The following is a 50,999-nucleotide window of genomic DNA, read 5'->3' on the forward strand; positions in this document are numbered from 1 at the left end:
CGGCCGCCGCCCCGGCACCGGCGGCCGCCCCCGCCACCCCGGCGAGGAGCGGCCTGCGCAAGGTGGCACCCGCGAAGTCTCGTGCCAACGGCAGTTCGGGCGATTCCAGATCCACCGCGGCGTCGGCCAAGAACGGCAAGGAAACCCCCGCCGTCCCCGCCAAACCGGATCTCCAGGTCGTCCCGGCACCCGACCCGATCCACGACACCGGCCAGTTCCGCATCGCCGAACTGCTCGAACAGGAACTCGCCGAACTCCAGGCCGAGCGCCGTCGCGCCCGCACCAGCAGGCAACGCTGACCGGTTCGACGAACACCGGTGAACGGCAAGGACCATCGCGCGCCGGATGAGCTGCGTCGCACCCTGGGGCTGAACGACGCGGTGATGGTCGGGCTCGGTTCGATGATCGGGGCGGGGATATTCACGGCGCTGGCTCCCGCCGCCCGAGCGGCCGGGTCGGGGCTGCTGCTCGGCGTGGCGGTAGCGGCCGTCGTCGCGTTCTGCAATGCCACGTCCTCGGCGCGATTGGCAGCCAGGTACCCGTCCTCGGGCGGAACGTACGTGTACGGACGCGAGCGGCTCGGGGAATTCTGGGGGTACCTGGCCGGGTGGTGTTTCGTGGTCGGCAAGACCGCGTCGTGCGCCGCGATGGCGCTGACCGTCGGCGTGTACCTGTGGCCGGAACACGCGCACGCTGTCGCGGTGGCGGCGGTCGTCGCGGTGACCGCGATCAATTATCGCGGCGTACAGAAGTCGGCCCTGGTCACCCGGGTGATCGTGGCGATCGTGCTCGCGGTGCTGGTCGCGGTGCTCGTCGCGGCGTTCACCAGCGCGAACGCGGACACCGCGCGACTGGAATTCGACTCCGACATCACCGTTTTCGGGGTCATGCAGGCGGCGGGTCTGCTGTTCTTCGCCTTCGCGGGATACGCGCGGATCGCCACACTCGGTGAAGAGGTGCGCGACCCGGCGCGCACGATTCGGCGCGCGATCCCGCTGGCACTCGGCATCGCTCTGCTCGTGTACGCGGCCGTGGTGATCGCGGCACTGCTGGTACTCGGCCCCGAGAGGTTGTCACAGGCGAGCGCGCCGCTGACGGAGGTGGTGCGGGCGGCGGATGCCGCGTGGCTGTCACCGGTCGTGCGATTCGGCGCCGTGGTGGCCGCGCTCGGATCGCTGCTCGCGTTGATACTCGGTGTCTCGCGCACCGTGCTGGCGATGGCTCGCGACCGGCATCTGCCCCACGCGTTGGCGGCGGTGCACCCGCGGTTCACCGTCCCGCACCGGGCCGAGGTCGCGGTCGGCGCGGTGGTGGCGGTCGTGGCCGCGACCGCCGATGTCCGTGCCGTGATCGGGTTCTCGTCCTTCGGTGTCCTGCTCTATTACGCCGTCGCCAACGTGTCCGCGTGGACACTGACCGCCTCCGAGGGACGTCCGCTGCGGGCGATACCGGTGCTCGGATTGCTGGGCTGTCTGGTCCTCGCCTTCACGCTGCCGCTGCCGTCGGTGCTGACAGGCGTGACGGTCGTCGCTCTCGGCGCGGCGATCTACTCCGTTCGCAAACGAATCTCACGTTCGGGTGCGGCGCCCCGATAGCCCGGTCGGCGAATCTCTCGGCGCCACAGGCAGGAGTTCGGCGATGAGTCCTTCGACCAGGGTGCGTATCTCGTCGCGGATCGGCCGCACCGCGTCGAGATCTCGTCCGGCGGGATCGTCGAGTTTCCAGTCGCGGTAGTCGGTGCCGGGAAAGTAGGGGCAGGCGTCCCCGCACCCCATGGTGATCACGACATCGGAGTCCCGCACGACATCGGGGGTGAGGACCTTCGGCAGTTCGGCCGTGATGTCGATGCCGATCTCGGCCATCGCCGCGACGGCGACCTGGTTGATCCGGTCGGCGGGCATGGATCCGGCGGAGCGGACCCGGATGCGGTCGCCCGCGAGATGGGTGAGGAACGCGGCGGCCATCTGTGAGCGGCCCGCGTTGTGAACACAGACGAAAAGCACACCGGGCGTGGAAACCATGCGAGAAACAGCCTTCGGGTCGGAGGTGGGTCCGGGTTCGACGCGGGCTTGGTCGGCCGTGGCGGCGTCGTCGCCGGTGACGGGAGTGGCCGGATAGAGCAGCGTTGTCAGCGCGAGCCCGATCCCCGCCCCGACAACCTGGGCGGCGACGAATCCGGGTACCGAGGTCGGGGCGATTCCGGCGAAGGTGTCGGAGAAGACGCGGCCGATGGTGACGGCGGGGTTGGCGAACGAGGTCGAGCTGGTGAACCAGTACGCCGCCCCGATCCACCCGGCGACCGCGGCCGCCGACAACGCGGCACGCCCGCTACGGGCAAGGGCGAAGATCACCACGATCAGCCCCGCGGTGGCGACGACCTCACCGAGTAGATGACCGACGGTGACCCGGTGCTCGGTCGAGATTCCGATCGGAGGCAGGTCGAACATCGCGTTGGCCAGCATCGCGCCCGCGACCGCGCCCAGAATCTGGGCGGCGATGTATCCGCCGAGCGCCGTGTATCCGCCGAGCGCCGTGGTGGTCCCGTGGCGACGCCCGGTCAGCCAGTCCGCCACGGAGACGACGGGGTTGAAATGCGCGCCGGACACCGGACCGAACACCAGGATCAGGACCGCGAGCCCGAACACGGTCGCGATCGAGTTCTCCAGCAATCGCAGCCCCGCGTCACCGGGCGACAACCGCTCGGCCGCGATCCCGGACCCGATCACGACCGCGACCAGCGACCCGGTGCCGACGAATTCGGCCAGCAATCGCCGCGCCGAATCTCTCACCGGGACACCTCCAAGGGGTTGGCGCCCTCGAGCAGCAGGGAAAGCCTGCCGAGGGTGGCGGGTTCGATCCGGTAGTACACCCAGGACCCGCGCCGCTCACTGCTGAGCAGGCCGCTTTCGCGCAGCACCTTGAGGTGGTGCGAGATGGTCGGCTGGCTGACGTCGAACCCGGCCGAGATATCGCAGACGCAGGCTTCTCCGCCCGCGTGACTGGCCACCAGCGACAACAACCGCAACCGCACCGGATCGGCCAGGGCCTTGAACATCGCGGCCGCCTCGACGGCCGCCCGCGCTGTCAGCGGCTCCCTGATCAGGGGCGTGACCTCACACGCGGGTGAGGTCACGTCGGTCAACGGCAATGGATTAGACACCCATCGATATTGATGGATATCGAATCAGAGGGCAAATGAACACCCGACGAACACACCCCGGCGCGGCTCGGTCAGCGACAGCAGGTGGCGCCCGAGGAGACGGCGTCACTCTTGGCGTCGGCACCGCAGCATGCACCCTCCGAAGCGGCCTCCTCGGCGGTGCCGCAGCACACGGCGACGGCCTGCGCGTCGTCGACGGAGGCGAACTCCGGGGCGGTGCCGAAGGATTCGGAATCGGCGAGCACGGTGTACACCTCCCACCGCTCGGCATCGGGGCCGGTGACCCACACCTTGTCCTGGGTGGCGAAACAACATGTGGTCGCGATCTGCTCCTCGGTGAACAACCCCGCCTCCGACAGGCGGGCGATCTCACCGTGGACCTCCCCCGAGGTCTCGACCTCGACGCCGAGATGGTTCACGGTGCCGCCCAGGCCCGCGTTCTCCAGCAAGACCAGTTTCATCGGCGGCTGCGCGACAACGAAATTCGCGTAGCCGGGCTTGCGCTTGGCCGGTGCGACGTCGAACAGCGTCGAATAGAACGCGACAGCCCGATCGAGATCGTCGACATTGAGGGCGAGTTGGATGCGAGACATGACGATACCTCCACTTGTGAGACATATATCGAAGAACTGACAGCTCCGAGTCTCACCACTTCTTCGACATATGTCAATAAGGTCGGTAGTATCGATGTCATGCCCAAGGCGTTGCCCGTGATCGACATGTCCGCCCCCGTCTGCTGCGCCCCCGTCGCCGCGGGCCCGATCGATGACGCCGCCGCCCTCGAGGTCGCACTGCGTCTCAAGGCGATCGCCGACCCCGTCCGGGTCAAACTCATGTCCCTGCTGCTGACGAGCGCGTTCGGCGAGGAGAACAGCGGCGACCTCGCAGCCGCCGTCGCGGTATCGGAATCCACCGCCTCCCACCACCTGAAGGTGTTGCGCGAGGCCGGACTGGTGGAATCCGAACGACGCGGCATGAACACCTTCCACCGGGCCCGCCGCGACGCGCTGTCCGCGCTCTGCGTGGTCCTCGACCCGAACTGCTGCCGCTGATACGGCCACCCCGGATCCGCCCGCCGCAGCGGCCAATCCTGGTCCGACACTGCGGGATCGACGCGTGAGGTCCGCCCCCGCGATCCGCACGCCACGCGGGCTGTGCCTTTACCACGAATAGCTGCCTGGATCCCACCCCGGGAGTTCCGCGCGACCTGTGATATTCGTAACCTCCGAAGGGGTTGCGACGGTTCGGCGATGGAAGGGGCTCGATGAAACCGCAGTACGCGTACCGGTGGGTCAACAATCACGGGGTGATCCGCCTGTTCAAGAAGGCGCTGATCCGTCGTGGCGACGTGTTCGCGCGGTTGAACTGCAGCGCGGAGGGCATCGAGAATCCGTACGCGCTGATCGAGGAGATACGCGGCACGGGCGGATTACCACGGACCTTCCCGGTGTGGACCGCCTTCGATCACGAGATGGTCCGGGATATCCTGCGCGACAATCGCTTCGGAGCCGGGGTGCCGACCGTGCTCGGCATGCCGAGACTCGTGCGACGCCTGCTCGCGCGCAGGCCGGTCCCACCCAACCCGGTGGACGCACCGTCGATGCTGGTGATCGACCAGCCCGAACACACCCGGATGCGAAAACCGGTCACCGCGGCCTTCACCCCGCGTGCCGTCGCCCGACTCAGCGATCGGATCGAGACGGTCACCGAAGAACTGCTCGCCGCGCTCCCCGACGACGGCCCGGCCGACCTGATGGCGCAGTACGCGGCCCAGGTGCCCATCGCCATCATCTCCGAGATGCTCGGCTTCCCCGATTCCGACCGCGAGATGTTCCTGCACTGGGGCGACGACATCAGTCCGCTGTTCGACATCGGGATCTCCTGGCAGACCCACCAGCGGGCGATGGAATCCTCGGAGCGGCTGCACCGCTATCTCCTCGAGCATGTCGAGCGACTGCGCGTCGAACCCGGCGACGACATCCTGAGCAGTCTGGTCACCGCAGGCGATCTGTCCACCTACGAACTGTGCGCATCGGCGACCCTGCTGATGGCGGCGGGCTTCGAGACCACCGTCAACCTCATCGGCAAGGGCGTCATCTGGCTGCTGCGCCACCCCGATCAACTGGACCGGCTGCGCGTCGAGCCGGAACTGTGGCCCAACGCGGTGGAGGAGATCCTGCGGATCGATCCGCCGGTGCAGACCACCGGCCGCACCACCCGCACCACGCTGGAGATCGGCGGCACCCGATTGCACAAGGGCTCGATCGTGATGCTGTCGCTGGCGGGCGCCAACCGCGACCCCGCCGTATTCACCGACCCGGACCGTTTCGACATCACCAGGGAGAACGCCAAGAATCACCTGTCGTTCAGCAGCGGCATCCACGTCTGCCTCGGCGCCGGTCTGGCTCGCATGGAAGCCGTACACGCCCTGCGCGCCCTCTTCGAGGCATTCCCCGACCTGCGACTGACCGATCCGCCCACCCGTCGCCCCCTGTTCACCCTGCACGGCTACAAACACCTCCCCGTGCACACCGGTCCGCGCGTACGCGGCCGCCAGCCCATCGGCTGACCCGCACCCGCGGGCGAATCGGCAGCCCCGAACCGGATCCGTCGCGTTCCGACTCTGCGGCAGCCCTCCGGAATTCGGTCGACCCACTCGGCCCGGACCGCGCTCAACGGCGAGCGCCGACCCGGCCTTTCATCGGGCGCGGCGGATGTCGCCGACTACTCGGAGCCGGATTGCCGAGACTCACGAGGGCCCGCAACTGCCCACCGAATCCGCCGGGCATCGTTCGTACGGCCTGGCCGTGGGTGCGCATCGAAACAGATCACCAGGGAAACTCGCCGATCTCGATCTCGCGCCACACCGCACAGTCCACCGAACCATCCGCCGGAACCTCGTATGCCGCGTCGTCGTCATCCCAGTAGTACCGCTCGCGCGCTTCCCGGTGCAGGTCGAAATTATCTTGAACGGCACCGCATGCCGCGCAGTGGGACGCGATCCCGTTCACCGAGGGTGCCAGACAGTCGGCGATGTCAACCTTGTCCGCCGCGACGAGTAGGCACTTCGCCACTTCCACGGCCTGGTCGCCGGTCTTGTAGTCCCGCAGGCGTTCACTGGTCAGTCCCAGGACGCACACGGTCGATTCATGACACTTCCAACATCCCCAGGTCAACCCGACAACACACACCGCGACCTCAGCCATCGAATCCTCCCTGATCAGCCTCCACACCGAGGTTGCCAGGTCGCACCCACAACAAGCACGAATAAACTGCTGACCAAAATCTGACGAAAACAGACGTTCACCGCACCTCGCGACGGGGCATCATCCGGTCGCGAAAGCCGGTCGATTCCGGTATCGAGCGGTGACCGCCCCGCCTTGCCGAAGGTTGTCGCACGGCCGCTGATCAGGGCCGGAAGAATCGAATCTGTGTCGGGGTGACAGGATTTGAACCTGCGACCCTCCGCTCCCAAAGCGGATGCGCTACCAAGCTGCGCTACACCCCGTGACCTCGTCGCGGATCGGCCGACGTCGAGGATGAATTACTGCGTGGAGCGGGTGACGGGAATCGAACCCGCACCATCAGCTTGGAAGGCTGAGGTTCTACCATTGAACTACACCCGCAGGCATACGACACCGATGGGATCGCCACGATGTCGTGTGCGCACCGACTGTACCGAATCCCCCCGGCAAAATGCCAATCGCCCCCTTTCCGGCGCCCGTGCGGCAGATCGTCGGAGTGTTCGATGGCGTAGATAGGTCACAAGCCCCCGGATCGGGCGCGGGTGTGTCACGCTGATTCACACTGGGGATCACGGGGTGCACACCGGACACCGGGCTGAGAACAACTCTGTTCTCAGCACACGATCGGCGTGTCACGGCGCGACTCTCCAGCGAACCGGAATTGACGTGTAACAACCGGGCGCCCGAAACGATCACACATCCGATCGCCGCTCGCCAAGGACCGAAAACTCGTTGTTAAACGCCGTTTTTCAGGCCCGAGTGGCTTGCTAGGATCCTTTTTGCCGGACGGGGGTATCTGGAAAGGGGGCGGTGAACGTGCACCGAGCTCGGTGGGCCCAACCGCATAGCAGTAGTGATCGGGGTGAGGCCGGCACCTGTGCTCGCACAGGGCACCCGGGTACCGACGTCACCCGCGCCGGGTGAGTGCGATGCCAGCGGACATCGAACCACCCGTCGGCGCGATGGCGCGCGCCTGGGCACGTGCGGTCTGCGCGGAGCCCGGCTCCCACACGTCACCGCAGCACTTGGAACCCGTCCTGATCCAGATCGTGGGCCGGCTACTCGAGCTGGCCAGGTCCGAACCCTTCCCCGTCCCCGAGGCGAGGCAGCTCGGCGCGCTGCTCGCGGAACCGCCCTTCGAGCGGACCAGGATGCTGGCCCAGGCCAGTCGTTGGCTGCTCGGTTTCCCCTCCGGCAGACCGGGATCGCTGGTCGCCACCCGCTGGCCGTTCATCGCCAGCCAGGCCATCGACAGCTATGCCCAGGCCCTCCAGGAACGCGCGCTCGACCAGCAGAAGCACAAGATCTCCGCGCAGGTGTCCCAGCGCGTCCAGGAGATCGCCGCGCTCCAGCATCGGCTGCGGCACGAGGCGACCCACGACGCGCTCACCGACCTCGCCAACCGCACCCTGCTCCAGGACAAGGTGGCGCGCATGGCGGCGGACCCGAACAGCGATGTCGGGCTGCTGCTCATCGATCTGGACCGGTTCAAGCAGATCAACGACGGATACGGGCACGCGGTCGGCGACGAGGTGCTCGTCGAACTGGCCAACCGACTGCGTGAGACCTGTCCGCCCGACACGGTGATCTGTCGTTACGGCGGTGACGAATTCGTGCTCGCGGTCAACCGCGATTACCACACGGTGGCCGAGATCGCGCACCGGATCGTGCTGGCACTGCGCGATCCGGTGTGGTCGACCGCGGGGCCGGTCCCGGTATCCGCCAGTGTCGGCACCGCCCACAATCCGCCCGGTACCCGGTGCGATTTCACGGATCTGCTTCGTCGCGCCGATCGCGCGATGTATTCGGCCAAAACAGCGGGTGGCCGCCGCTTCGCCTTCTCGGACTCCGACGACCCGGAGATCGACGCCGTCGCAGGCTGATCTCCGGTACGAAGGCCATCGACGCCGCGGGCGCGCTGCCGCCGCCGTACCGGCCGGGAGTAATCGACTACCGCACGGACTGTTTCGGCCCGCAGGGGCGCGCTGAGCCCCATTCGATGCCCGCCCGACGGGCAGCACCACCGCTTCGATCCGCGCCCACCGACGACCGCTCGCGTTCGACCGCTCACGGATGCCATCGCCGCCGCGCGACCGCCGTCACCCGGACTGACAGCCCGGACACCAGAACAGATTTCGACCTTCCAGCACCGCGTGCACCACCGTCGCACCGCAGACCCGGCAGGCGGCGCCCGCGCGCCGGTAGACGTAGGTTCTCGGCCGGTCCGGCGCGTAGGACGGCTCGCCGTGATCGTGTTCGGCCCGCACCACGTGCATGAGACCGGTCGCCACGCCCACGGGCATCAACTCCACCAGATCGGCCCAGATCGCGCCCCACTCCTCGGCGCTCACCCCGCTACCCGGCCGGTACGGCGAGATGCCGTGCCGGAAAAGCACTTCGGCCCGGTAGACGTTGCCGACACCGGCGATCACCGCCTGGTCCATCAGCAGCGCGCCGATCGGCCTGCGCGAGCGGCGGATCCGTCGCAGAGGTTGCTCCGGATCGGCGTCCGCGCGCAGCGGATCGGCGCCGAGCCGACCGGCCAGCGCTTCCACCTCGGGCGGGGTGAGGATCTCGCAGGCGTTGGGGCCGCGCAGATCGGTCCCGAAACCGGAGTCGCCGCGCTCACCCGCGCCGATCATCCGCATCCTGACCTGCCCGACCGGTGCGGCCATCGGCAGGTCGGAGTCGTAGAACTTCCCGTAGAGACCGAGGTGGATATGCACCGTCACACCGGACTCGTAGTGGTGCAGTAGATGTTTCCCGTGCGCCTCGGACCCGGTCAGCACCCGCCCGTCGATCAGCGCCGCGCCCTCGGCGAACCTGCCCTGCGGGCTGGACACCCGCACCGCTGCCCCGACGAACCGCTCGCGGTGCAGCAGCGCCAGCCGATGCAGGGTGTGCCCTTCCGGCATGCGGATCAGCCGATGGCGGGCGGAACGCCGGTCTTCTCGTATTCGGCGAGGATGTCGATGCGGCGCTGATGACGTTCCTCGTCCGACCACGAGGCCGACAGGAACGCGTCGACGATGGCAAGCGCTTCCTCGGTGCTGTGCATCCGGCCACCGACCCCGATCAGCTGGGCGTTGTTGTGCTGACGCGCCAACTGGGCGGTCTCCACGCTCCAGGCAAGCGCGCAGCGAGCGCCGGGCACCTTGTTGGCGGCGATCTGCTCACCGTTGCCGCTGCCGCCGAACACCAGGCCGAGGCTGCCGGGATCGGCCACCGTGCGCCGGGCCGCCTCGATGCAGAAAGCGGGATAGTCGTCGAGTGCGTCGTACTCGAGGGCGCCGCAGTCGACGACCTCGTGGCCCGCCTGCTCGAGATGGGCCTTGACGTGATTCTTCAGTTCGAAACCGGCGTGATCGGCACCCAGGTATACGCGCATGGAGGCGATTCTCTCAGGCTCGTTAACGGCGGCGACGTGAGGGGATGAATAGAGTGCATGACCATGCAGTCCGATGACCTTCCACTGTCGAAACCGCACCCGGAACCCGATGGCGAACAGGGCGGTTCGAATCCGGTGACGGGTCTGGCCGGCTGGAATCCGGCGGTCGGCCCGCCGGGATGGGTGCCGGGATACCAGACGCCCGCGCCGACCGGCGGTCCCCCGGCCGGGCCGACCCAGCACACCCGGGGCCTCTCACCGTTCGGCATGCCGGCGCGGCACATTCTCGAGATACCGCTGCTGACGGTCGTCGTGGTGCTCACGGCGCTGTTCTTCGCGCTCGGAGTGCTGCTGACCGCGCTCGGCTCGATCCCGTTCCAACTCTCGGCCCCGCTGCTCCTCGCGCCGCTGATCCTGTGGTTACAGCGCGGCATGCTCTTCGCGAGCCTGCGCACGAGCGGGGTAAAGATCACGCCGACCCAGTTCCCCGACGCGCACCGGATGGTGACCGAGGCCGCGGCCCGGTTCGGTATGACGACGGTCCCCGACGCGTACGTGGTGCTCGGCAACGGCGCGATCAACGCCTTCGCCTCGGGGCACGGATTCCGGCGTTTCGTCGCGGTCAACAGCGATCTGTTCGAAATCGGCGGCGCCGCACGCGATCCCGACGCGCTGGCGTTCATCGTCGGGCACGAGGTGGGACATATCGCGGCGGGCCACGTCTCCTACTGGCGCTGGCTCGGCATGTACACGGTGCCGTATCTGCCCATCCTCGGCGGATCGTTGCAGCGCGCGCAGGAGTACACCGCCGACAACCACGGTTACTGCTACCGCCACCGGGGCGCCTCGGGCGCGATGCGCACCCTCGCCGGGGGCAAGTACCTCAACGCGCTGGTCGGGTACGACGAAATGGCCGATCGCGCGCCCGTGGAACGCGGCTTCTTCGTGTGGCTCTACAACGGTCTCGTCAGCCATCCGGTGCTGACCTGGCGCATGTGGGCGCTGCGCGACCGGAGCAGGCACGGGAACCTGCTGTGGCGGCCGAATCGTAAACCCGCGCTTCCGCCGAACGCCGGGTTCCTGCCGCCCGCAGGTGGTTTCCCGCCGCCGGGCGGTAATTTCCCTCCGCACGGCGGGATTCCGCCGCAGGGTGGGGTTCTGCCGCAGGGCGCGGTTCCGCAACAGGGCCCGGTTCCGCCGCAGGGCGTGCCTCCGCAACAGGGCGGGGTTCCACAGCAGGGCGGGGGTCCACAGCAGGGCGGGATTCCGCAACAGGGTGGCTATCCGCCGCACGGGACCTACCCGCCGCCGAACCAGTACCCGTAGCCGGGCTCATCCAGTCGGGAGCAGCCCAATTCCGAGAGCCGCGGGGGCAATTCGCGGCGCGGGGCGCTCCCCGGCACCCACCGTGGTGTGGCGGCACGGCCGCCACACCACTACCCGATCAGTGGAATTCCGGGTTCTCGGTCCTGGTCCGCTTCAACTCGAAGAAGTGCGGGTAGGACGCCAGCGCGACCACGCCGTCCCACACCTTGCCCGCGTCCTCGCCGCGCGGAATGCGCGAGAGCACCGGACCGAAGAAGGCGATCCCGTTGACGTGGATGGTCGGCGTGCCGACATCGGGGCCGACCTTGTCCATACCGGCGTGATGACTCACCCGCAGCGCCTCGTCGTACTCGGTGCTCTCGGCGGCCTTCGCCAGATCGGCGGGCAAGCCGACCTCGGCGAGCGAGTCGGCGATGACGGCGGCCAGCGATTCGGCGCGGGTCGGACGCTCGTACTCGTCCTTGCGCTCGTGGATGCGGGTGCCCAGCGCTGTGTAGAGCGGGGACAGCACCTTGTCGCCGTGCTGTTGCGCGGCGGCGATCGCCACGCGCACCGGACCCCAGCCGGTCGCCAGCAGTTCTTTGTACTGATCGGGCAGGCCCTCGCGATCCTCGTTGAGCACCGACAGGCTCATGACGTGGAAGATCGCGTCGATATCGCGGACCTTCTCGACCTCGAGGATCCAGCGGGAGGTGATCCAGCACCACGGGCACAGTGGGTCGAACCAGAAGTCGGCAACGTCTCTCTTCGCCGTGTCGGTCACGGGTGGTCCTCTCGATTCGCGTGCTAGGAGGCGGCGATCACAGCGCCGCTATGTGGAGCAACCATGTCGTCCCACGATTCGTTCCCACGCCGCGGATTTCTCGCCTATGTCCGGATCCGCGATCGGGCGCGAACGATGTCAGTAAGCTCGATGGGCAGGAAACCGGTTCACACGAGTCCCGAACGCGGGACTCCGAGACAAGGAGTCCGCAATGACCTCGCAACGTCGTTTCGTCATCGTCGGCGGTGGCCTCGCAGCGGCCAAACTCGCCGAAGCCCTGCGGGACAACGATTTCGACGGCACGGTGACCGTCTTGTCCACCGAGGAACATCTGCCGTACGAGCGACCACCGTTGTCGAAGGAACATCTGCTCGGCAAGAAATCCCTCGACGAATTCACCGTCGATCCGGCCCAGTGGTACCGCGACCACCACATCGATCTCCGGCTCGGCACCACCGTCACCGCGATCGACCGGACCGCGAAGACCGTCACGCTGCCGGACGGGTCGACCCTCGATTACGACAAACTGGCGCTCGCGACCGGTTCGACACCGCGTAAGCCGCCGCTGACCGGCATCGACGCGCCCAATGTGTACACCTTGCGCACGATCGCCGATTCCGACACCCTCATCGAGCTGTTCAACCAGAGCGACAGCCTCGCCATCGTCGGCGCGGGCTGGATCGGCCTGGAAGTGGCCGCGGCGGCACGGGGCGCCGGACTCGCGGTCACGATCGTCGAATCCGCGGAGCAGCCGCTGCTCGGCGCGCTCGGACCGGAGATGGGGGCGGTCTTCGCCGACCTGCACACCTCTCACGGTGTCGATCTGCGGCTGGGCACCCAGGTCACCGAGATCACCACCCACGACGGCGGTGAGGCCCAGCTCGCCGATGGTTTACGGCTCGGCGACGGCAGCACCGTCAGCGCGGACGCGATCCTGGTCGCCGTGGGCGCGCGGCCGAATATCGAACTCGCGGCCGAGGCCGGTCTCGCGGTCGACGGCGGCGTACTCGTGGACGCGAATCTGCTGACCAGTGATCCGGATATCGTCGCCGTCGGTGATATCGCCGAACAATCCCATCCGCTGCTGAATCGCCGGATCAGGGTGGAGCATTGGGCCAACGCGCTCAACCAGCCCGCCGTGGCCGCCGCGACCATGCTCGGCAAATCGGCGTCCTACGACCGGCTGCCCTATTTTTTCACCGACCAGTACGACCTGGGTATGGAGTACACCGGATACGCCGCGCCGGGCGATTACGACCGGGTGGTGGTGCGCGGCGACACGTCCACGCGGGAATTCGTCGCATTCTGGCTCGACTCGGACAACCGGGTGCTGGCCGGAATGAACGTCAACGTGTGGGATGTGACCGACCGGATCAAGGAACTCGTCACCGCCGGTGACCCCGTCGATCCGGAAAAACTGGCCGATACCTCCACACCTCTGTGATCCATATCACTCCGCGTGATCGGCGGGTACGTCGAGAGCGCGGGGCCGGTTCCGACCTACCGTCGAGAGCGTCTCGTGGACGCGCCGACCGGCAAGGAGCCGAACCGTGAAATACATGCTGCTGAAGACCTACAGCGAAGCCGCGAACTGCGACATCCCGATCAACGAATGGACGCCCGAGGACATCGTGGCGCATATGGAATTCCAGAAGGCGCTCGGCGAACAACTCACCCGCTCCGGCGAACTGGTCGACGCCCAGGGACTGGCAGGCCCCGACGAGGCCCGCGTGGTGAATTCCGACGGACGTTCGGCGCCGGTGGTCACCGACGGTCCGTTTCCCGAGACCAAGGAATTCCTGGCCGGATATTGGATTGTCGATGTAGACAGCCCGGAGCGCGCGATCGAGATCGCCGCGCAGGCCTCGGCGGCGCCCGGTCCCGGCGGTGCGCCGATCGGGGAACGCATCGAGGTGCGGGCGGTCATGAGCGCGCCCGCCGGACAGTAACCGGCCCCGCACCGGTGACCGAGATCGTTTCGCGGGCGTCGGAGGACCTGCTGCGTGAGCTCGCGCCGCAGGTCCTCGGCACCCTGGTCCGGCGTTTCGGCGATTTCGACACCGCCGAGGACGCGTTGCAGGAGGCGCTGCTGGCCGCGGCGACGCAGTGGCCCGGTGACGGCGTACCGGAGAATCCGCGCGGCTGGCTGATCCAGGTGGCGCAGCGGCGCATGGCCGACGCGATTCGCGCGGAGGTGGCGCGCAGGCGCAGGGAGAGCACCGTCGCCGATCGCGAGGTGACCGATCAGGAGACGATCGACCGAGACGACACCCTGGCCACCTATTTCCTGTGCTGCCACCCCGCGCTGAGTTCGGCCAGTTCGATCGCGCTGACACTGCGCGCGGTCGGCGGGCTGACCACCGCCGAGATCGCGCACGCCTTCCTACTGCCGGAAGCGACCATGGCGCAGCGGATCTCGCGCGCGAAGAAACGCTTGTCGACGCTGGACCGGCCGTTCGCCCGGCCCGGCGACGCGGCGTGGCGGGAACGTCTCGGCCCGGTCCTGCACGTGCTGTACCTGATCTTCACCGAGGGACACACCCGCAGCGCCGGACCCGATCTGCATCGCACCGATCTGTCCGGCGAGGCGATCCGGCTGACCCGTGCCGTCCACCGTTTGCTGCCCGACGACACCGAGGTGACCGGTCTGCTGGCCCTGATGCTGCTCACCGACGCCAGGCGCGCGGCCCGCACCGGGCGGTACGGGGAGTTGATCCCGCTCGCCGAGCAGAACAGGGCGCTGTGGAATCGGGCCGATATCGGCGAGGGGATCCGGCTGACCACGGGCACACTCGCCCACGGCCTGTCCGGTCCGTACCAGGTGCAGGCGGCGATCGCGGTCCTGCACGCCAAGGCATTACGCGCCGACGACACCGACTGGCCGCGCATCCTCGACCTGTACACCCTGTTCGAGCACTTGGCTCCCAACCCGATGGTGACGCTCAACCGTGCCGTCGCGGTCGCGATGGTGCACGGCCCGGCCGCCGGACTCGCCGTCGCCGACACCCTGGACAAATCGCTGGCCGACAACCACCGGCTCGACGCGGTGCGCGGTCACCTGCACGAGATGGCGGGCGACCGGACGGCCGCCGTCGACGCCTACACGGCCGCCGCGGGACGCACCACCAGCACCCCGGAACGCGACTACCTCACCCTGCGGGCCGCGCGGCTGCGCGAGCGACACCCCGGCTGACGGCACAGGGCGGCCGCGCGACGCGCGACGCGAACGGGCAGACTGCTCGCGTGGCAGACAAAACCAGTGCGGGAGTACTTCTGTTCCGTCGCGGCGCGGACGGTACCGAAGTCCTCATCGGACATATGGGCGGGCCGTACTTCGCCCGCAAGGACGACGGCGCGTGGTCGATCCCGAAGGGCGAGTACGTGGCGGGCGAAGAGGACGCCCGCGCCGCCGCGAGCCGCGAATTCACCGAGGAGCTGGGACTTCCCGTGCCCGAGGGCGAATGGATCGCGCTCGGCGACGTCCGCTACGGCAGCGGCTCCCACAGCAAGACCGTCACGGTGTGGGCGGTCGAGGGCGATCTCGATCCGAGTCTGGTGGTGCCGGGCACGTTCGAGATGGAGTGGCCGCCGCGGACCGGGCGGATGGCCGAATTTCCCGAAATCGATCGCGCCGACTGGTTCGACCTGACCACCGCCAACGACAAACTGGGCAAGGGACAGCGTCCCTACCTGGACCGCCTCGCGCGGATACTGCGCGGCGAGTAGCCCGTCAGCCCCAGGTACGGCCGGTGATGAGTTCGTAGGCCTCGGCGTACTTGCGGCGCGTCACCTCGACGATATCGGCGGGGATCTCGGGGCCGGGCGGTTCCTTGTCCCAGCCGGTCGAGGTCGCCCAGTCGCGGACGAACTGTTTGTCGAAGGAGGGCTGGGTCCGGCCAGGTTCCCACTGATCGGCGGGCCAGAAACGTGAAGAATCCGAGGTCAGCACCTCGTCACCGAGGGTGAACACGTCACCGTCCCAGCCGAATTCGAATTTGGTGTCGGCGATGACGACCCCGGCCTTCGCCGCGTGCTCGGCGCCGCGCAGGTAGATGTCGAGGGTGGTGTCGCGCAATTTCTCCGCGACCTCGCGCCCCTCCTGATTCACCACGTCGGCGAAGGTGATGGGTTCGTCGTGACCCACCGAGGCCTTGCTCGTCGGCGTGAAGATCGGTTCGGGCAGTTTGTCGCCGTCGCGCAGGCCGGGCGGCAGCGCGATCCCGGACACGGTCCCGGTGCTCAGGTACTCCTTCAACCCGCCACCGGTCAGATATCCGCGGGCGATGCATTCGACCTGGATCATCTTCAGCGGTTTCACCCGGATGCCGCGGCCTGCGAATTCCTCCGGCACGTCGGTGGCCGAGACCACGTGATTGGCCACATCGGAGAAATAGTCGAACCACCAGTTCGACAGCTGGGTGAGCAGCGTGCCCTTGCCGGGGATCGGCGTCGGCAGGACCACGTCGTACACCGAAACCCGATCGGAAGCGACGAGCAGCAGGGTGTCGCCGTCCTCGTACAGGTCGCGCACCTTCCCGGCGTGCACATGCTTCAACGTCGAGCCTCCGAATCCGTTGCTGATGAACCTGCGCTGCACACGAACAATACCGCCGTGGCGGCAACGGCTGGACGACGTGGCCCCCGTTCGGACCGATAGTGTTGGCGGAGAAAGTCCCGCGCGAGCGGCCACGCAGTGGTGGCATTGTGGGTGCTGCCCGTGCCGTTCTTCGACCACGAAGGAGACTCATGTCCGCACCCAACCTGACTCGCGAACAGGCGATCGAACGCGCAGCGACAGTGCAGGTCGAGAACTACCGCATCGAACTCGATCTGACCGACGGGTCGGGCAAACCGGGCGAACAGACCTTCTCCTCGCGCACCACCGTCACCTTCACCGCGACACCGGGCGCGAGCACGTTCATCGATATCGTCGCCCGCCAGGTGCGCGGCGCGGTACTCAACGGCGACCCGGTCGACGTGTCGGGCTACGACGAGTCGACCGGACTCACGCTCACCGGCCTGGCCGAACGCAACGAACTGGTCGTCGAGGCCGACTGCGAGTACTCCCACACCGGTGAGGGCCTGCACCGTTTCATCGATCCGACCGACGACGCGGTCTATCTCTATTCGCAGTTCGAGACCGCCGATGCCAAGCGCATGTTCGCCTGCTTCGACCAGCCCGATCTGAAGGCCACCTTCGATATCTCGGTGACCGCCGCGCCGGACTGGAAGGTCATCTCCAACGGCGCGACCGTCCAGACCACCACCGCCGAACCCGGCCGGCACCGTTTCCGCACCACACCGCGTCTGAGCACCTACCTGGTCGCTCTCATCGCGGGTCCGTACGCGGAATGGACCGACGTCTACACCGACGATCACGGCACCATCCCGCTCGGCATCTACTGCCGCGCGTCGCTGGCCGGACACATGGACGCCGAGCGCCTGTTCACCGAGACCAAACAGGGTTTCGGCTTCTACCACGCCAATTTCGGCGTGCCCTACGCCTTCGGCAAATACGACCAGCTCTTCGTCCCCGAATTCAACGCGGGCGCGATGGAGAACGCGGGCGCGGTGACCTTCCTGGAGGATTACGTCTTCCGTTCCAAGGTGACCAGGGCCTCCTACGAACGTCGCGCCGAGACCGTGCTGCACGAGATGGCGCACATGTGGTTCGGCGATCTGGTCACCATGAAGTGGTGGGACGATCTGTGGCTCAACGAGTCCTTCGCCACCTTCGCGTCGGTGCTGTGCCAGTCCGAGGCGACCGAATACACCAATGCCTGGACCACCTTCGCGAATGTGGAGAAGTCCTGGGCCTACCGCCAGGATCAGCTGCCCTCGACCCACCCCATCGCCGCCGATATCCCCGATCTGGCGGCCGTCGAGGTCAACTTCGACGGAATCACCTACGCCAAGGGCGCTTCGGTCCTGAAACAACTCGTCGCCTACGTGGGACTCGAACCGTTCCTCGCCGGTCTGCGCGCGTATTTCGCCGACCACGCCTACGGCAACGCGACCTTCGACGACCTGCTCGCGGCGCTGGAGAAATCCTCGGGCCGCGACCTGTCGACCTGGGGCGCGCAATGGCTCAAGACCACCGGCCTCAACATTCTGCGTCCCGATTTCGACGTCGACGCCGACGGACGCTTCACCCGGTTCTCCGTGGTCCAGGAAGGCGCGCATCCCGGCGCCGGTGAGCAGCGCGTCCACCGGCTCGCCATCGGCGTCTACGGCGAGCGGGACGGAAAACTGGTGCGCACCAACCGGGTCGAACTCGATCTGGAGGCGGCCGAGCACACCGACGTGCCCGAACTCGTCGGCGTGGAGCGCGGACAGTTCGTCCTCGTCAACGACGACGACCTCACCTACTGCTCGGTGCGGCTCGACCCGGATTCGCTCGACGTCGTCCTGCATCGCATCCACGAGATCGTCGAACCGCTGCCGCGCACGCTGGCCTGGTCTGCGGCGTGGGAGATGACCCGGCAGGCCGAGATGCGGGCGCGCGATTTCGTCGCACTGGTCCAGCGCGGCGTCGGCGCGGAATCGGAAATCGGTGTGGTGCAACGCCTCCTGATGCAGGCGAACACCGCGATCGGCAGCTACGCCGATCCGGGCTGGGCGGCCGACAAGGGCTGGTCCGAATTCGCCGACACCCTGCTGGCGGCGGCCCGAGCGGCCGAACCCGGTTCGGATCACCAACTGGCGTTCGTCAACTCGCTGACCGCGGCGAAACTCGATCCGCGCCACACCGAGGTGCTGCGCGCACTGCTCGACACCGATCCCGCGGCGGCGGGGCTGAACGGTCTCGACATCGATACCGACCTGCGCTGGCGCATCGTGACCGCGCTGGCCGCCGCGGGCGATATCGACGGCGACGGCACCGAAACCCCGGTCATCGACCAGGAACTCGCCAACGATCCCACCGCGGCGGGTAAGCGGCAGGCCGCGGCGGCGGCCACCGCGCGCCCGATCGCCGAGGTCAAGGAACAGGCGTGGGCCACCGTGATGGGCGACGACGCCGTCCCCAACATCACCGCCCGTTCCATCGTCGGCGGGTTCGCCCCCGCGGGCCAGGGTGAGTTGCTCGAGTCCTATGTCGAGCGGTACTTCACCGATGTGCCGGGTGTCTGGGAGCGTCGCTCGAGCGAGGTGGCGCAGACGGTCGTCATCGGGCTGTACCCGTCGTGGGCCATCAGCGACGAGGCGGTCGCCATCGCCGACAAGTTCCTGTCGGGCGACCACCCGCCCGCCCTGCGTCGCCTGGTCAGCGAGGGTAAGGCCGGTATCGAGCGGTCGCTGCGCGCCAGGGCCGCGGACGCCGAATAGGCACGAGGACGCGAAACGGGGTGAACCGGAAACGGTTCACCCCGATGAGCACACGAACGTGTACGGGTAAGAGCGGGTTTCAGCGCCTGAATTCGCCGACCATGACCTCGATCGCCGAGAGCAGTCCGTCGATCAGTTCGCCACGCTTGAACGATTCCCGCGCGGCGGTGGCGCCGAGCTGGCACATGCGGTCCTTGGCGCGTACCGGCACATCGATGCCCGCGCGGACCTCGATGGCCTTGTCGTTCGGGGAGACGGCGATCAGGACCGAACGCGCCGCCTCGGGCGTCGCGGGGAAGATCGCGTCCGCGCCCGCGGCCGAGTCCGACCCCAGATCGCCGATGTAGACGTTGAAACGCGTCTTGGTCGCCCTGGTCGCCTTGGTGAGCGCGTTGTCGATGGCGAGCCGTTCGTCGTCGCTGAACGGCACCTCCTTGAACACGTCACCGGCCTCGTGCACACCCGAGACCCGGCCACTGCTGGTGAGGGCGTATCCGTGCGGCAGGTCGGATTCGACCACCGCGGGCCAATTAGAATTTGCCACTTGCCCGGCCTCCGATCAGATCCGCCGCGGCGGCTTCGATGGCCGCATGACCGCCATGCGACGCTTCGCCGTGGTGTCCGTGTCCGGTCACCTCGTCGGTGGCACTCCACAACACCGGCGGCTGGGTCCACTTCTGACCGAGGTCGAAATGGGCCGGTTTGTCACCAGCGAGTGGCTTGCCGAGATACGACAATCCGGCGATCGCGCCATAGATCACCAGCGGGATCGCGCCGAAGATCAGCACTGTCTCGAGAATGCTCACGGATCAACGGTATCCGATCGCCTGTAGTAGATCATCCACTGGTCGTACCGCGACGCGATCGTGTCCGCTCAGACCAGCCACGCGGCGGCATCCGGAGGCAGCTGACCGTTCTTCAGCGTCGCGCTGGCCAGCAGCAATTCACCCGGCGGCAGCGGGATAGGGGCGGTGGTGGCGTTGAGCACGCAGACCAGCCCCCCGGGCCGCCGGAAGGCGAGACAACCCTTCGGGCTGCCGTACCACTCGATGCGCTCGCCGGCGAACTCAGGGCGCGTCCCGCGCATCTCGATCGCCATCCGGTACAGCGACACCGTCGACCCGAGTTCCTCGAGTTGGGCCTCCACGGTCAGCCGTGCCCACTCCGCGGGTTCGGGCAGCCAGGACTGCGCCGCGGCGGTGAAACCGAACGGCGGGGTGTCGCCCTCCCACGGCAGCGGCACCCGGCAGCCGTCACGCCCGCGATCGGTATGCCCCGAGCGCTCCCAGACCGGATCCTGAAGAACGTCCTCGGGCAGGTCGTCCACATTCGGCAGACCCAGTTCCGACCCGTTGTAGAGGAAGACCGAGCCGGGCAGAGCGAGTTCGACCATCATCATCGCCTTGGCCCGCTCGACCCCGTCGACACCGCCGCCGTACCGGGTGACCTCGCGTTCGATGTCGTGATTGGACAGCGTCCAGGTCGGCGTCGCGCCCACCGGGGCCACCGCGGCGAGCGAGTGGTCGATGGCCGCGCGCACCGATTCGGCGTTGAACGCGGTTTCGGCGAGGCGGAAGTTGAAGGCCAGATGTAGCTCGTCGGGGCGCACGTACTCGCCGAAGCGGACGTTGTCGTCGACCCACACCTCGCCGATGGAGACCGCGTGCGGATATTCGTCGAGCACCTTACGGAAACGGCGGTGGATCTCGTGCACACCCGGGTTGTTGAAACGCGGATCGTCGTCGTCGTGCACCAGCATCTTGGTCGAGACGTTCGCCATGTCGGGCAGTCCGGGCGGTTTGGCCATACCGTGCGCCACATCGATGCGGAATCCGTCGATCCCGCGGTCCAGCCAGAACCGCAGTGTCTGCTCGAAGTCGGCGACGACCTCGGGGTTCTCCCAGTTCAGATCGGGCTGTTCGGGCGCGAAGATGTGCAGGTACCACTGGCCGGGCCTGCCGTCGGGTTCGGTGACCCTGGTCCAGGCCGGTCCGCCGAAGATACTGGGCCAGTTGTTCGGCGGCTCCGAGCCGTCGGGCCCGCGACCGTCGCGGAAGATGTAGCGGGCGCGTTCTCCGCTGCCCGGTGCGGCCGTGCGCGCCGCGACGAACCACGGGTGCTGATCACTGGTGTGGTTGGGCACCAGGTCCATGGTGATCTTGATACGTCGCTCGTGCGCCTCGGCGATCAGGGCGTCCATCGCCGCCATCCCGCCGAACAGCGGATCGATATCGCGCGGATCGGCGACGTCGTAGCCCCCGTCGGCCATCGGCGAGCGCATGACCGGGCAGATCCACAGCGCGTCGACGCCGAGTAGTTCCAGGTAGCCGAGCTTTTCGCGGATGCCGCCGAGATCACCGACGCCGTCGCCGTCGGAATCGGCGAAGGATCGCGGGTAGACCTGATAGAACACGGCCGAGCGCCACCACGGTTGCGCGTCTCCGTCGGCCGGTTCGGTGCGATCCACCGGCGCCGGCACGGCTGGTGTCTGTGTCACATCCGTAATAGTGCCAAAGAATTTCGGTGAATTCCGTCAGGCAACGCCATGTTCACAGCATCCCGGCAAACCGTCAGCGTGTGCGTCGCCCTTTCGAAAAGCCTGCTACAGCCCAGCAATCGAACCGAACGGTCGAATCCGTACTGGTGGACCAGCGAATTCACCGCCACCGACCCGACGCGACCCACGTCACTTTCGGCAGCGGATGTCGCGTGCGCCACTCTTGCGCGCGCCGTCTCAGAAGGGCGAGTTCATCAGAGAATTCGCGGCCATCTCCATGTAATCGAGCATCGCCTTGCGGTGTTCGTCGTCGAGCACATCGGGCTCGATCTCGGCGATACCGATGCGCATACACCGCAGCCAGGCGTCACGTTCGATCGGACCGACCTTGAACGGATTGTGCCGCATACGCAGCCGGGGATGACCGCGTTCGTCGGAGTAGGTGCGAGGGCCGCCCCAATACTGTTCGAGGAACATGCGCAGCCGCCGTTCGGCCGGGCCGAGATCCTCCTCCGGATACAGCGGACGCAGCACCTCGTCGGCGGCCACCTCGCGGTAGAAGGCCGCGACGACGCGCTGGAAGGTATCCGCACCGCCGACCGCGTCGTAGAATGACGTCGCCGTCTGCTCGCCCGTGCTCATCTGGTCCTCTCGATAGCCGGATGCACCGCCGTCCATTGTGCCCGCACGGCTGGTCGGGGCCACGCGGGCCGCCTCACACGGCTGCCCGAGGGCACTTCAGCGGCCGTTAACCGAACATTGTGCGAAATCACCGTGCAATCGGCCTCTTTCCATGGTCAACTGATTGCAGGTTCAGCGGAATATCACATGATCTTGTCGATGACGAAATCGGGGTCCCCATGAAGCAGCGGCACGGCCGATCACACGAGGCCAGGGCGCACCGACAACTCCAGCCCGCCGACGTCCACAATCGTGGGTCGGGGGCTACTCCGCTGCATATCCTGTCCGACCATCATCCGGGCTCCCATCGCCCCGGTGAGACCGTCCATCACGGTCCACATCTGACTTCGGTCTCTTCCGAGACCATCAACGCCCAGACCATTCACTGGTTGAAGCGCCGGGTGCTGCTTCTCAACGCCACCTACGAGCCGCTCACCGCCCTGTCCGCACGCCGCGCCGTCGTCCTGCTCATCTGTGACAAGGCCGACGCCGTGCACCACAACGAGGAAAATCCGGTCGTGCATTCGGCAGAGGCGGCCGTCCCCGTCCCCTCGGTGATCCGCCTGCGCAACTACGTCCACGTCCCCTACCGCGCCCGCGTGCCGATGACGCGGGCCGCCTTGATGCACCGCGATCGCTACCGCTGTGGCTATTGCGGCGCGAAGGCCGAGACCATCGACCACGTCATCCCGCGTAGCCGCGGCGGCGAGCATTCCTGGGAGAACTGCGTCGCCAGTTGCGCTCCCTGCAACCATCGCAAAGCCGACAAAATGCTCAGTGAGCTGGGATGGACGCTGCGATCGCCGCTCGTCTCCCCGAAAGGCCCGCACTGGCGGCTGCTGTCGACCACCACCGACCTCGACCCCGTGTGGTTGCAGTACCTCGGCGAGGGCGCGGCCTGAGGCTCACGTGTATTCGATGACCAACGTCGCCCAGGTGCCCGCTTCCAGCGCCTCGAAGACGTGCGGGGCGTCGCCCGGGTAGGAGATGTAGTCGCCGGGCCGCAGTTCCACCGGGGCGTCGGACGGGCCCGCCAGCGCACGGCCCGTGGCGAGCAGGATGTGTTCGACGACGCCGGGGGTGTGCGGGTCCGAGTCGCGGGCGTGGCCGGGCTCGGCGGTGATGCGGAACATGTCGCGGCGGGTGTTCGGCGGACCGGCCGCGAGCAGTGTGGCGCGATAGTCGGATCGCTCGGCCGCGACCACCGGCCCCTCCCCCGCGCGAATGACCGATACGGCGGGCCGCGGCGGGTCCAGCAGCCGGGAGAACGGCATGTCGAGCGCGACGCACAGCGCCCACAGCGTCTCCAGGCTCGGGTTACCGCTCCCCGATTCCAATTGGGACAGTGTGGATTTCGCGATACCCGCACGGTTGGCGACCTCGGTGAGCGACAGCCCCGCCCTGGTTCGTTCCCGGCGCAGCGAAGCCGCGATCGCTGCCTGCGGCGTCGCCGTCGAGCCGTCCCGCGTCATTCCCCACTCCCGTCGTGTTCGGAATCCGGTCCAGGAAACCACATTGACGAATCGTCCGTGTGCGTTCACCATAAGCTACATGCGTTCGATATGGCGAACACTCGGTCGGGACACGGTCTCGGGAATCGCGGCGGTGCTCGTGGCCGTCGCGATGATCGGCGTCTCCTACGGTGCGACGGCCGTCGGCGCGGGATTCCCCGTCTGGCTGCCCGTCGTGCTCGGCGTCGTCGTCCTCGCGGGTGGTGCGGAATTCCTGTTCATCGGGATCATCGCCGCGGGCGGTAGCCCGATCGCGGCCGTGCTGGCGGGACTGGTCGTCAACGCGAGACATCTGCCCTACGGGCTGTCGCTGCCGGAGGTGACCGGCCGCGGCTGGCGTCGCCTGCTCGGGGTCCATGTGATGAACGACGAATCCGTCGCCATGGCGCTGGCCCAATCCGATATCGAACGCAAACGCGCCGCGTACTGGCTCTGCGGGGTGGGAGTCCTGCTCGCCTGGCCCGGTGGCGCGGCCCTGGGCGCGCTGATCGGCAGTATCGTCCCCGATACCTCGGCCTTCGGGCTGGACGCGGTCTTCCCCGCGGTACTGCTCGCCCTGGTGATCCCCGCGCTGCGCGACCGGGACACCTTCGGCGCGGTCTGCGCGGGAGTGGTGGCGGCGCTCGCGACCTCAACATTCCTGCCGCCCGGGTTACCGGTGCTGTTCGCACTCTCCGGTGTGGTCGTGGCGGCGTTCACGCTGCGTCGCGGTGAGCGAGGCGAGGCGGTCGACGGCGGTCGCACGTCGGTCTGCGAACCCTCCGCGCCCGTCGGGCGTTCCGTTGCGCACGCCGAGCCGCGTGCGCCCTACGTCGGCCGCGCCGAAGTGGCTACCGATTCCTCGGCACTTGTCGAATATTCCACGCGGCGCGGAGAGCGGCGCGCACCGTTCGATCGTGATACCGAGTCGGCCGGCTCCGACTCCTCGGCACGTCCGGAATGTTCCGCCCGACGCGGTGATACCGCATGATGCCGACCGCGGGGATAGTCGCGCTCGCCGTCGGCACCTTCGCTTTCCGCTGGGCCGGGCCCGCGTTACGCAGTCGCATCCGGTTTCCCGAACGTGCCGAGCGACTGCTGGAGATCGGGGCGGTGGTCCTGCTCGCGGCGTTGGTCGTGGTCACCACACTGCCCTTCGGCACCGCGCAACCGGGAGTGGCGCTACCCGCAGGGGTCGTCGTCGGCGGGGTTCTCGCGTGGCGGAGAGCACCGCTGCTGGTGGTGATCGTGGCGGCGGCGGGGTGTACGGCGGCGCTACGACTGTTCGGAGTCGCTTGAGTCGGCGGCTCAGCCGCGACTCCGGCGAACCACCGACAACTCCCCGATCAGCTCGGGGTCAGCGGGATCGCTCCGCCGCGACGACGGGCGACCGAGCCGTAGCGCGCGTCGATCCGCAACCACGTGTTGGTGGCCCGGACGCGGACGATCTCGCTGGGCGGGATACGTCGAGCCTCGGTTCTGTCTCCCGAATGCGGGATGAAATCCATTGCGGTCAGGGCGAAGACGACACGCATCGGCACTTCGACCGATACCGGGTCCGCCGATACCGTGAGCACGGTCTGGTCCAGCAGCGAGGCGGGCGGGCCGTGCGAGCTGCCGTGTTCCTTGGCGAGCTGGGCACCACGTTCCGCCAATTCGACCAGCGTGCGCGCGGGCACATCGTCGATATGGGCGAATCCGTCGCTCGGCGGCAGCGCTCCGCGCCAGGCCGAATCCATCGAATAGCCGAGGTCGATCGGACTTCCGGAGCCGAGTCCGGCCAGCACCAGATCGGCGCCGACGGTGACATCGTCCACCCCCAGTTCGGCCGACACCGTCCGTACTGCCAACGCCTCGAAACCGGTTGCCACCCACGCCGAGACAGAGGTGTCGCCGCGCCTGCGCAACCGCACCACCGCCGCGACGTCGAGCCGGATCGCCCGGCTCAGGAAGGTGGCCAGATTCTCACGCTCGGCCGGATCACTGACATGCAGCACCCGCTGCTCGGCCCTCACGGCAACTCCGCCCGCACGGGCGTCGCCGCCCTCACAACAACACTGTCGTCACGAAACCCTGAGCTCAGCTCACCTGTCCATCCACTCGGACAGATAGTCCCGCTCACCGTCGGTGAGCCTGCGCAGCCGCTGGGTCTCGATATCGAACGCCGCGATCTGGGTCGAGGCGACCACCGCGGGCGCGGAATCGGGGGCGGCGCCGTTGGCGCGCACCTCGTAGCCGACCGTGAAATCGACGGCACGCAATTGCTCGATCCACATGGCGATATCGAGCGGGGTGTCCTCGTGCCGCAACTGACCCCGGTAACGCACCCGCAGATCGGCCAGCACACAGCCCGCGCGCAGCGATTCGGTGGGACGTCCGTCCTCGAACAGCCACGGGATCCTGGCCTCTTCCAGCAGGGTCACCATGCGCGCGTGGTTGACGTGCTGGAATACGTCCATATCCGACCACCTGACTTCCACCCTGGCGTGAAAGCGCTTGGGTAGCAGCAGGGCGCTACCGTTGGCCTTTCCTTTACCGTTCACCGAACTCGTCACGTGGTACCTCCGATCGGGCGCCGATCTCGCGCCACACCCTTCTGCGACGTTGCAGAACAGGTATCACGGCGAGATCCTTCGGCACCGAATTCGATCATTTCCGGTCGCGGTGACCTGGCGTTCGCCCGGGTCTCGACCGATTCGCGGCACCCAGTATCGCAATCTTCGCCACCGGTGATCGTCGCGGGGGCGAAGGACACGTCGAGTGCGCCATCCGCGCGACATCGCGCTACCCGCAATTCTTGTTGAAGCCTAACATCATTCGCCGTATTCGATCGGGTGCGCCGCTGCGGCGCACCCGATCGACGAGGTCAGCGTTCCGACTGCGCGCCCACGCCGCTGACCATGCTGCGCACCTGTCGCGCCGCGACGGACAGCGTCGCGAGATCGTGCGTTCCGGATTCGAACAATTCCGACAGCGCCGCCCGCGCGCGACCCAACCTGGACTGGTTCTTCGACTCCCAGTAGGCGATCTTCTCGTCGGCCGTCTCCTCCGGATCGCCCGCCGACAACACATCGAGGGTCAGGGAACGCAGCGAGCCGTACATATCGTCGCGCAGCGCCAGCCTGGCCAGCGAGTGCCAGCGATCGCCGCGCTCGAGATGACTGACCGCCTCCAGCAGCCAATCGATCTTGAGGTGGTCGTTGAGGGCGTAGTACAGCGAGCCGACCTCGTCCCGGTCACGATCGGTGATATCGGCGATATCGAGCACGTCGAGCAACGGGAAGAGGTTCAACAGCCCGAAGACCTCGGTGGCGAGATCCGTCGGCGCACCCTGGGCGATCAATTCGGCGGACTGGCCGGTGAGCGTCGCGACATGATGTCCGCGCAGCCAGCCCGGCACCTTCGGCGTGAGTTCACGCACACCACCGCTGTAGCGATTGATCTCCGAGCCGACCGGAATCGGCTGCGGACGGTTGCTCAGCAGCCACCGCGACGCCCGGTCGAGTGTTCGTTTGGTTTCCAACTCGAGCGCGTCGCGGACCGAGGTCGAGGTATCGGCCGCACGAATGCGTGACCACATGGCGTGCAGATCGAAGATCTCGATGGCGGCGGCGAAAGCGCGCACCGCGTCCGTCGCGGTCGCACCGGTCTCCTCGTTCAGCCGGTGCGCGTAGGTGATGCCGCCGTAGTCGACCATCTCGTTGGCGATCATCGTGGTGACGATCTCGCGGCGCAGCCGATGCTTCTTGATGGCCGCGCCGAATCGCTCCCGCAGCGCGGACGGGAAGTAGTCCGCCAGCCTGCCCGAGAAATAGTTGTTGTCGGGCAGATCCGAGTCGAGCAGGTCGACCTTGAGCGAAAGCTTCACATGGGCCATGAGATTCGACAGTTCGGGCGACGCGAGTCCGGCCCCCTCCTCGCGCCTGCGCTTCAACTCCACCGTGGATGGCAACGCCTCCAATTCGCGGTCGAGTCCGCGGCGTTCCTCCAGGTCCTCGATGAGCCGCTGGTGGACATTGAGCATCCCCGGCGCCTCGAACCGCGAGATTCCCATCAGGAAGTTCTGGGATACGTTGTCCCGCAGCACCATACGTGCGACCTCGTCGGTCATCGAGGCGAGCAGCGGGTTGCGCTCGGGTTCGGGCAGCAGGCCCGCGCTGACCACACCGTCGAGCAGCACCTTGATATTGACCTCGTGGTCGGAGCAGTCGACACCGGCCGAATTGTCGAGGGCGTCGGTATTCATCTTGCCGCCCGCGCGGCAGAACTCGATGCGCCCGAGCGCGGTCGCGCCGAGATTGCCGCCCTCGCCGATGACCTTGACCCGCAGCTGGTTTCCGTTGACGCGGACCGGGTCGTTGGACTTGTCGCCGACATCGCCGTTCGATTCCGACGACGCCTTGATGTAGGTGCCGATGCCACCGTTCCAGAGCAAGCCGACCGGCGCGAGCAGGATGGCGCGCACGAGTTCCGGTGGCGAGAGCGAGGTGACGTCGTCGGCGAGGCCGAGCGCGATACGGGCCTGCGGACTGATAGGCACGGATTTGACCGTGCGATCCCACACCCCGCCGCCCTCGGAGATCGCCGAGGTGTCGTAGTCGGCCCACGACGACCGCGGCAGTGCGAACATGCGCGCCCGCTCCGCGTACGACCTCGCGGGGTCCGGGTCCGGGTCGAGGAATATGTGCCGGTGGTCGAATGCGGCGACCAAGCGGATGTGCTCGGACAGCAGCATGCCGTTGCCGAAGACGTCACCGCTCATATCGCCGATGCCGACGACCGTGAAGTCCTGAGTCCGGGTGTCGAGATCCATCTCGGCGAAATGCCGTTTCACGCTCTCCCACGCGCCCTTGGCGGTGATGCCCATCGCCTTGTGGTCGTAACCCGCCGAACCACCGGAGGCGAACGCGTCACCGAGCCAGAACCCGTAGCGCTGCGCGATGTCGTTGGCCGTGTCGGAGAACGTCGCGGTGCCCTTGTCCGCGGCGACGACCAGGTAGGTGTCGTCGCCGTCGCGGCGGACCACCCGCGGGGGCGGCAGCACGGCGCCGGTCACCCGATCGACATTGTCGGTGATATCGAGCAGTCCCGAGATGAAGGTGCGATAGCACGCCACCCCCTCGGCGCCGAGCGCCTGGCGGTCGGCCACGGGGTCACCGGTCGCCTGCGGCGGCTGTTTCACCACGAAGCCGCCCTTGGCGCCGACCGGCACGATCACGGCGTTCTTGACCGCCTGCGCCTTGACCAGGCCGAGGATTTCGGTACGGAAATCCTCCAGCCGATCCGACCAGCGCAATCCGCCGCGCGCCACCGAACCGAATCGCAGGTGCACGCCCTCCACGCGCGGCGAATAGACGAAGATCTCGTACCGGGGCCGCGGTTTGGGCAGTTCGGCGATCTCGCGCGGTTCGACCTTCACCGAGATGAAGTCGCGCGACATCCCCTCGGTGTCGGTCACGTAGTAGTTGGTGCGCAGCGTGGCCTTGATCAGGCTGAGGATGGCACGCAGGATGCGGTCGGCATCGAGGCTGACCACCTCGTCGATGCGTTCACGCAGCCGGACCTCCAGCTCCGCGGCGTGTTCGGCCGCCACGGAGTCGGGATCGAACCGCGCCGCGAACAGATCGACGAACAACCGAGCCGCGTCCGGGTAGGTGAGAAGTACCCGCGCGATATTGGTCTGGCTGTACGGGAAGTCGGCTTGCTGAAGGTATTTCGCGTAGGTGCGCAGGATGGCGACCGACCGCCACGGCAGCCGCGCCCGCAGCACGAGTTCGTTCAGCCCGTCCGCCTCGGCGCGACCGTGCCAGACCGCTTCGAAGGCGTCGGTGAACCGCTCGCGCAGCCCGCGCACCTCCGCTTCGAGCACATCGGCGCGGGCCGAGGATTCCAGCAGTTCGGCGTCCAGATCACGGTCGAGGGAGCTGCGCAGCAGTTCGGGCCGCGCCAGCAGACCGAAGTCGTAGATCCAGCGCTCGAGAATCTGGCCGCCGGGGGAGGTCTCGAGTTCGATTCGGTACGGGCGCTCGTCGACGACCTCGACGCCGAGGCTCTGCAATACCGGAAGTACCTGGCTCAAGGAGATCCCGGTACCCCCGATGTAGAGGCTGAACCGCCACGAGCCCGGATCCGAATTCGGTCTGCGGTACAGGTTCTGGACGATCGACCCCTCGGTCAGCCGTTCGAGCCGCATGATGTCGCCGAGCGCGCGCGCCGGGGCGAAATCCTGTTTGTAGCCCTCGGGGAAGGCGTCCGCGTACCGCTTGACGACGGCGGGAGCGAGTACCGGCGCGGTATTCAACTGGTCGTTGAGGTGATCGTCCCAGGTGTTGCTCGCCTCGGCCAGCAGCCGCTGGATCCGCAGCCGGTTCGGCTCGGAGGTGTCCGCCGCGGCCGTCTGCTCCGCACGCGGCGCGCCTTCGGCATCGGGCAGCCGAACGGTGAAATAGACGCTGGCGAGTTCGCTTTCGCTCACCCGCGCGGAATAGTCGATCGAATCGCCGCCCAGTTCGCGGACGAGGATGTCCTGCATCTCCAACCGGACGTGGGTGGTGTAGCGATCACGCGGCAGGTACACCAGACAGGCCACGAAGCGGCCGTAACTGTCGGCGCGCATGAACAGCTTCACCTGCCTGCGCAGGCCGACGTTGAGCACCGCGGTGGCGGTGTGGCGCATGGTCTCGGTATCGGAGGAGAACAGCTCCGTGCGCGGGAACGACTGGATGACCTCCAGCATGGCCTGCCCGGAGAACGAGTCCAGGTCGAAGCCGCTCTCCTCGATCACCGAACGCACCCGGCGCTCGATCACCGGGATGTCGAGGACGTTCTCGTGGACCGCGGTGACGGTGAAGACCCCGATGAAGAGATGGTCGCCGACGACCTCGCCCGATTCGTCGAAATCCGCCACGCCGATGAAATAGGGGTACACCGAGCGGTGCACGGTGGCGGGCACCAAACCCTGGGTGAGCATCAGCAGCGGCCGATCGCCGCCGTTGATCGGCACGCGGAAATCGGTGCCGACATCGGGCCGCAGCACACCGAGGCAGGTGCCCGGCAGGGCATTCGAGATCATCTGCTCGTGGTTCTCGCCCAACCGGTGACGGGCGTAACCGAGCACGGTGAAATTACCGCTGGCCAGCCAGCGCAACAGATTCGCGGTATCGATCAGATCGTCGGCGGGAAACGGCGCGCGATCCGCCGCGGCGGCCTCGGTCAGAGTGTCGGCGAGGGTGCTCTGCACCTGCTTCATGGCATCGGTGTCGCTGTTGACCTGGCGCACGTCGGTGACGACCATCGGCAGCGCCTGCTCGATGCGGTCCAACGTCTCCCTGGTGGTCGACGCGTGCAGTTGCAGGTGCATCCAGGACTCGCGCACCCCGGGCTCGCCGTTGCCGTCCACCTCGTGCGGCGCCGCGTGCAGCAGCCGGGCCTCGGCGTCGCGCTCGACCTCGAAGATCGGATGGATGACTTCGCTGACGCTGACGCCCATGCGGCTCAGGGACGAGGTGATCGACTCGACGAGTAGCGCCATATCCTCGGTGACCAACTGGATGGCGGCGCCGAGGCCCGATCCGTCGTCCGGGTGATACACCCGGACCAGTACCCGACCCGGGGGGCGGGTGATCGCCAACTCGAGGTGCCGTCGGAAGATCTGGGTGATCCCGGTGATCGCACAGTCCACATCGCCCGCGTCGACGTGGCGGAAATACGCCTCCTCGAGGGCCGCGAGATCTCCGCGCAGTGACTGCGGCAGACCCGCGGACCACGCCGCACTGGACAATTCGGACGAGACCGTCATTTTTTCGCCAACTCCTCGGATTCGGTTCCGTAACAAAGCGACGCCGGTCCGAGAGTAGCTGCGCATCGGAGACAAGCGGGTGAAATCCCTTTGAATCCCGGGGTGTTCACCACGGTTGCGATATTCGCCGCGCGATTGCCGAGGTCGTCCACTCGGCTCAGCACTCGATAGGACCCGGCGACCGTCATATCGGCGCGTCGGGCATGGGAACTACCCAGATCTCGGACAGCACCGGCGCATGCACGTAACCCACCCTATCGAGATTCGGCGGGGATGGCCTGGCGTCCGTATTTCCTTCGGCAGCGGAGCCGATCGACGGCGCTTCGCCGCAAATCCTTCGAAAAATGGCCGATCGACGGGGCGATGCGAACAGCACTCGCCCCGTCGGATCCCGATCTCAGTCGCGGGTCAGTTTGCGGTGTGTAACCCGATGCGGGCGAGCCGCTTCCGCACCGAGCCGCTCGACCTTGTTCGCCTCGTATGCCTCGAAGTTGCCCTCGAACCAGAACCACTTGGCGTCGTTGTCCGAATCGCCCTCCCACGAGAGGATGTGGGTGCAGGTGCGGTCGAGGAACCAGCGATCGTGCGAGATCACGACGGCGCAGCCGGGGAACTGCTCCAGCGCGTTCTCGAGCGAACCGAGGGTTTCCACGTCGAGGTCGTTGGTGGGCTCGTCGAGCAGGATCAGGTTGCCGCCCTGCTTGAGGGTCAGCGCCAGGTTCAGGCGGTTGCGCTCACCACCGGAGAGCACCCCGGCCGGCTTCTGCTGATCCGGGCCCTTGAAGCCGAACGCGCTCACGTAGGCGCGCGACGGCATCTCCTGATTGCCGACCTGGATGAAGTCGAGCCCCTCGGAGACCACCTGCCAGACGTTCTTCTTGGGGTCGATACCCGCGCGATTCTGGTCGACATAGCTCAGCTTGACCGTCTCGCCGACCTTCACCTCGCCGCTGTCGGGCGATTCGAGTCCGACGATCGTCTTGAACAACGTCGTCTTACCGACACCGTTGGGACCGATGACACCGACGATGCCGTTGCGGGGCAGGGTGAACGACAGATCCTTGATCAACTGACGATCGCCGAAACCCTTGTCCAGATGCGACACGTCGACGACGACGGTGCCCAGGCGCGGTCCCGCGGGAATCTGGATCTCCTCGAAATCCAACTTCCTGTGCTTCTCGGCCTCGGCCGCCATCTCCTCGTACCTGCCGAGACGTGCCTTGTTCTTGGCCTGGCGCGCCTTGGCGCCCGAGCGCACCCAGGCGAGTTCTTCCCTGAGCCGCTTCTGCAGCTTCTGGTCCTTCTTGCCCTGCACCTCGAGGCGCTGCGCCTTCTTCTCCAGGTAGGTGGAGTAGTTGCCCTCGTACGGGAACGCCCGGCCCCGGTCGAGTTCGAGAATCCACTCGGCCACATTGTCGAGGAAGTACCGGTCGTGGGTGACCGCGAGCACGGCGCCCTGGTACTGGGCCAAGTGCTGCTCGAGCCAGTTCACCGACTCGGCGTCGAGGTGGTTGGTCGGCTCGTCGAGCAGCAGCAGATCCGGCTTGCTCAGCAGCAGCTTGCACAGCGCGACGCGACGACGCTCACCACCGGAAAGCTTGGTGACCGGCTCGTCCGGCGGCGGACAACGCAGCGCGTCCATCGCCTGCTCCAGCTGGGAATCGATATCCCACGCGTCGGCGTGGTCGAGATCCTCCTGAAGCTTGCCCATCTCGTCCATGAGCTCGTCGGAGTAGTCGGTGGCCATCAATTCGGCGATCTCGTTGAAGCGGTCCAGCTTCACCTTGATCTCGCCGAGGCCCTCCTCGACATTGCCGCGAACCGTCTTCTCCTCGTTCAGCGGCGGCTCCTGCTGGAGGATGCCGACGCTGGCGCCCGGCGCCAGGAACGCCTCACCGTTGTTCGGCTGATCCAGTCCGGCCATGATCTTCAGCACGCTGGATTTACCGGCGCCGTTCGGGCCGACGACACCGATCTTGGCGCCGGGAAGGAAGTTCAAGGTCACATCGTCGAGTACGACTTTGTCGCCGTGCGCCTTGCGAACCTTCTTCATCTGGTAAATGAACTCAGCCATATACACAAGCCTATCGGTCTGGGGAACGGTGGAATCAAGCAGCGCCACCCACCGCGCCGTGGTCGCTTCGGGCCGGGCGCCGGAGTGCCTCCGGATCGGATCGGCCCTGCTCACATGGTGGTGTCATGCGAGGTCAGGCGTCGACCGGCTCCGGTGCGGCGCTCTGGGTAGATGCGGAAGGCACGGTCGCTGCGGTCTCCCCCAGTCCATGGCCGACGCGTGCATCCGGTTCAGCGCTCGATCCGTGACAAGTATTCCGTATCACGCCCTGGGGGTCGGACCCGGTCCCGCTGTCGGATCGACGAGCGATCCTGGCCGTGCACCGTCCCAGATCGGGGCCGACGGCACTGGCCCGCATCTCCAGATCGCGGCGTTCGACACCGTCGCGTGTGCGATATTCGTGTGAGCGCAACTGTCCGTAGACGACGACCGGATCGCCGCGCCTGATGGACTCCTCCACCCCGGCCACCAGCCGTCGCCAGCAGCTCACGGTGAGGAACAGGGTTCCGTTGTCCACCCAGGTGCCGGTGGCCTGATCGAAACGGCGGGAGTTACTCGCCATCCGGAAGGTCAGCACCTGCTCTCCCGTGTTCAGATCACGTTTGGACGGGTGAGTGACCACGGTGCCGATCACGGTAGCCATCGCTTCGTACATGATTACGCCCCTTCGCATCCGGACCGGGAGACCCCCGGTTGTCCTCCCCCGTGTCACGGGGGCACCTTCAGCGTGGTCGACCGCCGACCCTCGTGGCGGCGCGATCGCGGGAATGTGGACAACTTTCCGGATTGTGGACAACCCGCGCTTCGCCTCATACCGCGGCGAGCGCGGCGGTGTCGGCGGACAGTGGCAGCTCCGTCGAACTGGTCCCGACGTGCACGGTGAAGACACCGGGCTCGATATGCCAGTTCTCGTCCCAATGGGCGAAAGTCCTCGGCGACAGCGGGATACGGATCCGGACGGATCGTCCGGCCTCGACCTCGACCGGGGTGAAGCCCGCCAGCCAGCGCACCGGGCGGTCGACGGTCGACTCGCCGCGCGACAGATAGACCTGAACGACCTGCTTACCGGCCCTGGCGCCGGTGTTGTGCACGGTGACCTCTATGTCGACGGAACCGTTCACGGTCGGGTCGGCGACGACGAGATCGGTCAGCGCCCAGGTCGTGTAGCCGAGGCCGTGTCCGAACGGGTAGGCAGGCCGCACACCTGCCTTCAACCAGGCTCGATAGCCGATGTGAATGCCTTCGTCATAGCGCAGGACCCCGCGCACCGGTGTCGTCGACAGCACCGGGACATCCGATTCGGCCGCGGGCCAGGTCGTCGGCAATCGACCGCCCGGCTCCCGGTGACCGAGCAGGACATCGGCGAGCGCGTGCCCCAGTTGCTGTCCACCGAACCAGGCGAGCAGCACCGCGGCCACGTCGTCGCGCCACGGGAGCAGGACCGGACCACCGGAATTGACGACGACCACCGTGCGCGGATTCGCGGCGGCCACCGCCCGCACCAGGTCGTCCTGTGCGCCGGGCAGCGCGAGGGTGGTGCGGTCGAAACCCTCGCTCTCGGTCTGCGAACCGGTGCCGACCACCACCACCGCGACATCGGACGCACGCGCCAGCGCCACCGCCTCGGCGATCGACTTCGCGGGGTTCGCTGTGCCGCTGTCTGTTCCGAGCGTGATCGCGACCAGGCCGGGCATCGCGTCATCGGTGGCGAGTCGTTGCCGGACACGCACCGCGTGAGCGACGTCGGTGCTCACCGGAACCGTCGCGACCCCCGGCGTGAACAACGCGGCACCGAGAGCCTCGCCGCTGCCGGTGAGCACGGTGTCGAGGACCGGCGCACCGTCGATCTCCATCCGGGTCGCACCGATACCGGCGACGCCGAGCAGCACGGTTTCCGGATCGTCGGGTCCCGCGAGGTATTCGGTGGTGAGTTCCAGCGTCACAGCGCCTTTCGGGACCGTTCCGAGGTAGACCAGCTGACCGGCGCCACGATGCTCGCTCAGCAATTCGGCCCCGTCGCGGTCGAGGAATCGGGCGCGCAGGCCGGGCTCCCCGGTGGACGGATCGGTCATGGCCGTCAGTGGCAAGGGGTGGATTCCGGTCTGCACCGGGACCCCCGGGTGGGCGATGATCGTCGCGTCCGGCAGTGCCGTGCGCAGTCCCTGGACGGGGCCGATCACCTCGTCCGGTACCACCGTCGCACTCCCGCCGCCCTGCGTGCGCGGCCACGAACCCGCCTCGCCGATCACCGCGATCGTCCCGGGACCGGCACTGGGCCACGGTAATTCACCCTCGTTGCGGACCAGAACCATCCCCGCCGCGGCCACCTCGCGCGCCACCCGCAGGCCCGTGTCGGGCGTGTGGGACACACGGCTGCGACCCACGCCGTTCACCGCGATCGGATCATCACGATCGGTCAGGTTCAGCGCGCCGACCCGAGCCGCCAACCGGAGCAGTCGCGCCACCTTCGCGTCGACGGCCGCCTCCGGAACCGTTCCCGCGCGCACCGCCGCGACGAGTTCATCCCCCCACGGTCCTTCCGGTCCCGGCATCACCAGATCCTGGTCCGCGTTCGCCGAGGCCTCGGTGCTGCGCACGGCGGTCCAATCCGACACCACCACGCCGTCGAATTTCCATTCGGTGCGCAGCGGCGCCGTGAGCAGGCGGTTCTCGGTCATCGTCACGCCGCGCACGGCGTTGTAGGCCGACATCACCAACCACGCGCCCGCACGCACCGCGGCTTCGAACGGCGCGAGATACAGCTCGCGCAGCGCGCGGTCGCCGACCTCGACGTCGGCGGTGTAGCGGTCGGTCTCGAAATCGTTGGCCACGTAATGTTTCGGGGTCGCAGCGATCCCGTGCTCCTGTACCGCGCGCACGTACGCGGCGGCCAGCTGACCGGTCAGCAGCGGATCCTCCGAGAACGCCTCGAAATGTCTGCCGCCCAGCGGACTGCGCTGCAGATTGATCGTCGGCCCGAGGACGATGTCGACACCTTTGCGCCGCGCCTCGGCCGCCGAGGTCGCACCGTAGGCGCGGGCCATCTCGAGATCCCAGGTCGCGGCCAGCGCGGTCGCGGACGGCAGATTCAGGGAGGGATCGCGTTCGTCCCACACCGGTCCGCGTACCCCGGACGGACCGTCCGACATGGTCATCGACCGCAGGCCGATGGCCGGCTCCTCGGGCGTCGACCAGATGTCGGAACCTGTCAGCAACCGCACCTTCTGTGCCAGATCAAGTTTGCCGACCAGCGCGTGCAGGGTGTCGTCGGTCAGCTCGGACATCAGCGCTTCTCCCTCGGATCATGGGTCTGAACAGCCGAACCGCATGATTCGACCGCACCTGATCCGGCCCGACGACCACGCGGTTCACGTTGTGTCACCGAGTGCCAATCTACGCATCAGCTATCAACCAGCGACCTCCCGCGCCAGGGGATATCGACCTGTTATGCAATGTGGAACATCGGCATCCGCTCGCGGTCCGGACGCCACCGAGATATCAGGCGTGATCGCGACGGTTCACTGCACGACGTGTTCGGTATTCGCGCTGCACAGGACGATCACGGGCCGCTCACCCGGCGGCGGCACGTACACGCCGCTGTGCACGGCGGCGAGCGCGGTGGCACCGGTCGCCTCCACGACGATGCGGAATTCGCGCCACAGGTATTCCCTGGCCGCGACGACCGCGTCATCGGCGACGAGCAGCGAGCGGATGTCGTAGCGCCGCGCGATCCCCAGCGCGATCGCGCCGATGCGGTGCGCGTGCGGAGCATCCGGCGAGCAGGGCCCGACGGCGGGATCGGTCTCCAACGCGGTGTGCAATGCCGGGTAACCGACGGGTTCGACACCGATCACCTGTTGCCTGCGACCGAGTACCGAGGCGACGCCCGCGACCAGCCCGCCACCACCGACCGAGATCAACACCGGTGGCCGCCCGCGAACCTGTTCCTCGAGCTCCAGCCCGACGACCCCGGCGCCCGCGACGACTGCGGGCAGATCATCGACGCGCAGCAGCAGCGCCCCGCGTTCGGTCGCCAGATCCGCCGCGTGGCGACGCGCCTCGCCGTAGGTGGTGCCGTGCCACACGACTTCGGCGCCGTGCGACCACATCGCCGCCACCTTCGTATGTGGCGCCGATTCCGGTACGACGACCGTGCACGCCTTACCCAGTTGCGCGGTCGCGACCGCCGTGGCGATACCCGCGTTGCCGTCGGAGGCGATCACGACCTCGGCTGCCGGGGCTGGCGACTCGAGTAACGCGTTGAGACTGCCCCGCACCTTGTACGTCCCGCCGTGCTGGAGATACTCGAGTTTCAGCGTGACCGGCACCGGGCCGTTCGGACCGGCGATCGAGGTGTGCAGCACCGGTGTCTTGCGTATCCGCCCCGCCAGCCTCTTACGTGCCTCGCGCGCGTCCGACCGGGAAACCCGTCGGGGCGCGCCCGCGTCATCGGGACCGGCCCCGACCACACCACCGGGCACGGAGCCACCGAAACCGGCGCCGATGCCTGGTCCACTCACTGCCACATTGTGCTCACTCACGATCAACCGGCGCCCGAGCAACCCCGCGTCGAGGTCCATCGTGCACGAGTGTGACGGGTTCCGCTCACCTCACGCATGCCCGAGGTCCACCATCGCCGATTGCCCGCAATTCACTTGCGCACCTCGCGATCCCGTTTCGCCAGCTCCGCGTACATGGCGTTGTGGGCGGCGAGTTCGGCGCCGTGATCGCGCTCCGCGGCACGGTCGATGCGCTTGGCCAGCTTGGCGTCGCCACGAGACCACTGGATGAGCAGCGCGAGCATCACCACGACCAGCGGAACCTCGCCACTCGCCCACGCGAAACTTCCGCCGGTGCGCTGATCGCCGAGCAGATCGCCGTTCCAGTCCAGTCCGAGACTTCGGAAGAACCACCCGCCCATCACCGTCGTCATACTCATCAGCGCGATACCGAAGAAGGCGTGGAAGGGCAGCGAACCGAACACCATCCCGAGTTTGGTCAGCGGTTCCACCTGACGCGGTTTCGGGTCGATCCCGACGACCACCCAATAGAACAGGTATCCGCTGAGCAGGAAATGGATGTTCATCAGCAGGTGCGCGGCGTGCGAATCCGCGAACGAGTCGTAGATACCGCCCATGTAGAGGGCGTAGAACCCGCCGACGAAGATCACCGATGCCACGATCGGATGGGTCAGGAACCGCGAGACCGGGTTGTGCACCGCGGCGAGAATCCATTCGCGCGGTCCGGGCACCCCGCCGCGTCCGGCGGGCGGCAGCGCTCGCAGCGCCAAGGTCACCGCGCCGCCGAGGGCGAACAGGATCGGCGCGAGCATCGACAGCGCCATGTGCTGGCCCATGTGCACGCTGAATACCGCGGGCGCGTACCGGCCGACGCCCGAGGAGGTCGCCAACAGCAGGACCGCGCACGCCGACAGCCAGGCGATCGTGCGCCCGACCGGCCACGCGTCACCGCGCGACCGCAGCCGCCGCACCCCGAGCAGATACACCACCGCGAGCACGATGGCCAAGGTCCCGAAGATCAGATCGAAACGCCAGTCGAACAGCAGTCGGCTCGCCGACGGCGGTCCCGCCAGGTCGTATCCGAGTTCCACCTCGGCGGGTGTGGGAACACTGGTCGGCGGTGGCGGCGGTGTGCGTCCGAGTCCGACGGCCAACCCCATGGTCGCGGCGAAGATCACCGCCTCCACCCCACCGAAACGGATCAGCGCGGCACGGTCACGCGGGTCGGCGGCGAGCGCGGGCAGCGACGCGCGACGCTGGAAGTAACCGAGGATCCCCAGCACGATCAGCGCTGCCGCTTTGGCGAGCACCAGCCTGCCGTAGGTGGTGGCGAACAGTTCGTCCAGCGGGACCCTGACCCAGGAATTGATCACACCGCTGACCCCGATGACCACGAACGCGACGGTCGCCGTCAGCGAGAACCGACGAGCCGCGATATCGGTGTGCGCGCCGCCGCGCATCGCGTGAGCGAGGACGGCGAACAGCCCACCCACCCACACGGCGGCCGAGATCAGGTGCAGGATCAGGCTGTTGGTGGCCAGGTCGTGCGCGCCGCCGGAGGAGGAATGCCCCGTCAGCGCCAGCGGCATCATGGTCACGATCGCGCCGCCGAACAGCAGCGGCGTCCATCCCCACCGCAGCACGAGCTTGCAGCCCACCGCGACGATCACCGCGAACACCACCGTCGTGCGCCACGCCTCGGCCAGCGCGATCTGGTCGATCGCCCGCCACAACTGCTCGGGCCGCCACACCTGCCCGACCGGCTGACCTGTCGTATCCGAGACGGTCAACGGGACCAGCAGCGCCGCGCAACTCGCCCACGCCAGCGCGAACCAGGAGGCGCGCCGCACGGCCCGATAGCCGCCCGCGTCGAGCAGCCCGTCCGGCTGCGGAGGTGTCAGGAAGGCCGCGAACAACAGCGAACCGACCGTCAGCGCGGCCGACAGGTCGGCGAGCGCCCTGATCGCGGGCAGACCGTAGGTCGTCACCGGGCCCGGATCCGGTATGCCGAGCAGGCTCAGCGCGTGCGCCGCCGACAACCCGACCACCAGTGCCGCGACCACAGCGGCGACCGCACCGGCGATCACCGCGAGCACTCCGAAATTCCCCGCCGCACCCGACCTGCCGACGTCCGAGACATCGGTTTCGACGGGCTGGTCCTGCGGCAACGACATACGACTGAGCGTAGTTCCAACAATATGGCGTGGCCCGTTCGGGCTCGGCCGGATAATCTGATCTCGGACCTGACCGCCCCGGTCAGTACGTCCTTCCGCGCGACCGAGGTGGCCGAAACGTTGCTGACACTGAGAACTTAGCCAGCTGGACGGTCGCTATACTTTCCGTGCTGGACAGCACGGTCGACGTCGACCGAGGTTGCCCCACTGCCTCCGTAGCTCAGTTGGATAGAGCAAGGGCCTTCTAATCCCTAGGTCGCAGGTTCGATTCCTGCCGGGGGCGCATCACCGGCTTGACCTGGACATATTCCAGGTCAAGCCGGGATTACCCACACAGTACAACGCTCAAACAGATAGGGACTTTGCCGGGTAGAATTCCTACATGGGGATGGATTTCGACGATCTGGACGAGTTGCTGGACGACTTCGTCAGCGATCTTCGCCAGACGAACAAGTCCAAGGGGACGATCGACACCTACCGCCGCGACATCGGGTACTTCCGACGGTTCCTGGTCCAGAACGATCTGCCCACAACAACTGCGGCACTGACGCGCCAGCACATCGGCGCCTACATCGAGGACACGCTCACCCGTCCGAATCAGCGGACGGGCCGACCGATCACCCCGGAGTTCGCGGACCGGCAGTACCGCAGCCTCCAGCAGCTGTGCAAGTTCTTGGTGCGGGAAGAGATCCTCGACGTCGACCCTTTCCTCAAAATGAATCGGCCCACCGTGCCCGAGAAGCCGATCCCGGTTCCACCGATCGACGCCCTACGCAAGCTTCTGGCCGTCTGCGAAGGCTCCGGGTTCGAGGCTCGGCGAGACAGTGCGATCATTCGACTGTTCGCTGACGCCGGCCCCCGTATCGGAGAACTGGCGCCGCTCGATGTGGATGCCGTCGACTTCACAGAGAACACCGTCCTGGTTCTTGGCAAAGGGCGTCGGCCGCGGACACTCCCGTTCAGCGACAAGACCCGTACCTCGCTGCGACGGTACCTCCGTGCGCGAGCTAGCCACCCCTTCACAGTCCACGAGAACCCGGCTCTATGGCTCGGCCTACGCGGCCGTATGACAGCATCCGGGATCCAGCAGATGATCGAACGCCGCGCCGACGAGGCCGGAATCGAACACATCCACCCGCATCAATTCCGGCATTTCTTCGCACACAACTGGCTGGCTAACGGCGGCCAAGAACAGGATCTGATGATGCTGGCTGGGTGGCGATCCCGACAGATGATCGGTCGCTATGGTGCATCTGTCGCAGACGAGAGAGCCCGCGCTGCGCACCGCCGTGCTCGACTCGGCGACCAGCTTTAGGCACGCAGATACACTCTTGCCGATGCAAATGTAACCGCGGGTTCCAACCGACAACCTCTCGCTTACAAGGAATCCGCCGGTAAGCCGTGCCCGCCGCAGTGTATCCAGAATGTCCGCAACTACAGGTCTGACAGTTCAGTGTTGTTCAAGACCGCAATATCGGTGCTGACCAACAGTACCGGTCCTTGCGCCCTGCGGCGATGCGCGCAGGGCTCGACATAAGCACCCCCTACGCTCGCCCCATTACCTAAACCTCGCAGGGCACCATGCGCACCGCACAGCGGCCAAGCGGTCAGATAAAGACTGCCAGCATCAACGGTTCAAAGCGGGACTATCTGCTGCGCGGCCACCTTGTTTAAGGCCCTTTCAGATGAACCGCGCAATAGTTTGTCTGCGTATTTTGCCAAACTACAGAGTATACCGCACCTACTACGATGTCTATTCGTCCTCGACCGGAGGCGTGACACGCTCCAATAGTGGGGCAGGAAATAAGGCCGTCGATGCTATACGGCTGATCACCGACAGCAACCCCAGCCAGACGATGAATATCCGATCTCGGTGTAACCGCTTGGTCCCCGATTTGTATGGTGAGATCAGTTTTGCAGTTGTAATTGTCACCCCAGTACAACAGGTTGATCGTCGTTCGGCCTTCGCTCTCGTTCGTCGTAACACGTGGCGGCGTTGTTGTCGACGGCGGTGGTGGTGGTAATGGCGTAGACGTCTGCGTACTCGGACCGAACTTGAGAATGCCAGCCGCAGCCAACGACGCAATCACAGCTGCGATAGCTCCAATCACCCCGCCAATGCCTGTCAGGATGCCTGGCAGCGTCTTCCGGAATGGCTCGTCGTGCGGCCTTTCCGGCCTGTCCGGCCGCTCGGACCCGGGCCTTTCCGGATGCATCGAACATCCTTCCTTGTAGCATCTGGGGGGTCATTCGACTACTTCGTCTCGCACGGACAGATCGAAGTGCCACAATAAAGATCCTTAGTGTCTCAGTAGATTTCTAATTAAATCCCGCGACACGCTGGGATGATACCTACAACGTATCGCAAGTGTGGATGTGAGGCCCAACGATGGCGCAACCTACTCATCATTGTGGTCAGCGTTTCAGCTTTCGGCCGCGGCTGGGCGTATGGCGTCCCAGGGCACCCACTGATACAGAGTGACCGCGGCGAGGTTGTTGACGGTGCGCAGGTCGATCGAGATCTGCGCGTACCACGTCGGGGTACGGCCGTGCAGGAACCTAGCCCATCCGTACTGAGTGGCGGGGATCCATTCGATATCCAGGTGTAGATCAATGCTGGCTGCCTTCTCCCCCAACGTCGGCGCACCCGCCCGGGGCGCGTCGCATTCGGGTGTCACCCAGATACGGCGGGGATCGACCAGAACAGCGCGCGGGTGGGGTAGCGGTCGCATCGCCGAAGCTGGATCGACGCTCATCCGGTCTGTTCCCACCCCGGCCGCACGACGTCCGCCGCGGACCGGGTGCTCCATCGGGTGCGGTCGGGGGTGGATCCGTGCAAAGTTAGTCGCGTGGTGCGGGGTCGAGTGCTGCGGCTGGTGACCCGCACGTCCAGGTGCACTGCCTGCAATCGTCCGCGGCCGTGTCCGAGTCCTGTGTAGCCGGCGGTGCGGGTGTGGATCTGCACATCCGGGCGCATCCACCCTGTTGTGGTCACGATCAGCACCGCGCCATGGCTGCGGACCCGCGCGGCGACCGCCCGCGCCCGCGACGGCGCCACGGTTCCCGGATAGTCAAGCACGACCACTCCGAGTCCATCGAGCAGGATCGCGGTCACGGCGAGGGGATCGGGTCCGGGGTCGGCGATGTGAGCCAGACGCTCGAGGTCTCCACCCATTTCGTGGAACGCCAATAGTCCCAGCCGGGGGTTGCCGACCATCGCGGCCCATTCTCCGGCCTGCGTCGCCGCGGCCAACAACCCGACCAGCAGCGATCCACTGGTGCAGCCCACGACACTGCCCCGCGCCAACCCGCCCGCGGGCAGCACAGACCCGAGATCACCAGGAACCTCGATCACCTCTGGCGGCGGCTGCACACCGGGCGAAGGTGCGGCCGGAGACGCAGTGGTGGCGCCGACCTTGCCGGGGACCGCGGCGATACGCGCGCGCAGGGCATCGAGTTGTTCGGCGCGCGTGAGCCCGGTCAGTGGTGTTGCGGGTCGACCGTCTGCCATCGCACCTCCCCTTAAATCGAACATGTGTTCGTATGATGACATACGAACCGCGCGGTCGGATAGCTCCCACGCATCGATTGCCGTAAATAAGCTGATCAGATGGTGGGTGTACCGGCACCAATGCTGGCCGTCGCGGGTCGGCCACCGGATCATGCCGGGTGGGCGGTGGAGATGAAGTGGGACGGCGCCCGCGTCATCGCGATCACTGAACCAGGTTCATGCCGGTTGTACAGCAGGAACAAGCAACCGGTGACCGGTTCCTATCCGGAAGTCGTCACCGCGCTGGTCGCGGCGACCGCTGGGCGGGAGCTGATCCTCGATGGTGAGTTGATCGTCCAAGACGCCACTGGTGCGCCGTCGTTCGGTTTGCTGCAACGCCGCATGCACGTCGTCCGACCCAGCACCTCCCTGGTGGCGTCGACTCCGGTGCAGCTGTACGCCTTCGACGTCTTGGCCATCGACGGCCAATCCGCCATCGCGACACCGTACCTCCAGCGCCGTGACCTGCTCGGTGGGCTCGGTCTGGAGTCCTCGCTCGTTCGGGTGCCGCCGCACTGGGTCGGCGTGGACGCCGATCGGCTCCTCGCTGTCGCGAGCGAGCACCATCTGGAAGGGATCGTGTCCAAACGGATCGACTCCACTTACCAGCCCGGACGCCGATCCCACTCTTGGATCAAAACCGCAATACGCAAGACCACGTCCGCGGTCGTGGCCGGCTGGCTGCCCGGCAGCGGATCGTCGACCCGAACATTTGGATCCCTCGTCCTCGGCGCCCACGACCCCCACAGCGGACAGCTGGTCCACATCGGCAACGTTGGCACTGGATTCAGCGGCGCAGCCCGTCGCGACCTTCAAGGACGCCTCGATGAACTCGCCACCGTAGCAAGTCCCTTCAGCAACCAGGCGGGCCGTGGTCTCGCAATGACGCACTGGGTCCGGCCTGTGCTCGTCGGCGCGATCGAGTACCGCGAATACACCGGCGAGGGACTACGCCACCCTAGCTGGCGAGGCATCCGCACCGACAAGAACCCCGACGAGACCAGGTTGCCCGACTGACCACTCCCTGATCTAAGAAATTACACACCGTTTCTATACTCGCGGCAGACTTTTCAAACTTCAGAGACAAGAATCTTATTCAACTTATCTTCGAAGTCCAATATCCCCATCTCCCGCAGCAAGGATCGAACCGTAGCCTTAAACGGACCGTTCTCGTAGTTTTCTATAATTATTTCCAGAATAGCCTGGGCCGACTCAGCATTGGGCATCTTTGACCAAGCTTGAACGAGTCCTACGATGTGCTCAATTCTGTTTCGGCGCTCTTCGACTAGCGGCTTACGCGCTAGACCTAAATGGTGAATAGTAACTATGCCCCTTTCCGATCCAGGCCGGGGCAGCACCAAATCGCCAAAGAATAACAAGTGTTCGTCCGGGTCATCGACATAAGGATCAATGAGAGGCAGGGTGGCAGAGTAATACTCGCGTTTTTTATTATTGCATTGCCAGCAGGCGAAGGTCAGATTACTCCATTTTAAAACCAGGTGAGGGAACTGGGATTTCGGCAGCAAGTGCTCCACATCTCCGGGGTACACTGACTTCGGATTATCGTCGCAGTACGCACATCGATCGGCCGTTTCGGCAGCAACCGCCGATTTGATCTCTGAATGCCTCCAGCGACTCGGCATGTTTTTCTGTTTCGCAGCCTTAGCATCCAGGTATTCTTGAGTCCATTCAACCTCTTTTGCGTCAAGAATAGGTGGCTTTTCTCCCTTGGTGAGCTTCCTCACTCGCGCTCCCCAAGCAATTGCTCGAGTGCGAATGGTAGTTCATGACCGAGACCATTCCGTTCCAACTCGTTCTTAAGTTCCCACATTGACTCCGAGGAAATCTCACGCTCCACGAAACGACTCATGATCGCATTGAAAAGATCTTCTGCCCATACTGGAGTGGTGGTGGCAAGCCCCAACACATCTGTCAATGTCCGCTCTGCGGATTGAGCCTTATTCTCGAAGTCGAGAGCAGTAGAGTTCACCGAGTTATCTTCATCGTAGGTGAGCACATACACCTTTGCCTCTGGTGCAGCCGTCACGATAAATGGACTGTGCGTGGCTAGGACGAATTTAACTTCAGGAAAGGCACGCATCAGGTTAGGTATAAGAGTCCGCTGAAGGGAAGGATGGAGGTGATTCTCGGGCTCATCAATGCAGACCGTGAAAACGGCGGAATTTCGCGATCTCAAATGAATCTGCCACGCCAGGTCGAACAGAGTATTCATACCGCCGGAAATTGCGTCTATCGCATATCTACCCGCGCTAGTTTCCAATATGATGTCAGGCGGACTAGCTTCCAGACGTATAAATCCAATCGAGTCGGGCAAGATAGCCCGCAGCACTTGCTGGAATCCGTGCCATACATCGAGCGCTTCAGGATTAGGCCGTACAGAACTATTCCCCTCCCCGAAGACCGCTGCGGCCAGGAGTGCTTCCTTCATGCGCAACATCGGAGTGGAGCGTCCACCTGGTGAATTATAGCTATAGAAAATATTTCGCAGTTCATCAACGTGCGTTCGAAGAATTTCTTCGGCGGATACAAACTTCGCTGGAATTCTCTCCACGGGCCGGTAGGGGCTGATGGATCGATGTGCTGGCAAGAAGATTCCTTCAACTCTTCGCTGCGCGGGTAAGTCCAGTCCGTACTCGTCAGCATCTTGATGATGGCCTGTCCATATATCAATTCTCGAACTAGACCCGCCCGTATATTTCAGACTGCCAATCGCAACTGCACCTGGACGCCCCGAGTGCTCATAGGTGACCCTCATATGCCCGAGAGTTTCCATCACTTCATTGAAACGATGGGGATTCAGCGCATCGCGCACCATAAGAGGGTCAAGATATCGAAAATCTGGAAAGAGCTTTGATTCGTCGCGAAAGGCGAGTGGCATGGATCGAAATTGAGCAGGCCAACTGAAGTGACTACCGAGAATATTTAGGATAGACGTCTTCCCAGCCCCGTTGGCTCCCGTGATTACAGTTAGGCGTCCACTCAAATCGATGTCGACAATCCCAAACTGACGGAAACTATGCAGTATCAGACTGTCGAAGCCGTCTGCGAGCGGGAGGTTACCGTGCGCGCACATAGCGCAAAACTATAGACGCCTCCATGCAACTTGATACGTGCGATCCGATTCCCCGCGATCGACCACTTCAGGCAGGACCAACGGCTCAGTAATGCCTGCGTCTGAGCCGACGAGATCGAACAGGCCACACCGATCCACAGACGTGAGCTATCGACCAAGCATTCTGCGGCGTCGGTCGGTGTCAGGATCGACGGCACGGCCATGACCTTGACGTGTGTTCAGAACGTCGACTACGTCTCGGGTGCGGTAGAACCGGCGCTGTCCGCGGTCCTCGTGGTCGGCGTTTTCGTCCATCACGCCGCGGTATTGGCTCACGGTCTTGCTGTCGACGCCGAGTAGGCGCGCGATGGCTCCGAGGGTGCGGTATTCCTCGGGTTGGTCTGGCATCTCGTGGCGGGTCGGCCGGCGGTGCTCGTGCCACCGGGCGAGCCATGCGTCGAGTTCGTCGGTGTCGTATTCCTCGCTGCGGGCGCCGGACCCGACCCGCGGCCGGTACTGCTTGTGCTGGGGGAAGTCCTCGCGGATCGCCCAGAAGTTCCGCACGGTGTTGTGGCCGTAGCCGTGGCGTGTCGCCCACTCGTCAAGGGTGACCATCTCTCCCATCCATCCATTGTTGCCGCCCCTGATGCTCGGCGTTGCCGCTGCCTGCGTCCTCGGCCGGTCAGCCGACCGCCCCATGTGGGCCGTAGGGCAGGCGGCGGTTTATCGTGCTGGTGTCCTTTCCTTCGTGGGCGGGGCTTTCGGGCGGCCGGTATGTCCCACCGAACCCTTACGGGTTCGGGTTACCGGCCGCCCTCCTGCCTGGTGTCAGGCGGCCCAGCGTTCGATGTCCTCGCCGGTGATCGCCTCGACCAACGCCGACACCAACAACTCGGCTACCGGCGGTGTCACCGCGTTGCCGTACTGACGTACCCGTTCGCGCTTGTTACCGAGCACGGTGTAGCCGGTGGTGAAGGCCATGGCGCGGCCGATCTCGTGCGGCTGCAACATCCGGAACCGCACATCCTCGATCGCGTCCCGGCTGGCCTGGTCGACCAGGGCGAAGCGGTCGCGGGTCGACTGGGTGCCCATCGGCTGATCCACCGGCCGCGCGGCACCAGTGCCGTAGTAGGGCATCAACAGCGAATCCCACACCCGCCGCGGTAGTTCGGCGGGTACGACCAGGCCGTGATGGTTACCGCTGGCGGTCACCGTCGCCAACGCCTCGGTCACCGGGCGCGCGTCGCTGCTGCCGCCGCGGAGTTCGGCGACGAACGGCAGGAACGCGACCGCGGTTTCCGCCCTGGTGGTTTGGGTGCGCAGCGGCACCGTCACCGGCTGGGCGGTCTTGCCGTCGCGGCCTTCGGTCGGCACCACCAACGGCGGCGACACGAGCGCGTGGTTGGATCCGTCGGCCACGATCGTGGCCAGCTGCTCGTGCACCCCGATCGTGCGCGGCCGATCCGAACGCAGCAACGCCAGGAACGGCTGCGGAACCGCGACCCCGTCGTTCTCCCGGGTCGTGCGCGCCGACAACGGCACGGTCACCGGCGCGGCGATCTCGCGCCAAGTACCGCCTGCGGGAACCATCATCGGCACCGGCACGGTGTAGCGGCGCAGCCCGACCCGGATCCGTTCCATGGTCTTGTCCGCCAACGGTCGTGTCCGGTCTCCGATCCGCTCCCCTTCGACGGTCCAGTCGATCGCGGCGGCGGCGGGCAGTGCGGGTGGTTCGACCACCGCGTTGCGGCAGCGCACCTGGGGGCAGCGATAGACGTACTGCTGGCGGTAGCGGCCCATGTCGGCTCCGTCGGTCTTGAACACCTGCATCGCGGCCACCCAGGATTCACAGGTGGTGCAGTATGCCTGCGGGCGTAGCCATTTCGACCAGTCCGGCTCCCGCCCCAGCCCGGTGTCCCAGTAGGCGACATAGAGCCGGTCGCGGCTCTGCGGCGCGACCGGGGTCCGGGTCGATTGGGCGTGCATCGAGTTCAACGCGATCACCCGCACTCGATACCCGAGCGCGCGGATCTCGCCCAACCAGCGGTCCCACTGATCCCACGCCCGCACCTCCACCACGTTCTCCACCACCCCCGCACGGACCTTGCCGCCGCGGGCGATCACCCCGCGCAGGTACATCGGGACCTCCTCCATCAACGCCCGGGAACGGTCGGCCTCCTCGTCGCGGGGAGTGTCGAACAGATCGCCCTGCATCGTGTTGTGGAAGTCGCGGGACTTGCCCCGCGCCGAGGACCATTGCGGGCATTCCGGGGAGGCCCAGAACAGATCCGCGACCGGCCACCGCTCCACCGCGGCCTCCCGGATATCGCCCAGATGGTGATCGGTGTCGGGGAAATTCGCCGCATGGGTCTCGATCGCGCGCGCCCAATGATTCGCCGCCCGGGTCACTCGCACCCCGGGCACCGAATGCGCGCCCTGGCTCGACCCACCCGCGCCACAGAACCAGTCCATCAATTCCAGCATTTCGTTGTGTTCCTCTCGGATTCGTGGACGAAAGAACCCAGGTGCGGTGTCCCGCCGCACACCAGTTCTATTCACTAGTTTACCTGCTATTTGGACCGTTTTGCCTGGTCGAGACCAGATCGGGATAGCCGGTGAGTTGATTCGTAGGCATCAACGATGTTGACGCATAGTCATCAATCCTCGGAGTCGGCGACCTCGAACGCCTGTGTGCAGACTCCGCAAAGGATCGGCCCCACCTTGAGCGCGCGTTGCGCGGCCCGGATGCGCCGGACCGGGTCGCAACCGCACACCAGCACGTGCCCGTTGCGGGGCGCGCGTTCTTTGCCTTCCTCCCCGCTGTCCTCGTCGGCATCGCCACCGGCCGGCGCACCGGGTGGCGGGTCGTGCTCGCTGCGTCGGTGCGCGATCAACACCTTGGACAGGCCGTCGATTTGACGGCGGTACCGCTTCGCGGTCGCGTCGGGCAGCGCGGTTTCGGACCAACCGCGGTTGGCTTGGCGGGTCACGGTCAGTCCGAGTTCTTCGGCGATCTTCTTGTATCGGCCGTTGTGGTAGGCACCGCCGCGGCTGACGTCCTGCACCGCTCGTGTCTTCGCGATCCCGTGCGCGGCCTCGTGCAGCAGCGTACCGAACACCTCGCGGGCACCGAACGCGAAACCTTCCCCGCCGACGAACAACTCCGGCATCCAATCCGTGCCCCGCACCCACCGATCCGCGCCGAAATGCCCCAGCCGCAACCCGCGCGGCGAACCGACCGACCCCGACGCCATCGTCACCACCACATCGGGAACCTCGGGATTTTCGGCGCGGATCGCGGCCCATGTCGACTCGATCGCCACCACGACCGCCCCTGCGAATCTACTCATCGAACAACCTCCCCGGCTTGATGCTTAGAACTCAATTCTACCATCGAAAATAGTTGTCTACCAGTAGTTTTCATCAAAATACTGTTTCGCTCGGATCGTTTATTCGTCGCTAGATTGATGCCTACTCGTCAATGAATTGACGCGTACGCATCAACTGAATGGGCCTGAATTGATACTTACTCATCAACTCCGCACGGCGATGCACACACCATTTGAGCGCATAGGCGTCAATCGGTTTTATGCCTACGCGCTACTACCGGCTTGTGTCTGGTCGGGGTCTCCCGGCTGCGTCTCGAGCGGAGTCGCGGGCGGCAGGAGGCATCTCGTCTGCCTCGGCGCGGGCCTAGGCTACCTGCGCAGCGAATATCGACCGGTTGATGCCTGAGCATCAACATGAATTGATGCCTATGCGGCAACTATTCGCTCCCGGCTCCCCCGCCGACTCTCCTCTTGTGGTCATCCTCCCCAGCCCCTCACGTTCACGCCTCGCGGCGCTCTCTTGCGCTGCAACCGATCTCGCGTGCTCTCACCCGCACCGTGCCTGCGTCTCCTACCCCGTCCCCCTCTTGTGGTCATCTCTTCCC

Annotated in this window: 43 protein-coding genes, 3 tRNA genes and 3 pseudogenes; 17 read left to right on the forward strand and 32 right to left on the reverse strand. The window is 66.3% G+C overall.

Features of this window, described 5'->3' with window-relative positions:
* Positions 1 to 299 (forward strand): annotated as a pseudogene (locus JZ792_RS23645) (hypothetical protein); the annotation flags it as partial.
* Positions 300 to 317: 18 nt separating this feature from the next.
* Positions 318 to 1,595 carry an APC family permease gene (locus JZ792_RS23650; RefSeq protein WP_308165418.1) on the forward strand — a complete coding sequence of 426 codons (1,278 nt, stop codon included), beginning with the start codon at positions 318 to 320 and terminating at the stop codon, positions 1,593 to 1,595.
* On the opposite strand, the gene JZ792_RS23655 is transcribed toward JZ792_RS23650, so the two are convergent.
* The 4 genes and pseudogenes from JZ792_RS23655 to JZ792_RS23670 form a co-directional block, all read right to left on the reverse strand.
* On the reverse strand, positions 1,569 to 2,021 hold the full coding sequence (locus JZ792_RS23655) for an arsenate reductase ArsC (RefSeq protein WP_216913548.1): 453 nt from the start codon (positions 2,019 to 2,021) through the stop codon (positions 1,569 to 1,571). The two genes, JZ792_RS23650 and JZ792_RS23655, sit on opposite strands and share 27 nt — an antisense overlap.
* A gap of 270 nt (positions 2,022 to 2,291) precedes the next feature.
* A pseudogene (locus tag JZ792_RS23660) lies at positions 2,292 to 2,789 on the reverse strand (aquaporin); the annotation flags it as partial.
* Positions 2,786 to 3,160: an ArsR/SmtB family transcription factor gene (locus tag JZ792_RS23665; protein WP_216913454.1), complete on the reverse strand. Its 375-nt coding sequence runs from the start codon at positions 3,158 to 3,160 to the stop codon at positions 2,786 to 2,788. The pseudogene JZ792_RS23660 and the gene JZ792_RS23665, both read right to left, overlap by 4 nt.
* Positions 3,161 to 3,231: 71 nt before the next feature.
* Entirely contained in the window at positions 3,232 to 3,753 is a 522-nt protein-coding gene (locus tag JZ792_RS23670) for an ArsI/CadI family heavy metal resistance metalloenzyme (RefSeq protein WP_216913465.1), read from the reverse strand.
* A 99-nt stretch (positions 3,754 to 3,852) separates the two neighbouring features.
* Between JZ792_RS23670 and JZ792_RS23675 the strand changes: the two genes are divergently transcribed.
* Positions 3,853 to 4,212 (forward strand): Rv2640c family ArsR-like transcriptional regulator, encoded by a 360-nt coding sequence (locus JZ792_RS23675; RefSeq protein WP_216913467.1) that lies wholly within the window; start codon positions 3,853 to 3,855, stop codon positions 4,210 to 4,212.
* A 212-nt stretch (positions 4,213 to 4,424) separates the two neighbouring features.
* A complete protein-coding gene (locus tag JZ792_RS23680; protein WP_216913469.1) occupies positions 4,425 to 5,729 on the forward strand; it encodes a cytochrome P450 in 1,305 nt (434 codons plus the stop codon).
* Positions 5,730 to 5,988: 259 nt separating this feature from the next.
* On the opposite strand, the gene JZ792_RS23685 is transcribed toward JZ792_RS23680, so the two are convergent.
* The 3 genes from JZ792_RS23685 to JZ792_RS23695 form a co-directional block, all read right to left on the reverse strand.
* A complete protein-coding gene (locus JZ792_RS23685) occupies positions 5,989 to 6,366 on the reverse strand; it encodes a hypothetical protein (RefSeq protein WP_216913471.1) in 378 nt (125 codons plus the stop codon).
* A gap of 228 nt (positions 6,367 to 6,594) precedes the next feature.
* Positions 6,595 to 6,668 (reverse strand) — tRNA-Pro (locus JZ792_RS23690).
* A gap of 44 nt (positions 6,669 to 6,712) precedes the next feature.
* Positions 6,713 to 6,786, reverse strand: a tRNA-Gly gene (locus JZ792_RS23695).
* A 548-nt stretch (positions 6,787 to 7,334) separates the two neighbouring features.
* On the opposite strand from JZ792_RS23695, the gene JZ792_RS23700 reads away from it, so the two are divergent.
* On the forward strand, positions 7,335 to 8,288 hold the full coding sequence (locus JZ792_RS23700) for a GGDEF domain-containing protein (protein WP_216913473.1): 954 nt from the start codon (positions 7,335 to 7,337) through the stop codon (positions 8,286 to 8,288).
* A 216-nt stretch (positions 8,289 to 8,504) separates the two neighbouring features.
* Here the strand turns inward: JZ792_RS23700 and JZ792_RS23705 are convergent, their stop codons facing one another.
* Both JZ792_RS23705 and JZ792_RS23710 read right to left on the reverse strand, forming a co-directional pair.
* Positions 8,505 to 9,320, reverse strand: coding sequence for an Fpg/Nei family DNA glycosylase (locus JZ792_RS23705; RefSeq protein ID WP_216913475.1), 816 nt, complete (start codon positions 9,318 to 9,320; stop codon positions 8,505 to 8,507).
* 5 nt (positions 9,321 to 9,325) lie between these two features.
* Positions 9,326 to 9,793 (reverse strand): ribose-5-phosphate isomerase, encoded by a 468-nt coding sequence (locus JZ792_RS23710; protein WP_109523870.1) that lies wholly within the window; start codon positions 9,791 to 9,793, stop codon positions 9,326 to 9,328.
* Positions 9,794 to 9,856: 63 nt separating this feature from the next.
* On the opposite strand from JZ792_RS23710, the gene JZ792_RS23715 reads away from it, so the two are divergent.
* Entirely contained in the window at positions 9,857 to 11,119 is a 1,263-nt protein-coding gene (locus tag JZ792_RS23715; RefSeq protein ID WP_254190238.1) for a M48 family metallopeptidase, read from the forward strand.
* 118 nt (positions 11,120 to 11,237) lie between these two features.
* On the opposite strand, the gene JZ792_RS23720 is transcribed toward JZ792_RS23715, so the two are convergent.
* On the reverse strand, positions 11,238 to 11,882 hold the full coding sequence (locus JZ792_RS23720) for a mycothiol-dependent nitroreductase Rv2466c family protein (RefSeq protein WP_216913477.1): 645 nt from the start codon (positions 11,880 to 11,882) through the stop codon (positions 11,238 to 11,240).
* Between the two features lie 211 nt (positions 11,883 to 12,093).
* Here JZ792_RS23720 and JZ792_RS23725 point away from each other — a divergent pair, with 211 nt between their 5' ends.
* The 4 genes from JZ792_RS23725 (at position 12,094) to JZ792_RS23740 (ending at position 15,608) form a co-directional block, all read left to right on the forward strand.
* Positions 12,094 to 13,326: an NAD(P)/FAD-dependent oxidoreductase gene (locus JZ792_RS23725; protein WP_216913479.1), complete on the forward strand. Its 1,233-nt coding sequence runs from the start codon at positions 12,094 to 12,096 to the stop codon at positions 13,324 to 13,326.
* A 106-nt stretch (positions 13,327 to 13,432) separates the two neighbouring features.
* Positions 13,433 to 13,831, forward strand: a complete 399-nt coding sequence (locus tag JZ792_RS23730; RefSeq protein ID WP_216913481.1) for a YciI family protein — start codon at positions 13,433 to 13,435, stop codon at positions 13,829 to 13,831.
* Between the two features lie 23 nt (positions 13,832 to 13,854).
* Positions 13,855 to 15,075, forward strand: a complete 1,221-nt coding sequence (locus tag JZ792_RS23735; protein WP_216913552.1) for an RNA polymerase sigma factor — start codon at positions 13,855 to 13,857, stop codon at positions 15,073 to 15,075.
* A 50-nt stretch (positions 15,076 to 15,125) separates the two neighbouring features.
* A complete protein-coding gene (locus JZ792_RS23740) occupies positions 15,126 to 15,608 on the forward strand; it encodes an NUDIX hydrolase (protein ID WP_216913483.1) in 483 nt (160 codons plus the stop codon).
* Between the two features lie 4 nt (positions 15,609 to 15,612).
* On the opposite strand, the gene JZ792_RS23745 is transcribed toward JZ792_RS23740, so the two are convergent.
* Complete coding sequence (locus JZ792_RS23745) at positions 15,613 to 16,437, reverse strand: phosphoribosylaminoimidazolesuccinocarboxamide synthase (RefSeq protein ID WP_216913485.1); 825 nt, start codon at positions 16,435 to 16,437, stop codon at positions 15,613 to 15,615.
* A gap of 191 nt (positions 16,438 to 16,628) precedes the next feature.
* Between JZ792_RS23745 and pepN the strand changes: the two genes are divergently transcribed.
* Positions 16,629 to 19,208 (forward strand): aminopeptidase N, encoded by a 2,580-nt coding sequence (gene pepN / locus JZ792_RS23750; RefSeq protein ID WP_216913487.1) that lies wholly within the window; start codon positions 16,629 to 16,631, stop codon positions 19,206 to 19,208.
* Between the two features lie 79 nt (positions 19,209 to 19,287).
* Here pepN and JZ792_RS23755 read toward each other — a convergent pair whose 3' ends face one another.
* The 4 genes from JZ792_RS23755 to JZ792_RS23770 all read right to left on the reverse strand — a co-directional run bounded on the left by JZ792_RS23755 (position 19,288) and on the right by JZ792_RS23770 (position 22,347).
* The gene (locus JZ792_RS23755; protein WP_308165419.1) at positions 19,288 to 19,752 is read right to left on the reverse strand and encodes a DUF5130 family protein; all 465 of its coding nucleotides are present in this window, start codon (positions 19,750 to 19,752) and stop codon (positions 19,288 to 19,290) included.
* The gene (gene ctaJ / locus JZ792_RS23760) at positions 19,739 to 20,014 is read right to left on the reverse strand and encodes an aa3-type cytochrome oxidase subunit CtaJ (protein ID WP_216913490.1); all 276 of its coding nucleotides are present in this window, start codon (positions 20,012 to 20,014) and stop codon (positions 19,739 to 19,741) included. Before ctaJ ends, JZ792_RS23755 begins: the two co-directional genes overlap by 14 nt.
* Before the next feature lie 68 nt (positions 20,015 to 20,082).
* Entirely contained in the window at positions 20,083 to 21,705 is a 1,623-nt protein-coding gene (locus tag JZ792_RS23765; RefSeq protein WP_438804367.1) for a glycoside hydrolase family 13 protein, read from the reverse strand.
* Positions 21,706 to 21,942: 237 nt separating this feature from the next.
* The gene (locus tag JZ792_RS23770; protein WP_216913492.1) at positions 21,943 to 22,347 is read right to left on the reverse strand and encodes a globin; all 405 of its coding nucleotides are present in this window, start codon (positions 22,345 to 22,347) and stop codon (positions 21,943 to 21,945) included.
* Between the two features lie 218 nt (positions 22,348 to 22,565).
* Here JZ792_RS23770 and JZ792_RS23775 point away from each other — a divergent pair, with 218 nt between their 5' ends.
* Positions 22,566 to 23,288, forward strand: coding sequence for an HNH endonuclease (locus JZ792_RS23775; RefSeq protein ID WP_254190239.1), 723 nt, complete (start codon positions 22,566 to 22,568; stop codon positions 23,286 to 23,288).
* Between the two features lie 3 nt (positions 23,289 to 23,291).
* Here JZ792_RS23775 and JZ792_RS23780 read toward each other — a convergent pair whose 3' ends face one another.
* Positions 23,292 to 23,858: a helix-turn-helix domain-containing protein gene (locus tag JZ792_RS23780; protein WP_216913495.1), complete on the reverse strand. Its 567-nt coding sequence runs from the start codon at positions 23,856 to 23,858 to the stop codon at positions 23,292 to 23,294.
* A 79-nt stretch (positions 23,859 to 23,937) separates the two neighbouring features.
* Here JZ792_RS23780 and JZ792_RS23785 point away from each other — a divergent pair, with 79 nt between their 5' ends.
* Positions 23,938 to 24,867: an AzlC family ABC transporter permease gene (locus tag JZ792_RS23785; protein WP_216913497.1), complete on the forward strand. Its 930-nt coding sequence runs from the start codon at positions 23,938 to 23,940 to the stop codon at positions 24,865 to 24,867.
* Complete coding sequence (locus JZ792_RS23790) at positions 24,864 to 25,175, forward strand: AzlD domain-containing protein (protein ID WP_216913500.1); 312 nt, start codon at positions 24,864 to 24,866, stop codon at positions 25,173 to 25,175. The genes JZ792_RS23785 and JZ792_RS23790 overlap by 4 nt, the downstream gene beginning before the upstream one ends.
* Positions 25,176 to 25,222: 47 nt before the next feature.
* On the opposite strand, the gene JZ792_RS23795 is transcribed toward JZ792_RS23790, so the two are convergent.
* The 8 genes from JZ792_RS23795 to JZ792_RS23830 form a co-directional block, all read right to left on the reverse strand.
* A complete protein-coding gene (locus JZ792_RS23795; protein ID WP_308165420.1) occupies positions 25,223 to 25,891 on the reverse strand; it encodes a DUF8185 domain-containing protein in 669 nt (222 codons plus the stop codon).
* 69 nt (positions 25,892 to 25,960) lie between these two features.
* On the reverse strand, positions 25,961 to 26,386 hold the full coding sequence (locus tag JZ792_RS23800) for an acyl-CoA thioesterase (RefSeq protein WP_256461469.1): 426 nt from the start codon (positions 26,384 to 26,386) through the stop codon (positions 25,961 to 25,963).
* A gap of 356 nt (positions 26,387 to 26,742) precedes the next feature.
* Entirely contained in the window at positions 26,743 to 31,674 is a 4,932-nt protein-coding gene (locus JZ792_RS23805) for an NAD-glutamate dehydrogenase (protein ID WP_216913501.1), read from the reverse strand.
* Between the two features lie 397 nt (positions 31,675 to 32,071).
* A complete protein-coding gene (ettA, locus tag JZ792_RS23810) occupies positions 32,072 to 33,748 on the reverse strand; it encodes an energy-dependent translational throttle protein EttA (protein WP_216913512.1) in 1,677 nt (558 codons plus the stop codon).
* 133 nt (positions 33,749 to 33,881) lie between these two features.
* Positions 33,882 to 34,403: a single-stranded DNA-binding protein gene (locus JZ792_RS23815; protein ID WP_216913524.1), complete on the reverse strand. Its 522-nt coding sequence runs from the start codon at positions 34,401 to 34,403 to the stop codon at positions 33,882 to 33,884.
* Between the two features lie 154 nt (positions 34,404 to 34,557).
* On the reverse strand, positions 34,558 to 37,032 hold the full coding sequence (locus tag JZ792_RS23820) for a beta-glucosidase family protein (protein WP_216913526.1): 2,475 nt from the start codon (positions 37,030 to 37,032) through the stop codon (positions 34,558 to 34,560).
* Between the two features lie 234 nt (positions 37,033 to 37,266).
* Positions 37,267 to 38,268: a serine/threonine dehydratase gene (locus tag JZ792_RS23825; protein WP_308165421.1), complete on the reverse strand. Its 1,002-nt coding sequence runs from the start codon at positions 38,266 to 38,268 to the stop codon at positions 37,267 to 37,269.
* 131 nt (positions 38,269 to 38,399) lie between these two features.
* Positions 38,400 to 40,442, reverse strand: coding sequence for a bifunctional copper resistance protein CopD/cytochrome c oxidase assembly protein (locus JZ792_RS23830; protein ID WP_216913530.1), 2,043 nt, complete (start codon positions 40,440 to 40,442; stop codon positions 38,400 to 38,402).
* Between the two features lie 209 nt (positions 40,443 to 40,651).
* Here JZ792_RS23830 and JZ792_RS23835 point away from each other — a divergent pair.
* Together JZ792_RS23835 and JZ792_RS23840 are read left to right on the forward strand one after the other, a co-directional pair.
* A tRNA-Arg gene (locus JZ792_RS23835) sits at positions 40,652 to 40,725 on the forward strand.
* A gap of 99 nt (positions 40,726 to 40,824) precedes the next feature.
* Complete coding sequence (locus JZ792_RS23840; protein ID WP_216913532.1) at positions 40,825 to 41,757, forward strand: tyrosine-type recombinase/integrase; 933 nt, start codon at positions 40,825 to 40,827, stop codon at positions 41,755 to 41,757.
* 1,108 nt (positions 41,758 to 42,865) lie between these two features.
* Here the strand turns inward: JZ792_RS23840 and JZ792_RS23845 are convergent.
* Both JZ792_RS23845 and imuA' read right to left on the reverse strand, forming a co-directional pair.
* A complete protein-coding gene (locus JZ792_RS23845) occupies positions 42,866 to 43,198 on the reverse strand; it encodes a hypothetical protein (RefSeq protein WP_216913534.1) in 333 nt (110 codons plus the stop codon).
* The gene (imuA', locus tag JZ792_RS23850; RefSeq protein ID WP_216913536.1) at positions 43,195 to 43,953 is read right to left on the reverse strand and encodes a DnaE2-dependent mutagenesis accessory factor ImuA'; all 759 of its coding nucleotides are present in this window, start codon (positions 43,951 to 43,953) and stop codon (positions 43,195 to 43,197) included. The genes JZ792_RS23845 and imuA' overlap by 4 nt, the downstream gene beginning before the upstream one ends.
* A 120-nt stretch (positions 43,954 to 44,073) precedes the next feature.
* Between imuA' and ligD the strand changes: the two genes are divergently transcribed.
* Positions 44,074 to 45,009, forward strand: a complete 936-nt coding sequence (ligD, locus tag JZ792_RS23855; RefSeq protein WP_216913564.1) for a non-homologous end-joining DNA ligase — start codon at positions 44,074 to 44,076, stop codon at positions 45,007 to 45,009.
* A gap of 53 nt (positions 45,010 to 45,062) precedes the next feature.
* On the opposite strand, the gene JZ792_RS23860 is transcribed toward ligD, so the two are convergent.
* The 6 genes and pseudogenes from JZ792_RS23860 to JZ792_RS23880 all read right to left on the reverse strand — a co-directional run bounded on the left by JZ792_RS23860 (position 45,063) and on the right by JZ792_RS23880 (position 50,415).
* Complete coding sequence (locus tag JZ792_RS23860; protein WP_216913538.1) at positions 45,063 to 45,737, reverse strand: HNH endonuclease; 675 nt, start codon at positions 45,735 to 45,737, stop codon at positions 45,063 to 45,065.
* A complete protein-coding gene (locus tag JZ792_RS23865) occupies positions 45,734 to 46,891 on the reverse strand; it encodes an AAA family ATPase (RefSeq protein WP_254190241.1) in 1,158 nt (385 codons plus the stop codon). The genes JZ792_RS23860 and JZ792_RS23865 overlap by 4 nt, the downstream gene beginning before the upstream one ends.
* Positions 46,892 to 46,939: 48 nt before the next feature.
* Positions 46,940 to 47,086, reverse strand: a pseudogene (locus tag JZ792_RS43240) (ATP-binding protein); the annotation flags it as partial.
* Positions 47,087 to 47,233: 147 nt separating this feature from the next.
* On the reverse strand, positions 47,234 to 47,689 hold the full coding sequence (locus JZ792_RS23870; RefSeq protein ID WP_254190242.1) for a hypothetical protein: 456 nt from the start codon (positions 47,687 to 47,689) through the stop codon (positions 47,234 to 47,236).
* A 204-nt stretch (positions 47,690 to 47,893) separates the two neighbouring features.
* The gene (locus JZ792_RS23875; RefSeq protein WP_216913542.1) at positions 47,894 to 49,549 is read right to left on the reverse strand and encodes a DNA cytosine methyltransferase; all 1,656 of its coding nucleotides are present in this window, start codon (positions 49,547 to 49,549) and stop codon (positions 47,894 to 47,896) included.
* 173 nt (positions 49,550 to 49,722) lie between these two features.
* Complete coding sequence (locus JZ792_RS23880) at positions 49,723 to 50,415, reverse strand: hypothetical protein (RefSeq protein WP_216913544.1); 693 nt, start codon at positions 50,413 to 50,415, stop codon at positions 49,723 to 49,725.
* Positions 50,416 to 50,999 lie beyond the last annotated feature (584 nt).

The sequence above is a fragment of the Nocardia noduli genome (genome assembly GCF_019038455.1).
Lineage (GTDB): Bacteria > Actinomycetota > Actinomycetes > Mycobacteriales > Mycobacteriaceae > Nocardia > Nocardia noduli.

Excerpts from the sequence above, each read along its gene's own strand:
- JZ792_RS23655 (WP_216913548.1), bottom strand. The coding sequence starts at position 2,021 with ATGGTTTCCACGCCCGGTGTGCTTTTCGTCTGTGTTCACAACGCGGGC.
- JZ792_RS23670 (WP_216913465.1), bottom strand. The coding sequence starts at position 3,753 with ATGTCTCGCATCCAACTCGCCCTCAATGTCGACGATCTCGATCGGGCT.
- JZ792_RS23675 (WP_216913467.1), top strand. The coding sequence starts at position 3,853 with ATGCCCAAGGCGTTGCCCGTGATCGACATGTCCGCCCCCGTCTGCTGC.
- JZ792_RS23680 (WP_216913469.1), top strand. The coding sequence starts at position 4,425 with ATGAAACCGCAGTACGCGTACCGGTGGGTCAACAATCACGGGGTGATC.
- JZ792_RS23685 (WP_216913471.1), bottom strand. The coding sequence starts at position 6,366 with ATGGCTGAGGTCGCGGTGTGTGTTGTCGGGTTGACCTGGGGATGTTGG.
- JZ792_RS23700 (WP_216913473.1), top strand. The coding sequence starts at position 7,335 with ATGCCAGCGGACATCGAACCACCCGTCGGCGCGATGGCGCGCGCCTGG.
- JZ792_RS23705 (WP_216913475.1), bottom strand. The coding sequence starts at position 9,320 with ATGCCGGAAGGGCACACCCTGCATCGGCTGGCGCTGCTGCACCGCGAG.
- JZ792_RS23710 (WP_109523870.1), bottom strand. The coding sequence starts at position 9,793 with ATGCGCGTATACCTGGGTGCCGATCACGCCGGTTTCGAACTGAAGAAT.
- JZ792_RS23715 (WP_254190238.1), top strand. The coding sequence starts at position 9,857 with ATGCAGTCCGATGACCTTCCACTGTCGAAACCGCACCCGGAACCCGAT.
- JZ792_RS23725 (WP_216913479.1), top strand. The coding sequence starts at position 12,094 with ATGACCTCGCAACGTCGTTTCGTCATCGTCGGCGGTGGCCTCGCAGCG.
- pepN (WP_216913487.1), top strand. The coding sequence starts at position 16,629 with ATGTCCGCACCCAACCTGACTCGCGAACAGGCGATCGAACGCGCAGCG.
- JZ792_RS23770 (WP_216913492.1), bottom strand. The coding sequence starts at position 22,347 with ATGAGCACGGGCGAGCAGACGGCGACGTCATTCTACGACGCGGTCGGC.
- JZ792_RS23775 (WP_254190239.1), top strand. The coding sequence starts at position 22,566 with ATGAAGCAGCGGCACGGCCGATCACACGAGGCCAGGGCGCACCGACAA.
- JZ792_RS23780 (WP_216913495.1), bottom strand. The coding sequence starts at position 23,858 with ATGACGCGGGACGGCTCGACGGCGACGCCGCAGGCAGCGATCGCGGCT.
- JZ792_RS23785 (WP_216913497.1), top strand. The coding sequence starts at position 23,938 with ATGCGTTCGATATGGCGAACACTCGGTCGGGACACGGTCTCGGGAATC.
- JZ792_RS23790 (WP_216913500.1), top strand. The coding sequence starts at position 24,864 with ATGATGCCGACCGCGGGGATAGTCGCGCTCGCCGTCGGCACCTTCGCT.
- JZ792_RS23805 (WP_216913501.1), bottom strand. The coding sequence starts at position 31,674 with ATGACGGTCTCGTCCGAATTGTCCAGTGCGGCGTGGTCCGCGGGTCTG.
- ettA (WP_216913512.1), bottom strand. The coding sequence starts at position 33,748 with ATGGCTGAGTTCATTTACCAGATGAAGAAGGTTCGCAAGGCGCACGGC.
- JZ792_RS23815 (WP_216913524.1), bottom strand. The coding sequence starts at position 34,403 with ATGTACGAAGCGATGGCTACCGTGATCGGCACCGTGGTCACTCACCCG.
- JZ792_RS23820 (WP_216913526.1), bottom strand. The coding sequence starts at position 37,032 with ATGTCCGAGCTGACCGACGACACCCTGCACGCGCTGGTCGGCAAACTT.
- JZ792_RS23830 (WP_216913530.1), bottom strand. The coding sequence starts at position 40,442 with ATGTCGTTGCCGCAGGACCAGCCCGTCGAAACCGATGTCTCGGACGTC.
- JZ792_RS23840 (WP_216913532.1), top strand. The coding sequence starts at position 40,825 with ATGGGGATGGATTTCGACGATCTGGACGAGTTGCTGGACGACTTCGTC.
- JZ792_RS23845 (WP_216913534.1), bottom strand. The coding sequence starts at position 43,198 with ATGAGCGTCGATCCAGCTTCGGCGATGCGACCGCTACCCCACCCGCGC.
- imuA' (WP_216913536.1), bottom strand. The coding sequence starts at position 43,953 with ATGGCAGACGGTCGACCCGCAACACCACTGACCGGGCTCACGCGCGCC.
- ligD (WP_216913564.1), top strand. The coding sequence starts at position 44,074 with ATGCTGGCCGTCGCGGGTCGGCCACCGGATCATGCCGGGTGGGCGGTG.
- JZ792_RS23865 (WP_254190241.1), bottom strand. The coding sequence starts at position 46,891 with ATGCCACTCGCCTTTCGCGACGAATCAAAGCTCTTTCCAGATTTTCGA.
- JZ792_RS23870 (WP_254190242.1), bottom strand. The coding sequence starts at position 47,689 with ATGGGAGAGATGGTCACCCTTGACGAGTGGGCGACACGCCACGGCTAC.
- JZ792_RS23875 (WP_216913542.1), bottom strand. The coding sequence starts at position 49,549 with ATGCTGGAATTGATGGACTGGTTCTGTGGCGCGGGTGGGTCGAGCCAG.
- JZ792_RS23880 (WP_216913544.1), bottom strand. The coding sequence starts at position 50,415 with ATGAGTAGATTCGCAGGGGCGGTCGTGGTGGCGATCGAGTCGACATGG.